General features: G+C 44.2%; 50 protein-coding genes (1 of these 50 running past the window's edge). 32 read left to right on the plus strand and 18 right to left on the minus strand.

Annotation, left to right across the window (positions count from 1 at the left end):
* Nucleotides 1-594, plus strand: a 594-nt coding sequence (locus C7Y66_RS30775) for a hypothetical protein (protein ID WP_158265835.1), incomplete at its 5' end; no start/stop codon positions are given.
* Between the two features lie 49 nt (nt 595-643).
* Here the strand turns inward: C7Y66_RS30775 and dhaL are convergent.
* Nucleotides 644-1,270 (minus strand): dihydroxyacetone kinase subunit DhaL, encoded by a 627-nt coding sequence (gene dhaL, locus C7Y66_RS00570; protein WP_106544087.1) that lies wholly within the window; start codon nt 1,268-1,270, stop codon nt 644-646.
* A gap of 98 nt (nt 1,271-1,368) precedes the next feature.
* Nucleotides 1,369-2,436 (minus strand): dihydroxyacetone kinase subunit DhaK, encoded by a 1,068-nt coding sequence (gene dhaK, locus C7Y66_RS00575; RefSeq protein WP_106544088.1) that lies wholly within the window; start codon nt 2,434-2,436, stop codon nt 1,369-1,371.
* Nucleotides 2,437-2,772: 336 nt separating this feature from the next.
* Here dhaK and C7Y66_RS00580 point away from each other — a divergent pair, with 336 nt between their 5' ends.
* Nucleotides 2,773-3,018, plus strand: coding sequence for a hypothetical protein (locus C7Y66_RS00580; RefSeq protein WP_015157499.1), 246 nt, complete (start codon nt 2,773-2,775; stop codon nt 3,016-3,018).
* A gap of 127 nt (nt 3,019-3,145) precedes the next feature.
* Nucleotides 3,146-3,505 carry a response regulator transcription factor gene (locus C7Y66_RS00585; RefSeq protein ID WP_106544089.1) on the plus strand — a complete coding sequence of 120 codons (360 nt, stop codon included), beginning with the start codon at nt 3,146-3,148 and terminating at the stop codon, nt 3,503-3,505.
* Between the two features lie 44 nt (nt 3,506-3,549).
* On the opposite strand, the gene def is transcribed toward C7Y66_RS00585, so the two are convergent.
* Both def and C7Y66_RS00595 read right to left on the minus strand, forming a co-directional pair.
* Nucleotides 3,550-4,068, minus strand: a complete 519-nt coding sequence (gene def / locus C7Y66_RS00590; RefSeq protein WP_106544090.1) for a peptide deformylase — start codon at nt 4,066-4,068, stop codon at nt 3,550-3,552.
* Nucleotides 4,069-4,182: 114 nt separating this feature from the next.
* The gene (locus tag C7Y66_RS00595; RefSeq protein WP_106544091.1) at nt 4,183-5,604 is read right to left on the minus strand and encodes an HhoA/HhoB/HtrA family serine endopeptidase; all 1,422 of its coding nucleotides are present in this window, start codon (nt 5,602-5,604) and stop codon (nt 4,183-4,185) included.
* Nucleotides 5,605-5,813: 209 nt separating this feature from the next.
* Here C7Y66_RS00595 and dnaA point away from each other — a divergent pair, with 209 nt between their 5' ends.
* A complete protein-coding gene (dnaA, locus tag C7Y66_RS00600) occupies nt 5,814-7,190 on the plus strand; it encodes a chromosomal replication initiator protein DnaA (protein ID WP_106544092.1) in 1,377 nt (458 codons plus the stop codon).
* On the opposite strand, the gene C7Y66_RS30780 is transcribed toward dnaA, so the two are convergent.
* Nucleotides 7,168-7,329: a hypothetical protein gene (locus C7Y66_RS30780; RefSeq protein WP_158265836.1), complete on the minus strand. Its 162-nt coding sequence runs from the start codon at nt 7,327-7,329 to the stop codon at nt 7,168-7,170. The two genes, dnaA and C7Y66_RS30780, sit on opposite strands and share 23 nt — an antisense overlap.
* A 59-nt stretch (nt 7,330-7,388) precedes the next feature.
* On the opposite strand from C7Y66_RS30780, the gene C7Y66_RS00605 reads away from it, so the two are divergent.
* The 5 genes from C7Y66_RS00605 (at nt 7,389) to C7Y66_RS00625 (ending at nt 11,498) form a co-directional block, all read left to right on the plus strand.
* Entirely contained in the window at nt 7,389-7,715 is a 327-nt protein-coding gene (locus C7Y66_RS00605; RefSeq protein ID WP_015152111.1) for a DUF6825 family protein, read from the plus strand.
* 88 nt (nt 7,716-7,803) lie between these two features.
* Complete coding sequence (locus tag C7Y66_RS00610) at nt 7,804-9,492, plus strand: AarF/ABC1/UbiB kinase family protein (RefSeq protein ID WP_106544093.1); 1,689 nt, start codon at nt 7,804-7,806, stop codon at nt 9,490-9,492.
* A gap of 122 nt (nt 9,493-9,614) precedes the next feature.
* A complete protein-coding gene (locus C7Y66_RS00615) occupies nt 9,615-9,860 on the plus strand; it encodes a hypothetical protein (RefSeq protein ID WP_041462300.1) in 246 nt (81 codons plus the stop codon).
* 221 nt (nt 9,861-10,081) lie between these two features.
* Nucleotides 10,082-10,276, plus strand: a complete 195-nt coding sequence (locus C7Y66_RS00620) for an NblA/ycf18 family protein (RefSeq protein WP_015152113.1) — start codon at nt 10,082-10,084, stop codon at nt 10,274-10,276.
* Between the two features lie 475 nt (nt 10,277-10,751).
* Nucleotides 10,752-11,498 (plus strand): creatininase family protein, encoded by a 747-nt coding sequence (locus tag C7Y66_RS00625; protein ID WP_015152114.1) that lies wholly within the window; start codon nt 10,752-10,754, stop codon nt 11,496-11,498.
* A gap of 140 nt (nt 11,499-11,638) precedes the next feature.
* Here the strand turns inward: C7Y66_RS00625 and C7Y66_RS00630 are convergent, their stop codons facing one another.
* Nucleotides 11,639-12,283, minus strand: a complete 645-nt coding sequence (locus tag C7Y66_RS00630) for a bifunctional 4-hydroxy-2-oxoglutarate aldolase/2-dehydro-3-deoxy-phosphogluconate aldolase (RefSeq protein WP_106544094.1) — start codon at nt 12,281-12,283, stop codon at nt 11,639-11,641.
* Between the two features lie 147 nt (nt 12,284-12,430).
* Between C7Y66_RS00630 and C7Y66_RS00635 the strand changes: the two genes are divergently transcribed.
* From C7Y66_RS00635 to C7Y66_RS00655, 5 genes are all read left to right on the plus strand, one after another.
* Nucleotides 12,431-12,625, plus strand: coding sequence for a DUF2382 domain-containing protein (locus tag C7Y66_RS00635; protein WP_106544095.1), 195 nt, complete (start codon nt 12,431-12,433; stop codon nt 12,623-12,625).
* 384 nt (nt 12,626-13,009) lie between these two features.
* A complete protein-coding gene (locus tag C7Y66_RS00640) occupies nt 13,010-13,990 on the plus strand; it encodes a DUF2382 domain-containing protein (protein ID WP_106544096.1) in 981 nt (326 codons plus the stop codon).
* A gap of 250 nt (nt 13,991-14,240) precedes the next feature.
* On the plus strand, nt 14,241-15,143 hold the full coding sequence (locus C7Y66_RS00645; protein WP_106544097.1) for a DUF2382 domain-containing protein: 903 nt from the start codon (nt 14,241-14,243) through the stop codon (nt 15,141-15,143).
* Between the two features lie 198 nt (nt 15,144-15,341).
* Complete coding sequence (gene sat / locus C7Y66_RS00650) at nt 15,342-16,526, plus strand: sulfate adenylyltransferase (protein WP_015152118.1); 1,185 nt, start codon at nt 15,342-15,344, stop codon at nt 16,524-16,526.
* Between the two features lie 267 nt (nt 16,527-16,793).
* Nucleotides 16,794-19,160 carry a caspase family protein gene (locus tag C7Y66_RS00655; RefSeq protein WP_106544098.1) on the plus strand — a complete coding sequence of 789 codons (2,367 nt, stop codon included), beginning with the start codon at nt 16,794-16,796 and terminating at the stop codon, nt 19,158-19,160.
* 20 nt (nt 19,161-19,180) lie between these two features.
* Here C7Y66_RS00655 and C7Y66_RS00660 read toward each other — a convergent pair whose 3' ends face one another.
* The gene (locus C7Y66_RS00660; protein ID WP_015152120.1) at nt 19,181-19,669 is read right to left on the minus strand and encodes a WbuC family cupin fold metalloprotein; all 489 of its coding nucleotides are present in this window, start codon (nt 19,667-19,669) and stop codon (nt 19,181-19,183) included.
* A gap of 167 nt (nt 19,670-19,836) precedes the next feature.
* On the opposite strand from C7Y66_RS00660, the gene C7Y66_RS30785 reads away from it, so the two are divergent.
* The 9 genes from C7Y66_RS30785 (at nt 19,837) to cheB (ending at nt 31,508) form a co-directional block, all read left to right on the plus strand.
* The gene (locus C7Y66_RS30785) at nt 19,837-21,411 is read left to right on the plus strand and encodes a protein-glutamate O-methyltransferase CheR (protein ID WP_158265837.1); all 1,575 of its coding nucleotides are present in this window, start codon (nt 19,837-19,839) and stop codon (nt 21,409-21,411) included.
* 64 nt (nt 21,412-21,475) lie between these two features.
* Entirely contained in the window at nt 21,476-22,300 is an 825-nt protein-coding gene (locus C7Y66_RS00670; protein WP_106544099.1) for a sulfite exporter TauE/SafE family protein, read from the plus strand.
* 638 nt (nt 22,301-22,938) lie between these two features.
* Entirely contained in the window at nt 22,939-24,096 is a 1,158-nt protein-coding gene (locus C7Y66_RS00675) for a PleD family two-component system response regulator (protein ID WP_106544100.1), read from the plus strand.
* 114 nt (nt 24,097-24,210) lie between these two features.
* Nucleotides 24,211-25,314 carry a chemotaxis protein CheW gene (locus tag C7Y66_RS00680; protein ID WP_106544101.1) on the plus strand — a complete coding sequence of 368 codons (1,104 nt, stop codon included), beginning with the start codon at nt 24,211-24,213 and terminating at the stop codon, nt 25,312-25,314.
* Nucleotides 25,315-25,321: 7 nt separating this feature from the next.
* Entirely contained in the window at nt 25,322-27,811 is a 2,490-nt protein-coding gene (locus C7Y66_RS00685; protein ID WP_106544102.1) for a hybrid sensor histidine kinase/response regulator, read from the plus strand.
* Nucleotides 27,812-27,928: 117 nt separating this feature from the next.
* A complete protein-coding gene (locus C7Y66_RS00690; RefSeq protein ID WP_106544103.1) occupies nt 27,929-29,722 on the plus strand; it encodes a methyl-accepting chemotaxis protein in 1,794 nt (597 codons plus the stop codon).
* 49 nt (nt 29,723-29,771) lie between these two features.
* A complete protein-coding gene (locus tag C7Y66_RS32760) occupies nt 29,772-29,900 on the plus strand; it encodes a hypothetical protein (RefSeq protein WP_255409912.1) in 129 nt (42 codons plus the stop codon).
* Nucleotides 29,897-30,325 carry a response regulator gene (locus C7Y66_RS00695; protein WP_106544104.1) on the plus strand — a complete coding sequence of 143 codons (429 nt, stop codon included), beginning with the start codon at nt 29,897-29,899 and terminating at the stop codon, nt 30,323-30,325. The genes C7Y66_RS32760 and C7Y66_RS00695 overlap by 4 nt, the downstream gene beginning before the upstream one ends.
* Before the next feature lie 109 nt (nt 30,326-30,434).
* A complete protein-coding gene (cheB, locus tag C7Y66_RS00700) occupies nt 30,435-31,508 on the plus strand; it encodes a chemotaxis-specific protein-glutamate methyltransferase CheB (RefSeq protein ID WP_106544105.1) in 1,074 nt (357 codons plus the stop codon).
* 123 nt (nt 31,509-31,631) lie between these two features.
* Here cheB and C7Y66_RS00705 read toward each other — a convergent pair whose 3' ends face one another.
* Both C7Y66_RS00705 and C7Y66_RS00710 read right to left on the minus strand, forming a co-directional pair.
* The gene (locus C7Y66_RS00705) at nt 31,632-32,060 is read right to left on the minus strand and encodes a hypothetical protein (RefSeq protein ID WP_015152129.1); all 429 of its coding nucleotides are present in this window, start codon (nt 32,058-32,060) and stop codon (nt 31,632-31,634) included.
* Nucleotides 32,061-32,156: 96 nt separating this feature from the next.
* Nucleotides 32,157-32,513, minus strand: coding sequence for an iron-sulfur cluster assembly accessory protein (locus C7Y66_RS00710; protein WP_015152130.1), 357 nt, complete (start codon nt 32,511-32,513; stop codon nt 32,157-32,159).
* Nucleotides 32,514-32,793: 280 nt separating this feature from the next.
* Between C7Y66_RS00710 and C7Y66_RS00715 the strand changes: the two genes are divergently transcribed.
* Nucleotides 32,794-34,440 carry a hypothetical protein gene (locus C7Y66_RS00715; RefSeq protein ID WP_015152131.1) on the plus strand — a complete coding sequence of 549 codons (1,647 nt, stop codon included), beginning with the start codon at nt 32,794-32,796 and terminating at the stop codon, nt 34,438-34,440.
* 126 nt (nt 34,441-34,566) lie between these two features.
* Here the strand turns inward: C7Y66_RS00715 and C7Y66_RS00720 are convergent, their stop codons facing one another.
* Nucleotides 34,567-35,808, minus strand: a complete 1,242-nt coding sequence (locus tag C7Y66_RS00720) for a PAS domain-containing protein (RefSeq protein WP_106544106.1) — start codon at nt 35,806-35,808, stop codon at nt 34,567-34,569.
* Between the two features lie 461 nt (nt 35,809-36,269).
* Between C7Y66_RS00720 and C7Y66_RS00725 the strand changes: the two genes are divergently transcribed.
* The 3 genes from C7Y66_RS00725 to C7Y66_RS00735 all read left to right on the plus strand — a co-directional run bounded on the left by C7Y66_RS00725 (nt 36,270) and on the right by C7Y66_RS00735 (nt 42,838).
* Nucleotides 36,270-40,019: a hypothetical protein gene (locus C7Y66_RS00725; RefSeq protein ID WP_106544107.1), complete on the plus strand. Its 3,750-nt coding sequence runs from the start codon at nt 36,270-36,272 to the stop codon at nt 40,017-40,019.
* 104 nt (nt 40,020-40,123) lie between these two features.
* A complete protein-coding gene (locus C7Y66_RS00730; protein ID WP_015152134.1) occupies nt 40,124-40,240 on the plus strand; it encodes a photosystem II reaction center protein I in 117 nt (38 codons plus the stop codon).
* Between the two features lie 159 nt (nt 40,241-40,399).
* Nucleotides 40,400-42,838 carry a DUF3769 domain-containing protein gene (locus C7Y66_RS00735; RefSeq protein ID WP_106544108.1) on the plus strand — a complete coding sequence of 813 codons (2,439 nt, stop codon included), beginning with the start codon at nt 40,400-40,402 and terminating at the stop codon, nt 42,836-42,838.
* On the opposite strand, the gene C7Y66_RS00740 is transcribed toward C7Y66_RS00735, so the two are convergent.
* The gene (locus C7Y66_RS00740) at nt 42,835-43,821 is read right to left on the minus strand and encodes an ATP-binding cassette domain-containing protein (protein ID WP_015152136.1); all 987 of its coding nucleotides are present in this window, start codon (nt 43,819-43,821) and stop codon (nt 42,835-42,837) included. The two genes, C7Y66_RS00735 and C7Y66_RS00740, sit on opposite strands and share 4 nt — an antisense overlap.
* Before the next feature lie 198 nt (nt 43,822-44,019).
* Here C7Y66_RS00740 and dprA point away from each other — a divergent pair, with 198 nt between their 5' ends.
* Together dprA and C7Y66_RS00750 are read left to right on the plus strand one after the other, a co-directional pair.
* A complete protein-coding gene (dprA, locus tag C7Y66_RS00745; protein WP_106544109.1) occupies nt 44,020-45,132 on the plus strand; it encodes a DNA-processing protein DprA in 1,113 nt (370 codons plus the stop codon).
* A 105-nt stretch (nt 45,133-45,237) separates the two neighbouring features.
* A complete protein-coding gene (locus C7Y66_RS00750; protein WP_106544110.1) occupies nt 45,238-45,771 on the plus strand; it encodes a hypothetical protein in 534 nt (177 codons plus the stop codon).
* A 468-nt stretch (nt 45,772-46,239) separates the two neighbouring features.
* Here C7Y66_RS00750 and C7Y66_RS00755 read toward each other — a convergent pair whose 3' ends face one another.
* Both C7Y66_RS00755 and C7Y66_RS00760 read right to left on the minus strand, forming a co-directional pair.
* The gene (locus C7Y66_RS00755; RefSeq protein ID WP_015152141.1) at nt 46,240-47,025 is read right to left on the minus strand and encodes an SDR family NAD(P)-dependent oxidoreductase; all 786 of its coding nucleotides are present in this window, start codon (nt 47,023-47,025) and stop codon (nt 46,240-46,242) included.
* Between the two features lie 167 nt (nt 47,026-47,192).
* Entirely contained in the window at nt 47,193-47,402 is a 210-nt protein-coding gene (locus C7Y66_RS00760; RefSeq protein ID WP_106544111.1) for a heavy-metal-associated domain-containing protein, read from the minus strand.
* A gap of 324 nt (nt 47,403-47,726) precedes the next feature.
* Between C7Y66_RS00760 and alaS the strand changes: the two genes are divergently transcribed.
* Nucleotides 47,727-50,375, plus strand: a complete 2,649-nt coding sequence (gene alaS / locus C7Y66_RS00765; RefSeq protein WP_106544134.1) for an alanine--tRNA ligase — start codon at nt 47,727-47,729, stop codon at nt 50,373-50,375.
* Between the two features lie 45 nt (nt 50,376-50,420).
* Here the strand turns inward: alaS and C7Y66_RS00770 are convergent, their stop codons facing one another.
* The gene (locus C7Y66_RS00770) at nt 50,421-50,645 is read right to left on the minus strand and encodes a hypothetical protein (protein ID WP_106544112.1); all 225 of its coding nucleotides are present in this window, start codon (nt 50,643-50,645) and stop codon (nt 50,421-50,423) included.
* Nucleotides 50,646-50,996: 351 nt separating this feature from the next.
* Here C7Y66_RS00770 and C7Y66_RS00775 point away from each other — a divergent pair, with 351 nt between their 5' ends.
* Nucleotides 50,997-51,692, plus strand: a complete 696-nt coding sequence (locus tag C7Y66_RS00775) for a Uma2 family endonuclease (protein ID WP_106544113.1) — start codon at nt 50,997-50,999, stop codon at nt 51,690-51,692.
* 67 nt (nt 51,693-51,759) lie between these two features.
* On the opposite strand, the gene cphA is transcribed toward C7Y66_RS00775, so the two are convergent.
* Both cphA and C7Y66_RS00785 read right to left on the minus strand, forming a co-directional pair.
* Complete coding sequence (gene cphA, locus C7Y66_RS00780; RefSeq protein WP_106544114.1) at nt 51,760-54,372, minus strand: cyanophycin synthetase; 2,613 nt, start codon at nt 54,370-54,372, stop codon at nt 51,760-51,762.
* Between the two features lie 360 nt (nt 54,373-54,732).
* Entirely contained in the window at nt 54,733-55,260 is a 528-nt protein-coding gene (locus C7Y66_RS00785) for a dual specificity protein phosphatase family protein (protein ID WP_106544115.1), read from the minus strand.
* A gap of 254 nt (nt 55,261-55,514) precedes the next feature.
* On the opposite strand from C7Y66_RS00785, the gene C7Y66_RS00790 reads away from it, so the two are divergent.
* Nucleotides 55,515-56,909, plus strand: coding sequence for an alkaline phosphatase (locus C7Y66_RS00790; RefSeq protein ID WP_106544116.1), 1,395 nt, complete (start codon nt 55,515-55,517; stop codon nt 56,907-56,909).
* Between the two features lie 41 nt (nt 56,910-56,950).
* Here C7Y66_RS00790 and C7Y66_RS30400 read toward each other — a convergent pair whose 3' ends face one another.
* Together C7Y66_RS30400 and C7Y66_RS00795 are read right to left on the minus strand one after the other, a co-directional pair.
* Nucleotides 56,951-57,100, minus strand: a complete 150-nt coding sequence (locus C7Y66_RS30400) for a hypothetical protein (protein ID WP_233222465.1) — start codon at nt 57,098-57,100, stop codon at nt 56,951-56,953.
* A 42-nt stretch (nt 57,101-57,142) separates the two neighbouring features.
* Nucleotides 57,143-57,671, minus strand: the 3' end of a protein-coding gene (locus C7Y66_RS00795; RefSeq protein WP_106544117.1) for an NAD+ synthase. 1,397 nt of this gene lie beyond the right edge of the window; only the last 529 of its 1,926 coding nucleotides appear in the window; its start codon lies off the right edge, out of view; the stop codon is at nt 57,143-57,145.

Genomic DNA, 57,671 nt, shown 5'->3' on the forward strand with positions numbered 1-57,671 from the left:
AAAACCTTTGCCACTATTGAAGATATTCTCGTAAGCGTATTAAAAGCTTTTATTCCTACAGTTTTAATTGGGTTTATCATCTCAATAGCCTGTTTAATTGTAGGAACAACTCAGTTAATCTATCAGATATTTGTTGATGCAAATCTTAAATCAGAAGTTGCTACTCCACTGACCGTAGCAGTGTTTTCCTCATTAATATTACTTTTAACAACTTTTTCAAACGGTTTTATTACATTATATCAAATTAGATCCTCTGCGATTAAAAATAGAAATGATGAAGTTCATCTGATCCAAGCAGAGTTTGTTCATTTTTTAGTCGAAGCTCGCTCTAACTTAATCAAACGTCCCTCATACGAGCAAGAAGTGTTAAATTTTCGTAATAAAATAACTGCAAAAATCATTGAATCTGGTTCTCCTCAAGTGCAAAAGCAGTGGTCTATTCTGAAACCTGAATTCACAAAGATATGTTTGAATTCAGATCTAGATCGAAGCTACTTAAACAATATTCTAAATTTTTTAGAAGCGTTACGAAAGCAATTAGGTTATGGTAATTCACGGCTTCATACCAATACCATTACACAATTATTACAGTAGATAACCTATTTCAAGTATCAAAAATACTTTCACTATAATCGCGATCGCCTCAACTTTCCAATACTGCTAGCAAACTCTTCAGCATTAAGTAAGTAGAAGTTGCGCCTGGATCTTGATGTCCAATACTGCGATCGCCTAGATAACTCGCTCTCCCTTTTTTGGCTAGCATGGGAATAGTATCTTTCATCGCTTGTTCTGCTACTGATACTACTTGATGCATTGCTTCTAAAACATTTTTATTATTATCCACAGATTTTTGAAAGTTATCCACAACTGGCGATAAAACATCTATCATTGTCTTGTCACCAAGTTGCGCTTTACCTCGTTGGATTACACCTTCTAAACCTACTTGTAATAACTTGAGTAAATCTTCTGTTGCGAGTTCTTCTTTCCCTGTTACAGCTGTACTTGCTCTCAAAAAGAATGTGCCGTAAAGAGGACCACTCGCACCACCTACAGTAGAAATTAAGGTCATGCTGACAGTTTTTAAAATTGTACTAATGTCTTTGTCGGCAACACTAGATAGTTGAATTGCTACTTTCTTAAAGCCACGATCCATATTGATACCATGATCGGCATCACCAATTGCTGCATCTAATTCTGTTAAATATTCTTTGTTTCGCTCAATCTCAGCAGCAAAATTTTGCAACCATTGTATTACTTGTGCTTTATTCATATTGATTTGTCATTTGTCATTTGTGAGGAGTCAGGAGTCAGGAGTCAGGAGTCAGAATAAACTGAACTGGTCACTGGTTACTGGTCACTGATGACTGATTACCAACATAGACTTGCTGTTTTTACAGGCGCATCCCACAGCCGCAGCATCTCATCATCGACTTTGAGTAAGGTAATGGAACAACCTTGCATTTCTAAAGATGTGATGTAATTTCCAATTAGGTTTCTAACTATTTGCAATCCGTGTTTTTGACAAATTTCGGCTAATTTGCGATACACAATATACAGTTCTGATAAGGGCGTACCACCCATACCGTTAACAAAAGCTAACACGCGATCGCCCGACTTAAACTCAGAATTGACTAACTCTACATCTACCCATTCTCCTTGAGTCTCATCCCATTCTCGGACTGTACGACTGTAAGGGCGATCGTTAATTATTGATAAGGCGAGTATTTCTGTAATCTCGTCTACAGATTTTAGCGGCATTCTTTCTCTACCTGGTTCGCCGTGAATGCCAATTCCAATTTCCATTTCGCGATCGCCCAAACTAAAAGTAGGCGATCCTTTCGTGGGTACGGTACAAGATGTTAACGCCATACCCATACTGCGACCGTTTAGATTCACCCGCCGACAGAGATCTGCCACTTGCGGCAAGTTGTATCCGTCTGCCGCAGCCGCACCGCAAATTTTCTCTGCTAGTACTGTCGTGCCTACACCTCGCCTGCCTTGGGTATAAAGGCTATCTTGGACGGCAACATCATCGTCTATCAATACATTTAACACCCGTATATCCTCAACACGGGCTAACTCAGTTGCCATTTCAAAGTTCATTACGTCGCCGCTATAGTTTTTGACAATGTAAAGCACTCCAGCGCCGCCATCTACCTGTTTTGCCGCTGCTAGCATTTGGTCGGGTGTAGGAGAAGTAAACACCTCTCCAGGACACGCAGCATCTAACATACCCATACCGACAAAGCCAGCGTGCATCGGTTCGTGACCGCTACCTCCACCAGAAATAATTGCTACCTTACCTGTCACGGGTGCGTCGGCGCGGTAGACGAATGTAGGCTCGAAATTCACCTTTAACAAGCTGGAATGAGCTGCTGCCATGCCTGCTAAACTCTCCCGCACGAAGCTGTCCGGTTGGTTAATCAACTTCTTCATGGTTCGCTCCTATTCGAGAGGCTATTACAACTCAGGATAAAAGACTTTGGAGCAGTCTTGACATTGACTCAGCTATCCTTACCACTCAATGTAAATTTGGTTAACATTAGGTTAAGTCATGGTTAAAATATGAGTCATAATATATTTTCCTAGAGTAAGCTCAGTTTGATAACTCAATAGTGAAATACAACCAAAATAAGCAGATGACTGGCGAATACGAAGGTTTATGTATTCATAACTACAGATTGGAAAATGAAAATCTTTCTCATGGATGAAGGTCACTAAAGTTAATTTAAGGATAGGTTAAGATAAATTCTTTCTTATAGGTAGGGTAGTATGGCAAAAGCAGAGCTAAGTAATAAAAATAGTTTTATTTACGCCCAAAGCAGGTATCATGGCAAGTTTACGCCGGAACATCTGGCTTTTAATGCTAACTTACAAGAATTTGCTCAGAAACTTGCTTATATTTCTGCTTTACATACAGGCGGAAAGCTTTCCTCAGAGAAAGCATACGAACAGGTGGCAAGTTTATGGCAAAAGATAGAGCAGAGCAAACGCGCCATGAACATTGGCTCGAAGTAGCGATCGCCCTAAAAATCTTTCTGCTACTAAATATTAAACAAATAAATTTAAACTTTAAGCAATTTAAGGTTATGGATTTACTACCAGTCCTTTTGTTATCTTGCACTCAAATTCAGAAAATGTAAGAATGACGAAGGTTTTGGCAATTGAGGATGATGCATTATTGCGCGATAGCATTGTCAACGTACTCACACTGAGAGGTTTGACAGCGATCGCAGCTGAAAACGGGTACGTTGGATTAAAACTTGCTCAAGAAAATCTTCCTAACTTGGTGCTATGCGATGTGAGAATGCCGGGACTGAGTGGTTACGAAGTCTTAAAATCGCTGCGAGAAGATCCAAACACTGCCACCATTCCATTAATTTTTTTGACTGCTGAAAATACTCCAGAAGTTATGGCTATGGGAGCAGATCTGGGAGCGAATGGTTATTTGTGTAAACCGTTTTCTACATCTGAGTTAATGATAGCGATCGCGCCTTTTATCTAGTGGTTAGTGGCTGGTGGCTAGAATCTTTATCTAGTCACCAGCCACTAACCACTAGCCACTAATTTTTGGTATTCCTGCTCTGTAATAAGATCGTAGTTAGTTTCGAGGCGATCGAGAAAGACGATACCGTCGAGATGGTCGAGTTCGTGTTGAAAGATTCTGGCAACGAAATCGGTTAACTCTTGCTTGTGTAACTTGCCGTAGCGATCGCTATATTCAACTTCGATCGCTCGATCTCGGGGTACGGAACCGCGAATCCCAGGGATACTCAAACAACCTTCCCATCCTTTTTCACTTTCATCAGAACGAGCCAAGATTTTAGGATTAATTATTGGTGTTGGCTCCATTTCGGGAGCATGAGGATAGCGGGGATTGGGACGGGAAGCAACAATAAAAATGCGATCGCTAACTCCAACTTGCGGTGCAGCAATCCCCACACCATTCGCCTGTTTTACTGTAATTAATAAATCGTCTATGAGCTGTTGAATTTGCGGCTCGTCAATGTTTTCCACAAACTTAGCTTTACTTCGCAGAATCGGATTACCAAGTTGAATAATTTCCATAGTTATTAGGGAGCAGGGAGCAGGGAGCAGAGGAAAGAGAACTGGGGAAGTTGGGGAAGAAAGAACCCAACAGCCAACTTCCGAATTCCGAATTCCGAATTCCGACTTACGACTTCATCCTTCTTGTCGTACGGGTAAATTAGCCAACTTCACAGATAGCTGTGCCGTTTTACCATTGCGTTGAACTTGGACGGAAACTTGGGTTCCTACAGAACTTCGTTCGACTATCTGCTGTACTTGCTCTGTTTTCGCTACGGGTTGGTTGTTAATTGACTGAATGACATCTCCACTTCTGATCCCCGCTGCGGCTGCGGGAGAGTTAGGCACGACTCTGACTACTAATACGCCACTCTCGGCAGGGATTTGAATTTGTCCTTGCGACTCTACTTCTAGTTGCTGTCTAATTTCTGGTGTTAGCGTCACCATTTGCACTCCCAAATAAGGATGCTGAACACTGCCTGTAGCAATAAGTTGCTTAGATATGCGCTGGACGGCATTAATTGGAATGGAGAAGCCTAATCCTTGCGCACCTTGAATGATTGCCGTATTCATGCCGATAACTTCACCACGGGAGTTCAGCAGGGGTCCGCCAGAGTTACCTGGATTGATTGCCGCATCGGTTTGAATAAAGCCAATCCGCTTATCAGTTACGCCAATATCACTCGCAGAACGGTCTGTTGCACTGACAATTCCTGCTGTCACCGTATTATCTAAACCGAGGGGATTGCCGATCGCAATTACCCATTCTCCTGGTTGTAATTCGTCAGAATTGCCAATTTCTACTACGGGTAAATTATTGGACTGAACTTGAATCACGGCGATATCAGTCACCGGATCTTCTCCTAAAACTTTTCCTTCTAGGGTACGACCGTCTTTAAGCGTGACGCTGACGCGATCGGCTCCATTAACCACATGAGCGTTAGTCAAGATTTGACCGTTAGCACTAATAATAAATCCAGAACCAGTTCCGCGCACGATCCGTTCTCGCGGTTGAGCCTCTGGTACGCCAAAAAAGCGGCGAAATAAGGGATCTTCAAATGCTTCGGGTAGCTGCCGTTTCACTGTTCGAGAAGCATTGATTCTCACCACAGCCGGACCAACTTTCTGAACGGCGGCGACGACAAAATTAGGATCGCTGACACTAGGTAAAGCAGCGCGAGGAGTCCCTGTTGGCGCAGGAACGACAGGGGATGGAGCTATGGGAGTTTGTTGAGCTTGGGATTGACGGAAAGGCTCTGTAATAGCGGCGCAGCTACTTAACGAAACGCATAAAACACCAGAGATCAGCGTCAATGCCTTCCTGCCAGCAGTTCCAGACAATCGCCACCGATCGCCCCCTGCTTTGTCTGATAAACTCTTCCTTACGAGTCCTTCAAGGTTAGTTTCAACTAGATTGCCTGTGTTGCCAAAGAAATACCCGCCAAACCCATTCCGTTTACTGCCTGGGGTTTTTTCAGTGCCATCAAGCTGCAAACGCCTTGGTTTTCTCTCTTGTGGCTCAGGTCGTGACTCAATATTGCGTTGCCTGCTGCTCATCTGTTTTGCTGTAGGTGAAAGTCGATCGGTAGCTAGTTCGATTTTGCCTCAATTGAGCGGAGTTTTGCCGCTGAGTACAGGTAAGGAGTTTTGCAAAGGAGTTATACGATCGATGTTTTTGTCGATCGCGATCGCTGCGATCGAATAAGAGTTTGGTAGATTAGTTAACCTATCCCTATTTTGACAGCTAATAGCAGAGGTGGTACAAGGTGGATCTTTCCCCCGATAATCTTTGGACTCAAGTCCTGGAGCGATTGCAACTCCAGTTAAGCAGACCTTCTTTTGAATCCTGGATTAAAACTGCCAATGCTGAGCGGCTTGAGGATAATTCCTTGACAATTTGCACTCCCAATGCGTTTCATCGGAATTGGTTGCAAAAGCGCTACATCAAAACAATTGCCGATACAGTTCAAGATATTCTCGGCTATCCTGTAGAAATTCACGTTACCGTGGCTCAGGGAGATGAATCCGTGCGTTTTGCCGAGTCAGAAGTTGCTCGGTCGTCTCCGAGTAACGATACCACCCCAAAAGCTTCTCCTAGCAACAATGTGAAGCCGCCAGAACTGAATCAAAAGTATGTATTTTCTCGATTTGTCGTCGGTTCCAACAGTCGGATGGCTCATGCTGCGGCTTTGGCAGTGGCGGAATCCCCAGGGAGAGAATTCAACCCGCTATTTTTATGTGGCGGCGTGGGGTTAGGAAAAACTCATCTGATGCAGGCGATCGGTCACTATCGCTTAGAAATTGACGCAAATTCTAAAATTTTCTACGTTTCTACCGAGCAATTCACGAACGATCTGATTGCTTCGATCCGCAAAGATAGTATGCAGAGTTTTCGAGAGCATTATCGTGCTGCCGATATTTTATTAGTCGATGATATTCAATTTATTGAAGGTAAAGAGTACACGCAAGAAGAATTTTTTCATACATTTAATACGCTGCATGAAGCGGGAAAACAAGTCGTTCTAGCATCAGACCGTCCGCCAAACCAAATTCCCAAGTTGCAGGCTCGCTTGTGTTCTCGATTCTCAATGGGATTGATTGCCGATATTCAGCCGCCAGATTTTGAAACTAGAATGGCAATCTTACAAAAAAAGGCAGAGTATGAAAATATGCGTCTGCCCAGAAACGTAATTGAGTATATTGCCTCAAATTACACTTCTAATATTAGAGAATTAGAAGGAGCTTTGATTCGTGCTGTCGCTTATATTTCTATTTCTGGCTTATCTATGACAGTGGAAAACCTTCGACCAGTTTTAAACCCAGGCATAGAAAAAGTAGCTGCTTCAGCTGAATCGGTGATGATGGTCGTCGCCGACGTTTATGATGTCTCGATTGAAGATTTGAAAGGCAATTCGCGGCGCAGAGAGATTAGTTGGGCGCGACAAATTGGCATGTATTTAATGCGACAGTATACAGATTTGAGTTTACCGAGAATTGGCGAAGAATTTGGCGGAAAAGACCATACCACCGTACTGTATAGTTGTGAGAAAATTTCTCAGCTCAAGGATAGCGATCCCAGTTTAGAACAAAAGTTAAGACAATTAGCGGATCGCATTAGCATTACGAGTCGTTCGCGGAACTAGCTGGTGCGTGGTAATGGGTAATGGGTAGTTGTTGGTTGACAGTTCTTGCTCCCTCAGCAACCTTGTGCTTCCTCAGCTCTCTTCTCCCCTGCTCGATCGCTCGATCGCTCGATCGCTCCCTAACAAAAGGTACAAGCATTAGAGCGAGCCAGCAAGTTATAATCTTTGCGGATGGCAATTGTGTAGAAATTTGTAGCTATGAGTAATCCTCTGGTTCATGCCTTCTTTGTCGGTAGGGCAGCAGCTGAAATTGTCAGCGAAAAGTTAGAAAATGCATTGACCGATGCTCTGAGCGAATTAGGTAAATTTGATGCTGAAGCACGAGAGCAACTGCGGCAATTTACCGAACAGGTGACGGAGCGAGCAGAGCGGGAAATGGAAGTATCGACTGTAGGTAGAAGTACTACGGAGATAGTGCCTCAAAGCTCGCAACCCGCCGACTTGCAGGCAACAATCGACGATATGCGGGCTGAAATTGCCTTACTGCGGGCTGAATTACAACGCTATCGCAGTAACTCCCTCTAATAGCATCTCTTACCCCTTACCCCTTACTGCTCGCTCAGTGTCTGTTTTTTCTGCCGACTCCGCCCAAATTACAAGTTACGCCGATCGCATGGAGAAGACTTACACGAATAAGTCCTATCGTTGGAACCGCGAAAATTACTCGCGCCAACGACGGTTCGTAGACATTTGGATGTTTGTCCTGACGCTACTGTTTGGATTGTGGCTAGATGGAAAAGCTTGGAGCTATCCAGGCGGCGTAACTGAAGCTAGAAAGATTGCTAGGCGCAAAAAACAGGCAATCTGGATTCGCAATACTTTATTGGATCTGGGTCCGACCTTTATCAAAGTCGGACAGCTATTCTCTACCCGCGCCGACCTATTTCCCGGCGAATATGTCGAGGAACTTGCAAAGCTCCAGGATCGCGTTCCCGCCTTTGGCTACGAGCAAGTAGAAACAACGGTAGAACGAGAATTAGGCAAAAAGATTCCCGAATTGTTTCATAGTTTTGAGCCTATACCTCTAGCAGCGGCGAGTTTAGGTCAAGTCCATAAAGCTAAATTGCAATCGGGTGAGGAGGTTGTTGTCAAAATACAACGCCCTGGATTAAAAAAACTGTTTGAAATTGACCTAGCGATTCTCAAAGGTATTACGCGCTACTTTCAAAATCATCCCGACTGGGGGCGCGGTCGCGATTGGCTGGGAATATATGAAGAGTGTTGTCGCATTCTTTGGGAAGAAATCGATTATTTAAATGAAGGTCGCAATGCCGATACGTTTCGCCGCAATTTTCGCGAATACGATTGGGTTAAAGTCCCTCGAATTTACTGGCGTTACACTTCCCCACAGGTTTTAACTCTAGAATACGCACCAGGAATCAAGATCAGCCACTATGAAGCGATAGAAGCCGCTGGCTTAGACCGGAAGTTAATAGCTAGACAAGGAGCAGAAGCCTATTTACATCAGTTACTACACAATGGCTTCTTCCACGCCGACCCGCACCCAGGTAATATCGCTGTCAGTCCCGAAGGGTCGCTGATTTTTTATGATTTTGGCATGATGGGGCGAATTAAGGCAAATGTGCGCGAACAGTTAATGGAAACTCTGTTTGGCATTGCACAGAAAGATGGCGGTCGCGTGGTTGCATCTTTAGTAGAACTGGGCGCTTTAGCACCTACAGATGATATGGGTCCAGTCCGGCGATCGGTGCAGTTTATGCTAGACAATTTCATGGATAAGCCGTTTGAAAATCAATCGGTGAGTGCGATTAGCGACGATCTTTATGAAATTGCCTACGGTCAGCCATTTCGCTTTCCGGCTACTTTTACGTTCGTCATGCGGGCTTTTTCTACTCTCGAAGGGGTCGGCAAGGGCTTAGACCCTGAGTTCAACTTTATGGAAGTTGCTAAACCTTTTGCATTCCAGCTTATGACTGATGGTAATGGTTCTGTTGATGGCAATAGCTTCTTGAACGAATTAAGTCGTCAAGCTGCCCAAGTGGGTAGTACCGCTTTCGGCTTACCAAGACGCTTAGAAGACACCCTCGAAAAACTGGAACGAGGAGATTTGCGCGTGCGGGTACGGTCAATTGAAACAGAACGCTTGTTGCGGCGACAAAGTAGCGTCCAAGTCGCCATTACTTACGCTCTAATTGTCAGTTCCTTCACGATTTCGGCAACAATTCTATTGATTAGTCAATTTGCTTGGTTAGCATTGATCCCTGGGGCGATCGCTGCCGGAACTGGATTTTCTCTGATTCGCCTGCTGATGCGTCTCGATCGCTACGACAAAATGTTTTAAATCAGTTATCACTTGTCAATTATCAGCAAGTAGTGAATGTAGGGTGTGTTACACAACGCACCCTATTTTGTTTCGTTCGCAAGTGAGATGGCGATCGCCTGCCATACGGCAAAGATTGAGATATGCAACCTGCTATACATTTCGCCGACTCGCCGCAGATTCCTAAAACCTCGATCCCCAGCAAACATAAACGATTTGAATACATGACTGTTGTACGGGCAGGTTTAGAAAATCGATCGCCACAACTGGAAATTTTCGACCAAAACCTGCCCCGACAATTCCTGCTTTTGACTTCCCAAGCCGCTGCATTTAGGTCTATCTATAAGTATAACTACTTATTTTTGTTCGGTCTGAGCATTTTTCTGTGACAGAACTTGTTAAAAGTATCGATAAATTTCCTCACATCTACCGAAATCGAGATTCTGCCTTTTGATTTAATATGTATACCCAATAAGAAGTAGCGCATCTTGTCAAGCAGTTGTTAAATTTGTTAATACATAGAGAAACAACTGCTGTTATACTCAAGCAAAGCTTCCACGAAGCCGAGCTAGAAGCAACTCAGTCACTACGTTTGTTTTCAGGAGTTAATATGAGTCACCCAATTGAACTCTCACTCGAACAGCAATTCAACATCCGCTCGTTTGAAACTCAAGTGGAGAAGATGGATCGAGAACAGGCACAAGACTTCCTCGTGAAGTTATATCGGCAAATGGTCATGCGCGAAGCCACTTACAAGGAATTGCTCAAGCACCATTGGGGCATAGACGGAGGTAATTGGCAATAAACGCCTAAGCCATGTCTACAGCAGTAGGCGACCTCCATCTCTTGCTGAGTTCCAAGCGGGAAAGGAGCTGGGGATGCTGGGGCGTCAACTCAACACAAAAACCAAAAACTGAGAAAATCTCAGACTGTGATTAGAATGTTTAATAGTTAGCTACACTACTGATGAAAGAAATTGTACAAACAACCAGTAGATGTCAATAGCAGGGTAGATAAGCGCGTGAAAATCAGAGAGTTCTCGCGATTGAGCAAACAGTGGCAAGGATGATAGCGAACAGAAAGTAAAAGCCACCCAAATCGTAACGAGTCAGTTAAAGAAATTTGATAAATCTGATAAGCGATCGAAAACTGCTAAGTTCCAGGTATACCAGTTTTTGATGTGCGAAGGTAATTGAGAATACTTCCACAAGCCAAAATACAAAACATAAAGCTTATGGATCGCTCATAATCAAAGAAGAGTATTGCTATCTGAGTAAGTCATGTTATTGCATCTGAGTACCTGGCTGGAAGTAGAAGCATATCTAGAGCATTCCCAAGGCGTAATTATGCCGATTGGTTCTACAGAGCAACATGGACCTACAGGACTGATTGGAACGGATGCGATTTGTGCAGAAGCGATCGCTAAAGGAGTAGGAGAGGCGACGCAAGCACTGGTTGCACCTACAATCAACATTGGGATGGCACTGCACCACACTGCTTTTCCTGGTTCTATGAGCCTGCGACCCAGCACGATGATTCAGGTGGTGAAAGAATACGTGACTTGTCTAGCAAAGGCTAGATTTACTAAATTCTTCTTTATCAACGGTCACGGTGGTAACATTGCCACTCTTAAAGCAGCATTTTCCGAAACCTACGCTCATTTAGCCGACCTCAACCTACCTCATGCTGATAACGTCAAGTGCTACCTGGGTAACTGGTTTATGTGCGGCTCTGTCTACCAGCTAGCAAAAGAATTATACGGTGACAAAGAAGGTTCTCACGCTACGCCAAGCGAAGTTGCACTCACCCAGTACGTTTATCCAGAAGCAATCAAACAAGCGCCTCTATCGCCAGAAGTGGGGAGAGGATATAAAATTTACGGTGCAGAAGATTTCCGCCGTCGTTATCCTGATGGCAGAATGGGTTCCGATCCCGCCTTAGCAACCCCCGAACACGGGAAGCAGTTCTATGAGTTGGCGGTGAAGGAGTTGAGTCATACTTATCTAGAATTTGTGAATGGAGAGTAGACAATACTTGGTAATTGGTAATTGGTAATCGGTAGTTAGTCCGTTAACTATCCCTTGTTTCCTTGTCCTCGACTCCCGCACGGGCGGGTTTAGTTGCAGATCTTCTGGTTGTTCGCAGGAATTTTCCCTGAAACCCGCCCCTACGACTCCCGCTCAAACACATCCAACATCAAAGTTTTAGCCAATTGCGCGATCGCCTCCCAATTTTCTGCTTCAATAAAACTTTTGGGAAATAACTGACCGGATAAGCCTACCGCGATCGCACCCGCTGCAATAAATTCTTTAGCATTTTCTAACGAGACTCCACCTGTAGGAATTAAAGGAATATTTCCCAACGGTGCTTGTAGGCTCTTAATATAGCTAACGCCTCCTAGTGCTTGCACGGGAAACACTTTAACGCAACTCGCTCCCACCATCCACGCCGTGACAATTTCTGTGGGAGAGAGCGCCCCTGGTACGATCGGTATACCCCGAGCTACAGCAGCTTGAATTAAGACAGAATCGACATGGGGAGTGAAGAGAAATTGCGCTCCAGAGGCGATCGCCTGTTGTAGTTGTTCTAAAGTTAGAATCGTTCCCGTACCAATTGTACAAGCAGGTAACTCGCGACGCAGTTGCGAAATCAACTCGGCGGGGCGATCGCTATTCCAAGTAACTTCAATTAACTGCATTCCTCCTGCTGCTACCGCTTTTGCCATTTGATAACCTAGCTCAATTTTATTGGCACGGATCACAGCGATCGCTCTATTTTGCTGCAATAACTTTAACCATGAATCGTTAAACATTGTCTTACCGAGCAGCTCAGAAAATCGATCGTTACTTATCTAAAATATACGTCCAGCAACAGTTCAGATGTCAGTCGCCATCTGGACGAACCTAACATTAGGCGCTTTTAATCTATTATCATCTCTTTACTATTCTGAAGTATAAGTATGCCACTGCATACGCTTGTAGACTTCGACTCTAATTATAAAGAAGCTTTTGTCAGAGAAGAAGTCAAAGTTAAAAAAGTAATAGAACAAGATATTGTAGAAGCAACAGAAACAGCGCGCCATCAAGAACTAGATGTGACAGTTAAAATTCAGTTAGGCGTAGATGTAGTTAACCGGATGCGCGATCGCGATTAATCTGCTCTTACCCTTACTAGTTGCCAATTTATTATCAGGTGGGCGTTGCCCACTCTACTAAATCAAAATATATAAGTAATGCCGAACAATCTATCCATAGAAGTATGGTCTTTAAACAATCTCCTCCAATAGTAAGAGGAAATGTTATGAGTATGGCTTTACTGTGAGTAGCAGAAAAAACCTACAAATCGCCTCCAGTGGTAGATTTGTCGTTCTTTCTTTTCTATGGAAAAATTAAAGGCAACGAAACAACACTTATCTAATTGCGGACTGCCCATAGAAATAACTCATTCCCAGGATGAAATTGAATATTTCATTTGGGAGATGATGATGTGAAAAATTGTTCTCTAGGATAGGAGAAATTGAAGCGGGAGAAAACAAATTATGGCTTTGCATAAAATCTCGGATTTCGACCCTGATTATCGCAGCAGCTTTGACGATCGCGATATGAAAGGTTACTCTGTGTATTCAGAAAATGATGAAAAGATCGGCTCAGTCAGCGACATTTTAGTAGATGAAGAAGGGCGTTTCCGCTATTTTATAGTAGATCTAGGTTTTTGGATTTTCGGCAAAAAAGTTCTGTTGCCAATGGGTCGCTCCAGAATTGATTACAATGCAGACCGTATATATGTAACTGGTTTGACTCGCGAACAAGCAGAAAATTTACCAGAGTATAACGAACACGATTCAGTCGATTACGACTACGAAGAGAGAGTCAGAGGAGTTTATCGTACCCCAAATTATGGTACAGCAAGTACGATGGGTACGATGGGTACGATGGGTTCAACCGCAGCTGCTCCAGTCGAGCGTGAGGCTACACTTGATGCAACTGCACCACTTGATGCAACTGCACCCCTAGATCCATCTCGTTCTAATACAGGTTACACAGCAGCAGCTGCTAGCTACAATCGCGACACGTACAAGTATGACGACCACGATTCAGACTTGTACAATCTTAACGAGCAAAACCACCAGAGTCTCAAACTCTACGAAGAAAGATTGATTGCCAACAAGCGTCGCGTCAAGACTGGGGAAGTTACAATTGGCAAGCATGTAGAGATTGAAACAGAGAGAGTTGCAGTACCCGTAGAAAAAGAGCGAGTCGTCATCGAGCGCGTGACACCGACGGATGCTGGTAGACCTGTAGCACCTGGCGAAGTAGACTTCCGTGAGGGAGAAGTAGCACGGATGGAAGTTTATGAAGAAACGCCTGAAATTCGTAAAGAAGCGTTCGTGCGTGAAGAAGTTAAAGTGAAAAAGGTCGTAGATCATCAAACTGTTAACGCCGAAGAAACCATCCGCCGCGAAGAGTTGGATGTAAACACTGGCAACTTACCAGTTGATGAAAACCGCGATCGCATCTAAGACATACTGGAAGTAGGGATCGCTACTTCTTAAAAGTAAGTACAGACAGAGCGCAAATCATGCACTGTCTGTACTTTTTCACAACGTCTTTTTTGAATTTTATCTTTCTGGCGATCGCATTAAAAAGCTCTTTCCTACCACATTAGGAACATACCTTTCATTTATAACTAGAGTTAATACATTTTTTATAGAAATAATTATATTTTCAATACGAATATTTTTTTATAAGTTTTGAAATAGGTGTTTTAAAATGATATATCCAACGTCCGATCGCAGCCATTTCAATTTCTTGGTGGAAAAACTCAGAAAGAAATTAAAGAGTTTCTTAGTCGTAAATTTGCAAGGAGATCGAATTGGCAGAGTAAAGGATATCATTGTAGATCGCCAACAGCAGTTACAATTGATCGTGTCTTCTAAGGTTGGGAGCTTAGCTTCAAACTTGGAAATTAACAGTAAGCAAATACGAAAAATTGAAGTAGCAGATAAAGTTGTAGCAGTCGATTTTACAGTTGTACCTGAAGAAATAGAGCGAGTCACTCAAGAATTCGACCGAGAACTGCATTCAAGTAGCAGTCAAGACATAATGATGACAGGCGATCGCTTAGAAGTTGCTACTAGCGAACCTTTAGTAAGGCAATTGGAAGTTGTACCACCGGAACTATCAGTACCTATGACCAGCGAAATAAACAACCAAGCTAACACCCAATTGAGTTCATCTCAAGACTTATCAGCAGAAGAGATTATTAAATTACTAGCAGAAAGAGTAGTAGTAGAGCGAAAAAAACGTAAAGTTGGCGAAGTTATTGTCCGCAAAGAAATAGAAACGCGGATGGTAGAAGTACCAGTACGGTATGAGAAGCTCATTGTAGAACAGGTTAATCCAGAACACAAGCAAATAGCTGAAATTAATTTAGGACAAGAAACTCTTGCCGATCGCAAATTGAATTCCTGGGATGTTGGTGAAAAAAACCAAAGTGTAGGTGAATTGACAGTAACAGGTAGATTTGATTCGCCTAAAGTTGCCAGTCTATTATTAAACGCGATCGCCCGCGAACGCCAACATGGATGTCAGCAAATTCGGGTTGAAATTGTCGTAGACAGTCCAGAAAAACAAAAGCTCTATCAAGAATGGTGCGATCGCTGTTCTCAGTAAGAAGGGAGCAGGGAGCAGGGTGTAGGAAAGAGGGTGTAGGATGAAGAGTGCGGTGGGGAGAATTTAGAAAGAATTTTGACTTTTGACTTTTGACTTTTGACTTTTGACTTTTGACTTCTAGCCGATTGCTTTGTAGCAAGATACATAATCTTGGTACTATAAATGCTTGCAGCCAAGATCTAAACAAAATTTAAAGATATGACGAGCGATCGCATAGATGGTATTGCTCCCCACGGCGGACAATTAATTAACCGCATTGCCAACCACGCACAGCGTCTAGAATTCCTAGACAAGGCTGATTTTCTGCCTAGAGTCCAGTTAGACGAACGGGCAGTTTCCGATTTGCAAATGATTGCAATTGGTGCATTCAGTCCCTTGACTGGATTTATGGCACAAGCAGACTATCAGTCAGTCGTTGACAATATGCGCCTGAGTAACGGTCTACCTTGGTCAATTCCCATTACTCTCTCTGTCAGTGAAGAAGTTGCAGCACCACTGAAAGAAGGTAGTTTAGTCCGGCTAGACGATAAAAGCGATCGCTTTATTGGAGTTTTAGAACTATCACAAAAGTACCGTTATGACAAAATCCGTGAAGCAGTCAGCGTTTACCGCACCGATGACGAAGCACATCCTGGCGTAGCCGTTGTTTACAACCAAGGTGAAGTTAACCTAGCGGGTTCCATTTGGTTGTTACACCGCGATCCACACCCTTTATTTCCCGACTATCAAATCGATCCAGCCAAATCCCGCGAACTTTTTAGAGAAAAAGGTTGGCGCACAGTCGTTGGTTTTCAAACACGTAACCCCATCCATAGAGCGCACGAATATATTATCAAGTGCGCCCTCGAAATTGTTGATGGTTTATTCCTACACCCATTAGTAGGGGTAACAAAAAGTGATGATATCTCTGCCGAAGTGCGGATGCAGTGCTACAAACTCATGTTGGAATTTTACTTCCCTGAAAGCAGAGTTATTCTGGCAATCAATCCTGCTTCCATGCGCTATGCGGGTCCAAGGGAAGCAATTTTCCACGCTCTCATCCGCAAAAACTACGGCTGCACCCACTTTATAGTCGGACGCGATCATGCTGGAGTAGGAGACTACTACGGTACGTATGACGCTCAACATATTTTTGACGAGTTTGAGCCAAAAGAATTAGGAATTATGCCATTAAAATTTGAACACGCCTTCTACTGCAAGCGGACTCTGCAAATGGCAACTACCAAAACCAGCCCTTCTCGACCCGAAGAACGAATTCACCTATCGGGAACAAAAGTCAGGGAAATGTTGCGGCGGGGTGAACTGCCACCACCAGAATTCTCCCGACCGGAAGTTGCAGCAGAACTAGCTAAAGCCATGAATATTACCCAATATGAAATTTAATTGGTCATTTGTGAGTGGTTGGTGGCTAGTGGCTGGTGACTAGTTGGATTGACACATGACGTTAGCCGAACTCGCTCCTCTGCCTAAAAGCATCTAACAAGCAGAATTTTGAACTAACCTTGTGTGTCATTACAGCTAGTAGCTAGTAGTAGAATTCTTCATCTAGTCACCAGTCACCAGTCACTCTCTTGCTGATAACTGATAACTGACTCCCTAGTTTATTGATAGGCTGGTAGCTGGTGAGACCAGTAGTAGCTGATAGCTAAAATGAAGCGGCGAGATTTTCTGAGACGATTAGCTCAAGCGATCGCAACATTGGGTGTGGTTGATGCTGGGTGGCTGCGAATAGGCGATCGCTATGCCCATGCACTCGCCCAGCCAACGGGACGGAAATTAGCTCTCTTAGTAGGGATTAACCAATATCCCGCTACTTTGTCTTTGGGTGGTTGCCTGACAGATGTGGCACTACAAAGAGAACTGCTCGTTCACCGATTTGGGTTCAATCCAGCTGATATTCTTACCCTTACCGATCGACAAGCCACTCGAAAACAAGTTGAAGCTGCTTTCCTAGAACATCTCACGCAGCAAGCCAAAACTGGGGATACCGTTGTTTTTCACTTTAGCGGCTACGGGCGGCGGGTTTTGAATTCAAAATTCGGAATTCGGAATTCGGAATTCGAGACAACCAACAATCAATTTCCTGTCAATAGTTTAGTTTGCGCTGATGGTGAAGATCTTCTAGATGAGACTTTATGGCTGCTGTTGCGATCGCTGCCGACTAGACAAATTGCAACTTTTCTCGATACGAGTTTTGGCACTCCTGTTAAGATTCTTCCAGCTAACTTGCGCGTGCGCTCTTTTCCGCAAACGCTTCCAGGACAAGTAAGCGCAGCCGAACTGGCTTTTCAACAACAGCTTCAGCAAGACTTCCTTTGTCAAGGCGTTTTAGATCGGATTATTTGCGGCAGTATAGATGCTTCAATTAAACCTACGCCGACTGCCAATATTCCTGGTGTTGCGATCGCCGCAGCTAGTCCCACCCAAAGTGCGATTGAGACAGCTTGGAATGGTTTTAGCGCTGGACTGTTTACCTATGCCTTAACTCAACACCTCTGGGAAGCAACTCCAGCGACAACAGTACAAGTCAGTCTCAGCCGCGTCAGTGGCACAGTAGAGCAATTAGTAGGTAACGAGCAGCAGCCACAAGTCAACAGTCAAAAAAATCCTCAGTCCACTCTCACTGACTACCTCAGTCAGGAACCCAGCATAAGTGCTGATGGTGTTGTCATGGCTGTAGAAGAAGACAAAAAGAGCGCTCAGTTATGGCTGGCTGGACTACCACCTACAGTCCTTGCCTACTACGAGGCTGGCTCTAAATTAAATTTGGTTTCTTTGGACAAGGGGGACAAGGGGGACAAGAGAGAGGGGGGAGACAAGGAAAACGCCTCACTCCCCACTCCTCGCTCCTCACCCCTTCAATTACAAGTGCGATCGCGAAATGGGTTAACTGCAAAAGCTCAAGTCGTGCGTGCTTCTGGCAATGATTCTCCGCAAGTCGGACAGTTAGTACAAGAAGCCGTCAGAGTTTTACCCCGTAATATTCGCTTGATTATTGCTCTCGATCCGAGCCTAGAACGGATCGAACGGGTAGATGCTACCAGTGCATTTGCTGCTATGCCTTTCGTGTCCCTTGCTACGACGAGCGAACAATTAGCAGATTATGTATTTGGTTTAGTTCCTCCGCCAAAATCGGCAGAAACACCAATTGTCGCAAATGCGGGTTCGCCTGCATCTCGCTACGGTTTATTTACACTCGATCGCCAACCGATCCCCAATACAACTGGAGAATTTGGCGAAGCGGTAAAAGTTGCCGTGCAACGGTTGTCACCTAAGCTACAAACTCTATTAGCAGCTAAAATTTGGCGGCTGACAACCAACGACGGTTCTTCTCACCTCAACGTCAAAGCAACTTTGGAAATGCTCGATCCCGAAAACAGAGTGTTAATGCAACGGGAAACCCTGCGATCGCCACAAGAAGAAACACCGACTCTTATCGGAAAACCCAAAAAACAACTTCCGACTCCCCCCGATACCATTCCTGCTATACCAATCGGTAGCCACATTCAATATCGAGTCCAAAATAACGGCGATCGCCCGGTGCATTTACTCTTACTGGGCTTAGATAGCAGCAAAAGCGCGATCGCCCTTTACTCTGCTCAATTACCTACCGATAATAACGAGTCTAATTCTAAGCCAATTCTTAAGGATATAGAGATTGCGCCAGGAGAGACGGCGACCGTACCGCAATCCACAGCTAATTTTACCTGGACGATTCACAAACCATCTGGGTTGGCAGAGCATCAACTGATTTTTAGTAGTGCCAGCTTTACGCAAACCTTAGCAGTCTTGGCAAATACCGATCGGGATCTCGACGAGCCAGAATACATTGGAGTTTTATCTAATCCCTTAGAAGTGATTCAAGCTGTCATGAAAGATTTACAGGATGCCAGTGCGATCGCCCCTCCACGCATTACTGCTAGCGCCAGCAATGACGCTGTTAGCCCTTCTTCAGATACTTACGCTCTTGATGTCAACGACTGGGCAAGTCTGAGCTTTGTTTACCAAGTCGTATGAGTAGAAACGCGATCGCTTTTCTACACAAAATATGTCTCCCAGGTGGCTACTAACTGCTGAGCTGCATCCGTGCCTTCAGCCGGAAACTCCTCTAAAAATTCTTTATCCGTACTGGAGTTGTAGGGTCCTTCTTTCAGTTCCAAAATTATCGTATCTGGAGCTAGAGCAACTGCTGTATGGTAAGTTGCTTCAGGAAGTTCGAGTCCCCACACTGCACCACCAGCACTAACAAGTTCTGTCGTGACGATCTCACCTCGATCGTTCATAACTAACATTCCTAGCGCACCTTGGCAAACTAGAAAGAACTCAAACCCGTTTATCCCACCATCGCGACAGTGACGGTGCGGACGAACATAAGTACCAGGTTGGAGAATATTTACGAAGCGCTGTACTTTTTCCGATCCATCATGAAAGCTATAAGTCTGGCGCAAGCGCGGACTTTGACGCGCTTGAGTAGCAATTCGCTCGATTAACTCCCGATCCAAGCGCTTGATAGGTAAAGTCTGCATTTCAATCTCCTGCGATCGCCCTTACTGCACGTTCTCTAGAAATTTACCTAGATGCATTACCCATAGTCAAATGCTCGTGTGAGATTAGCTTCTACAGATGGGAATACTGGAGGTAAGCAATTAGCAGCGATCGGCTATTCTATCCCTTACCCCTCAGCTCCCTAGAAATGAATGAGACAACAGTACAAAACTTTATCCAACTGATTTCTGCACGTACGGGTTTGCAAGTTCGCCCGCAAGATCGCCAGGAGCTTTGTCAAAAACTAGAGACACGGATGAAGGTTTTGAAACTGGATGCTCCAGAAAAGTACTATCAACTATTACTAAGATCGACTGAACAATCGAAGCTGGAAGCGAGCGACTCCAGTAGCGAAAGAGAATGGCAAGAGCTACTCGGTTTATTAACAGTTGGCGAAACTTATTTTTTTCGCGACCAAGGACATTTTAAGCTACTCAAGCATCAAATTTTACCTGAGTTGATCGAGAGTAAAAGAAAGGCTTGTCTTCATTCTTTAACACAAAAGCCAAGTCTGAGAATTTGGAGTGCGGGATGCTCCAGCGGTCAAGAACCTTATTCTATTGCAATTTTAGTCAAAGAACTCATTCCCGATCTCAGCGACTGGGAAGTTTTTATATTTGGAACCGATATTAATTTAGAAGCAATTGAAAAAGCCCAACGAGGCATTTACGAACCTTGGTCTTTTCGTCAAGTAGATCCTCAGATTCAGAAGCACTATTTTCAGCAGCGCAAGCTTGGTTGGGAACTCGATCCAAAAATTCGCCGTATGGTGAAATTTCGGTGTAGTAATTTGTTACAAGACTCCTTTCCTAGTTCAACTCTCAATATCCACGATATGGATATTATTATTTGCCGTAATGTCTTTATTTATTTTAGTTTTAATGCGATCGCTACCGTCATCGAGAAGTTTTATCATACCCTCAGACCGAATGGATATTTAATTGTCGGTCATACAGAGCTTTCAGGGCAAAACCTCAATAAATTTCAATTGAAGGCTTTTACAGAATCTATAGTCTATCAACGGCAAAACACATCAACCGAAGCCAAAAGTATACCAGATTCTGCCTCCATTCAAAGCTTAAATCAACAAGCAGAAATCACCGAAAATCTTCGTAAACCTATATCTTATCAGCCAATAGAATTCAAACTCAGTTATCCTAAAAATGACGTTCTAAAACCGAAGCCAATATCACCGCGATCGCCTGTTGTCTTACCTGCGATCGTCTCTCAAGTTACCTCCGATCTTGCCACAGCAGAAACCCTCTTTCAAGCAGGAGAATATAGCAGAGCTATCCAAGCAGCTCAAACACTGATTCACCAACATCCTCAATCTTTTGATGCTTATTATTTAATTGCTCAATCCTGGGCAAATCTCGGTAATTACGAACGCGCAACTCACTACTGTCAGCAAGCCACACAGCTCGATAATTTATCTGAAAAGCCTTATTTTCTATTAGCGCGAATCGCTGAAGAACAAGGAGACTTAGAACAAGCAAAAACATTATTGAAAAAAATTATTTATCTTGCTCCTGAATCTATAGCTGCTTATCTAGAATTAGGTTCGCTTTATGAAAAAGCAGGCGATCGCCAGCGAGCCAACAAAATGCTAGCTACAGCCTTAGAACTTCTGAAAAAACTATCTCCCACAAGTGCGATCGAACCTTACGAGCGAGTTTTAGCAAGTGAACTAATTACTAAAATTAGACAGACTTTAGCAATATAATACAACCTACAACGCAAAGGCGAGTACAAAGGCGATCGCTTTTAGAACGTAGGAGCAACAGATAATGAGGGAAAACTGGCTAATCTTAGCTACTGGTGGCTTATTTTCTGGTATTCTTGCCGGATTATTAGGTATCGGTGGTGGTACTGTTCTCGTTCCCTTACTAGTTACTCTAGGTTACGCACCCATACAAGCAGTTGCTACGAGCAGCTTGGCAATTTTAGTCACTTCTATTTCTGGTAGCATCCAAAACTGGCGCATGGGTTACTTTAACTGGAAGCGGGTGAGCTTGCTAGGATTTCCTGCGGTTGTAACTTCACAAATTGGCGTGTATGTGGCTAGTCGCATTCAACCATACATCCTGCTACTGGCTTTTGGTATTTTATTACTCATCAATATTTATTTAGTTAACTTGCGCCAGCACCTCACGACTAAACAGACTTCGACAGAGACGCAATTTAATCCTTTACTCGCTCGACTTTTCACCGGAGGAGCAGCAGGTATTCTTGCTGGATTATTTGGTGTAGGTGGAGGAGTGATTATGGTTCCGCTTCAGATGTTACTTTTAAAAGAAGAAATCAAAGTTGCAATTCAGACAAGTTTAGGTGTAATTGTAATTACAGCTATCTCTGCAACTGTCGGTCATACCGTAACAAGTAACGTATTATTTATACCAGGTTTATTATTAGGTTGTGGTGGTTTGTTAGGGGCGCAAATTAGTACTCGTGTTTTACCCAAACTACCAGATCGGACAGTTAGTTTTGTTTTTCGTCTATTCTTGGGCATATTATCAATCTACGTTTTTTGGCAGGCTTGGCAATCTTATTCTGCTATAGCAATGCTAAATCTATTCACGAACAATAATATAGCAATCCAAATTGATTTATGAACGTTTCCCGTGTAGAGACGTTACATGTAACGTCTCTACACTGGCAATCAATTTCACGATTCATCTAGGAGCGCTACAGATGATTTAATAGGGTGAGCAACGCCCATCATTACCAGCTTTGTAGCCTACGCACTACTACGCACTATGCACTATAGTTAGGTGTCAGTTAGGTATTAGTTATCTCGATTTACTAAGCTAGTCAGCATTCATTTCTATAAACTTAAATTTGTCAACTTTTTGTGGAATGGGCATCCTGCCCGTCCAGATAGTGCAACTTAAATGCCGATTAGCTTAGACAAAATAAGAGATATTTGAAGTTATTTTTGACCTTAGTAGCAAAATGCACTTATAAGAAGTTACAAAAGTTACATGTCTGCCTAAGCTACTGATTTTGACAGTATTTTTGAGTCACATATTTTTTAAGTCTTGATGAAAAGTTTAGTTATTAAAACACTGTAATAACACTGAAAAACCTTATCTTATCTTTATAATTCGGTATTGTTACCGATACAATTACTTTTTGCTGTTTGCCATACTAAAAATGCAGCAATATAGCAAAAAGCGCCTCATATTTAGATGACAATTCGAGCGAGCTGTGCTGTTTCTCTTACTACACAACTTTCACGGCTAAGCAAACTATGTCGCCTAATCAGTATCAAGCACAGGAATTATCTAATCTATTAGAAAATATCCAAGCTAAACAAGCAAGCGGTGTTTTGTATATAGATGCACAAGTCGATTCAGAAAAGTCGGCAAAATCTCGCGTGCTGATTTGGAAAGATGGACGCACCCTCTACGGCGGTAAAACAGTTCCAGATGCTCAAGGCTTAGTCAAATTGTTAGAACAAAAACTGAGTCGAGAATGGGTAGCTTCTGCTGTAGCCTTTGCAATGCGCCAAGTTCCAGAGCAAGCATCACTTCGCGATGTACTAGAGCGTTTGGTGCAAATGCAGTTATATAACTGGGAACAAATTGAGTCTGTTATTTACAGTCAATTAATATTAACTGTAGAACAACTTTTACCTTATCCGGGTAAGTTTCAATTTGATAGCCAAAAGCAGCTCAATTTTTGTCGTGGTGTTGAATTATCAAAGTTAATGCTAGATATTACTCAACGTCAGGAACAATGGAACAACTTCAAACCTACTATTATGTCAATGGATGCAGTACCAAATTTAAAATCCGATACTTTAGCTAATATTACAGAGCCAAATATACGCAAACATTTACAAGAATGGGTTAACGGACAGCGATCGCTAGTGGATATCGCTGAAGGTTTGAATAAAGATCCGTTAAGTATAACAAAATCCTATGCAAATTGGATACAAGCAGGCTGGTTAGACATAACTAATAACAACACTACGACAACTCAAATCTCTTTATCTACAGTTTTAGCTGTAGATGACAGTGCTGTCATGCAACAACTGATTAAACGAGCGCTGACGGGTTATTGCCAAGTTATATTAGCTAGTAATGCTGTAGATGCTCTAAACGTCATTTATCACGAAAAAATTTCCCTATTGCTACTCGATGTTTCTATGCCAGAGATAGATGGCTTAGAGCTTTGTCGGACTGTGCGTAGTATTCCTCAGTTCCGCGACTTGCCAATTATTATGGTAACAGCAAGAGACGGTTTTTTTGATAAAGTTAAGGGTAAATTTGCTGGTTCTAACGACTATTTAACAAAGCCGTTTGATGCAGAACAGTTACGTCAGATAGTAGGTAGATATATCGGATTAGGAATTAGTTTTAATAATAAAGATGCAGTTACCTTCGATTTATCTAATCAAGGTTAATTATTTCATTTTTTCCAGCCTCTATCAAGCAATATTTTCTTACATTCAAAAACCGAGCTTATTAATGTCAATATTCATCAATAAATAAGCTAATTATTCAAGTGACAACAGCAAATGGAAACTAAACCTTATCTGATTTTCAGCTTGCATAACTTGCGATATGGAATTGATGCAACTCTCGTACAAGAAATTTTTCTGCTACCAGAGTTGAATCCTATCATTGAAGCACCGACAGATATTGTAGGCATTCTCAATTTACGTTCTCAACTCATACCCATAATGCATCTCGGTCTGCGTTTAGGATACAAAATGCAGAATTGTCACCTTAGCGATAGCGTTATCGTTCTACAGTGGCAAGATTTACAGATTGGTATTATTGTTAATTCCGTTTATGAAGTCAAAAATATTAGTTCTGAAGTTATAGAAACAAATATTTCATACGGGCGAGTCAAAGAGTCTACAGCTCGATTTATTCATAGTATTGCCAAGCTAGATGCAGATATCATCATGTTGCTAGATCCAGAGCAACTCATCTGCTCTGCTTCAGTTGAAGATATTTTACCAGTATTAAACAGCGATTCAGATGAGATAGAAACTTTTGGCGATCGCCCTCAATTAAAAGAGAAAGAAATACATTTAAGCGATCGGGAAAGTATTCATAAATATAGTTTTTACGATTTATATTATCCACAAGTTACCCCACAAGAAACAGCAATTTTTCGCGAACGGGCTGAGAACTTGAGACGGCAAGCCGAGAGTTCTGATTTTACAGGACTCATACCATTAGCAGTTTTCGGTCTTAACGATGAATATTTTGGACTAGATTTAGATGTCGTGCGGGAATTCACCAACATTTGTCATGTGACTCAGATTCCATGCTGCCCAAATCATATTGTTGGCAACGTGAATTTACGTGGAGAAATTGTCACTTTAGTAGATATTCGTCAGGCTTTAAACTTAGCGCTCGATCGCGATCGAACTACCTCAAAAGCCATTGTCATTAGTTTTAACGAGACGATCGCTGGAATACCTGTAGATGAAGTTTTTGATGTCATGTATCTACGTCCGTCAGATCTGACACCAGTACCAGTAGCAGTACATTCCGCTAACGATGAATATCTTAGAGGTAATGCCCCTTATTTAGAAAAAATGCTTACCGTACTTGACTTACCTCAGCTTTTGTCCAAAAACAGCTTAGTTGTAGACGAAGAAATTTGACAATTTTATGATAGACGATCCCGAACTCAGAGATATATATAAAACAGCTTGTGCCGAACGGATGCAGAAATTGGAAGAGTGCTTAATGCACTTAGAAAAACATCCAGGCGATCGCGAACAACTCGAAGACTTTTTGCGCGAGATTCACACCCTCAAAGGAGACTCTCGAATGCTGGGAGTACAGGGTGTTGAAACCCTGACACATCAAATTGAAGAAGTACTAGTTGGAGTCAAGCGGGGTGAGAGCAACTTAACCGCAGAATTGTGCGATCGCCTTTATCAGGGACTCGATGCCATGCGTCAGTTCGTCCATGAGGCGGTTACGGGTGTTGCCCCAAGCGTCAATCTTTTTTACGTCCTCGCCCGATTAATGGGGGCGCAGTCCAGTCCTGCAAGTGAAGATGAAGAACTATTACCTGCTGATACTCCAATATTTACCGAACCCGTAGCCACCGCAGACATCCCGCTATTTGAGAGCGATTTATTTCCCGAACCGCCCGTCACTACTTTAGAAGACGATCTATTCTCCGAACCGTCCCTTACAGAACCATCTGAAGCGATCGCTGCATCATTTGACCTACTCGACGACGATTTCTTCTTACTCGAACCTCCTATATTACCGAAGATTCTTCCTACACCTGCATCACTGCCAGTTAAACAGCCTGAACCCATACCCATCCCCGAAGCTAAAGCCAAGCCGCAGCCAGCTCCAACAGCCGAAGCAAGCGAGACAGCCCAAACCAGTAATCATCAAATTGATACGATTCGAGTCGAACCGCAAAAGCTCGATACATTGATGACTCAAGCGGGTGAGTTAACAGTGACTAAACTACGAATTGCTCAACGCATGGGTGAAATTGAAGAAATTCTCACCCTCTGGGAAGAGTGGAGCCGGGATGCTTTTGTCCATCGCTCGGTGTTTGACAAGATAGAGCGTGGCTTACAAGCCAACAACATCAAGCAATTGCAGAACTTTCAACATCGGTCGGAGCAACGGTTAGAACGCCTCGGCTCTCTGATTAACCATCTGAAAAGCACAGCTTACGAAGACACCGCTCGGTTAGATATTGTCACTGGAGAATTAGAATCAGGTATCAAGACTTTACGCCTTTTACCTCTATCGAATATGTTTGCGCTTTTTCCCCGTCTCGTCAGAGATTTAGCCAAGCAGCAAGGCAAGGAAATTAATCTAGTCATTGAAGGCGGAGATACCAAGGCAGACAAACGAATTCTAGAGGAAATGAAAGACCCATTGCTGCACCTATTACGCAATGCAGTCGATCACGGTATTGAGACACCTCAAGAACGGGAAAACTCGGGTAAACCACGCACGGCAACTATTCACTTGCGAGGGTATCAAACTGCTAGCAGTATTGGGATTGAAGTTACAGACGATGGGCGCGGTTTGAATATCGATAGCATTAAACGCACTGCTGTGCGACGGGGACTCCACCGCGAAGAAGAATTGGAAGCCATGACGACAGCTCAAATTCAATCGCTGATTTTTGCCCCTGGTTTCTCGACTCGAACGACAGTGACAGAAATTTCTGGTCGCGGGGTTGGTTTAGATGTGGTGCGGGCAAATGTCGAAAGAATGAAGGGGACGATCCAAATCGAATCTTTGCCTGGGATGGGCTGTGAGTTTCGGATCAAATTAGATACGACGTTAGCCACCACTCAAGTTTTGATTGTGGAAGTTAATCGCATGTCCTACGCACTGCCAGTGGAGTTCGTACAGACAAACTTACTCGTGTCTCGGCAAGAGATCTTTGCTTTGGAAGGCAGTCAAACGATCGCCATTGAAGGTCAACCGATCTCTGTGGCTTGGCTGGACGATCTACTGGAATTGCCCGCGATCGCCCCTAGTCTCAAATCTGCTGCCAAAATGCTACCTTGTGTCGTACTGCAAGTCGGCGGCGATCGCCTCGGGTTGTTAGTAGACGCTTTACTCGATCGGCAAGATATCGTTTTAAAGCCGCAAAGTAAGTTACTCAAGCGTGTTCGGAACGTAACTGGTGCTACTATCCTCGGCACGGGTGAAGTTTGCATGGTTCTCAATCCTCAAGATTTACTCAAGTCCGTACAGAAGAAGCCTGTAGCCATACATACCAGCGAATTCCAGCAGGTACAAATCAAGCAAAAGCTGCTGTTAGTAGAAGACTCAATTATTATCCGCACTCAGGTCAAGCGCTTGCTAGAGGGTGCTGGTTATGACGTGACTGCTGCTGTGGATGGGGCGGATGGATTCAACAAGTTGAGGACAGGTAGTTTTGATGCTGTGATCTCAGACGTGCAAATGCCGAATTTAGATGGTTTGGGGCTAGCGGCAAAAATTCGCCAACACAAAGAATATCGAGAGTTACCAATTATTCTCGTCACAACTCTTGCCTCTGATGAAGATAAACGTCGAGGTGCTGAAGCAGGAGCAAATGCTTATTTAACTAAAGGTACGTTCGATCAAAAATTACTGCTCGATACGCTGACTAGATTGATTTGAAAGTCAAAATTTAAATGATACTCAACAACTAGAAATCGCAACAAAAAACTTATTGGCAATGGTGTAAAACAATAATTTCTCGATTCAAAATTTCGTCAAACATAAGGAATAGCTCTCATGAAGTTCTCATTAACAACTAAAGCAATTGCTTTTTCTATCGCCCTTGGTACGCTGCCAGCTATGGCAATCGGGGTGAGTAATTATATTTCTGCTAGTAACAACTATCGCCAAAATGCAATTCAATCGCAAGAATCTCTCACCTTTTCTTTGGCAGATAAGGTTGGACGTTTTATGTTCGAGCGCACTGGTGATATTCGAGTCATCTCTAGACTGCCAATTTTGAATAATCCTGAAGCCACAAAAGACATTACTCAGCAGCAAAGGCAAAACGTGCTAGATGGATTTATGAGAATTTATGGCGTTTACGACAGTATTGCTGTCATGGATCTATCTGGAAAAGTAATTTTGCGCACGACTGGAGAAACATCAACAAATCTGGCAGACCGAGACTATTTCAAGGAGGTGATGAGAACTAAACAGCCAGCCATTGTACAACCTAGAAAAACATCAACTGGTGAAGTTGCCATTCACTTAGCTGCACCAATAATTAATGCTAATACGGGCAAAATGATAGGCGTAGTTCGCACCCGTATGCCTATAAAAAGCTTAGATAGCATTTTGAATGAAAAAATATTCAATGCATCACAGCAGGCGCAACAAGCCGGATCGAGTAGCAAAGAATATCATCTCGTGAGTTCTGATGATAAGTTCTTTGCAGCGCGGGAAGCAGAACAAGTGGGTCACGATGCTAAAGCAGACTTTGCTAGCTTTGTCAAAATGCACGCCGAGAAAAAAATAGCTACAGCGATCGATATCGATCGCTTTGACAAAACAGAACAATTAGTTTCCTATGCGCCAGTACCAAACATGGAAGGAATGCCAGAACTTGACTGGAGCGTAATCTTAGCAGAAGATACAAAATCTGTATTTGCTGGGCAGCAGCAACTCATCACCAACCTACTACTAGGAACTGGGATTACTTTATTGGTTGCTGGTGGGTTGGCAGTTCTATTCGCCAGCCGTACAGCTAAAATGATTCAACAAATTGCCAATGCTGTCGCTTCCTCTTCTACCGAAATTGGGGCAACAGTCGAACAACAAGAACGCACTACCACCGAACAAGCAAGTTCTGTCAATCAAACCACTGTCACCGTAGAAGAACTAGGTGCGGCTTCTCGCCAATCTGCCGAACAAGCCGAAGCCTCTGCTGCTGGGGCGCGTCAAGCCCTAGAACTCGCCGATAACGGTAGCAAAGCCGTACATCAAACGATGGCAGAAATGTCTACCGTCCGCGATAAAGTTGGGGCGATCGCCGAACAAATTATGCGATTATCAGAACAAACGACTCAAATCGGTAGTATTTCCGATTTAGTTGCAGATGTTGCCAACCAAACCAATATGTTAGCCCTCAATGCAGCAGTAGAAGCAGCACGGGCAGGCGAACACGGTAAGGGATTTGGTGTCGTTGCAGGTGAAATTCGCAAACTTGCCGACCAAAGTAAGAAATCTGCTGAGAAGATTAATGCATTAGTTAACGACATTCAAGCTTCAATTAACGGCACTGTAATGGCGACGGACGAAGGCACGAAATCAGTCGATTATGGACTGCGCTTAGCCCAAGGAACTGTAGAGTCCTTCACTGGAGTCGCAGATGCCGTTAACCACGTCTTCCTCAACAGCCAACAAATTTCCCTCAGCGCCAAGCAGCAAGCGGTTTCCGTGCAGCAAGTCGTCTCAGCAATGAACGAAATCAACCTCGGTGCAAAAGATACGGCAGCTGGCATCAACCAAGTCCGCGTTTCAACTCAGCAACTCAATCAAGTTGCCCAACAATTACAGGCAATTGTATAGAAAGAAGTCAAAAGTCAAAAGTGAAAAGTCAAAATCAATTCACAATTAAATGCCTTTCGACAGTTATAAGGACGGGATTAGTCGAAGAATTGTTGGATTTAGTACAGATATGCTCAAAAAACTCGCCCCTACAACCACCAATTACCAATTACCAATTACCAATTACCAACTACCATGACCCCAATTAAAGTTTTATTAGTCGATGACTCTCCCGTTGCTATGAGCATTTTCCGTAAAGTGCTTGATTCTGCACCAGAAGTGCAGGTTGTAGGTACAGCTCAAGATGGTGCAGAAGCTTTGAATTTAATTCCTAGAGTTCAACCTCAAGTAATTTGTACGGATTTGAAAATGCCCAAAATGGATGGTTTGGAATTCATCAAACATGTCATGGCAAAGTCTCCATTACCAATTTTAGTTTTGAGCGATGCCGTCCAAAAGCAAGATATAGACAACGTATTCCAAGTTTTGCAAGCTGGAGCCGTTGATGTAATGCCAAAACCCACATCAGTTTCAACCGCAGATCAAGAAGAACTGAAGCGGCAATTAATTACCAAAATTCGAGTTTTGGCAAGCAAACAAGTGAGCGCTAAACCACTCACATAATCGTTACAGGAAGTGCGCCAACAGAGTATCTGCGCGGTGTAGAGACGTTATATGTAACGTCTCTATGCCATTCGTATCACTTTTGTACGGTTGATTCGAGATCTAATTGATGTCAAAATTTCCAGTAAAAGTTTTATTAGTTGAAGATTCACCTGTTGTCCTGGCAATTCTGAAAAAGCTATTAGCTGCTACATCAGAAATAGAAGTTGTTGGCACGGCTAGTAACGGTCAGGAAGCTTTGGATAAAATTCCAGAGCTGCAACCTAACGTAATTTGTACAGATCTACACATGCGAAAGATGGATGGTCTGGAGTTTACCAAACAGGTGATGGCAAAACATCCTTTACCAATTCTAGTTATCAGCAGTTCGGTACAGGAGAGCGACACCAATACGATTTTTCAGTTGTTACAAGCTGGAGCGATCGATGTCTTTCCCAAACCTGCAATGGGAACACCTTCAGAGTACGATCGCATCAAGCAAGAGTTAATTACCAAAATCAAAGTGCTTTCTGGTGTCAGCGTCTTCACCAAACCATTGAAGCAGCCCGTACTCTCGATCTCAGCTCCACCCTTAGTTCAAGGTAGAATTTTAGGATCTCACGGCGGGTTATCTTCAATTCGGATGGTAGCTGTTGGTGCTTCTACAGGTGGTCCTCAAGCATTACAGAAGCTTTTTAGCCATCTACCAAGTCACTTTCCAGCGCCCGTTATTTGCACTCAGCATATTAGCGAAGGATTTTTGCATGGATTGGTGAGTTGGATAGCAACTGAGTGTCAAGTCAAAGTTAAGATTGCTCAAGATGGGGAAATTCCATCACCGGGAACGATTTATTTTGCACCAGAAAAGTGTCACTTAGAATTTAGTTCTCTAGGCAAATTTACTCTTAACCGAGCAACTGGCGTTGTAGACGGTCACTGCCCCTCAGTTACAGTCATGTTTAAATCTGCCGCCCAGTTTTACAGTAAGGGAATCATGGGCGTGCTACTAACAGGAATGGGTAGAGATGGTGCTTCAGGAATGCAAGCGATCGCTCAAGCCGGAGGAATCACAATCGCTCAAGACGAGGCAAGCAGCATCGTGTTTGGAATGCCAAAAGAAGCGATCGCATTAGGAGCCGTGCAACACATCTTACCAATCCAAAGCATAGCTCCCTTCGTGCTGAGCCGAGTTTTTGTCAGGTAGCGCACGAGCAGGGAGCGCACGAGCGCACGAGCAGGGAAGAAGAGAGAGTCGCCCAGCGATCGGGAGCTGAGGGAGCGACTACCGATTACCAACCACCAATTACCAATTACCGATTACCAATTATCATTCAGAAGCTTCAAACAACCACTTCCTAACTCGTTCCATGCTTTGCCAATCTGGTTTGCGGCTCATGCCATCGGCAATGTTTTGCTTGACTTCATCCCGCATATCGGAATCAACCATGATAAACTGCATGGCGCGATCGACGTGTTCTCGCACGCCTTTTTGTCCGGTTTCCAGCATTGCTACGGCAAGGTTAACTCTGGACTGGGCATCTTGGGGATGTAACTTAACTGCCTTTTGCGCTGCTTTGAGGGCAGCATTTGATTTATCGCTTAATAAATACAACCACGCCAAACAAGTCCAAGCAGCGCTACTTTTGGGAGCGCGATCGCAAATGTCTTGAAAAACTGGAATTAACTTCTCTGGTTCTTCGCCAGCCTTGTAGCGTTCGAGTGCTGATTCAAAGAGGGATGCAACTGTGTCAGTCATTGTCAACGGCAGGAATTTGGGTAATGGGTAATGGGTAACGGGTAATGGATACACAACTACCAATTACCTATTACCTATTACCACTCAGCCACTCTATTAAACACCAAACGATTTCCCGCAGCCACAAGTTTGATTGGCGTTGGGGTTCGTGAATTGGAAGCCGCCACCGATCATGGCATTACTGTAATCTAGCTGTAAGCCATAAAGGTATAAGATGCTTTTGCGATCGCACACGATCTTGAAGCCTTCGTAATCGTAGACTTCATCATCGGCTCTAACTTTACTAATATCTTCAAAATCCATCATGTAAGACATTCCAGAGCAGCCACCCTGACGCACTCCCACCCGCAAGCAGAGGTCTTGCCCTTGGCGATCGCGCAGAAATGAAATGTGTTGCAGAGCTGCTTGGGTTAACTGAATGCCTCGCTGTTGAGACTGGGTTGCTGATGTCATAGACTGTTACAACTCCTGGTATGGTTTTAGAATGCAATATGCAGCTTTTTCGTCCATTGTAACGGCAACAGAGGTGCGGTTTGAGAAATTGTCAACGATCCTGACCAAAGCACCACAAAGATTTCTATCCTAGAATTGATAGGTCTAATTGGATGAAACGGGATCGGGGAAAATACAACTCCTGTTGGCTGAGGCAAGGCTGCCAATTGCTTAACTACAGCTCCCACACCTAAGTAAGATCGAAAGTTTGCACTGTCTCCCTGATTGGCTTGGTTGGTCTATGACAACTTCGTTAAATAGCTCCACGCGACGGCGTTTGCAGAAATTGAATCAAATTCCTTGTGTCTGGGAGGGCGATCGCCGCACGTTATCAGCGCCAAGCCCCAGAGGGGACGCAGAGGCAGGGAGCGAGTGTATTTTGTGGGTCGATGGCTCTCAAGGAGTCGTGCGGGCAATGGATGTCGTGGCTACCGACAGCGGACCCGAAGTTGTCGTGCGCACGCTGTTACGGGCAATGGAGCATCCCAACAGCCCCGCTAAACCCGCTCGTCCTCAAAAAATTGTCGTGCGCGATCGCGAAATTCAGTTTTATTTGCGCGGCGTGTTACAAGAATTAGACATCGCGATCGATTACGTCCCCGATCTACCGCTAATTGATGAATTGTATCGCGGCTTTGAAGAATTTGGGGAAGCTCATCCCCCCGAATTACCACCTCAATATGCCACCGCCCTCAAAAAGAAAGCATTTGAGATTTGGCAAGCTGCTCCTTGGGAGTTGTTAGAAGAACACCAAATTATTGCCGTCAAGCTCAACCATTTTGACATCGAAACCCTATATATATCCGTGATGGGCATGTTGGGGATGGAATATGGCATTTTACTCTATCGCTCTGCTGAATCCTTGCAAAGATTTCGGGCGAAAGTTTTGATTGAAGAAGATGCCACAGAACAGCTAGAAGAAGCATTTCTCAAACAAGATTGCTTATTTCTCACTTTCGAGCGCTCGGAAGAGATGGATGGTGGTGGAGAATTTGTCGATCTAGCAGACCTACCCCTGTCGGAGATTGAGCCATCTTTTGGTAATATCCATCCTCTAGAAGGACTGCGCTCTGTCCTCTATGAGGAGGAGGCTAGTGCTGTTTTTGTTGCCTTGGAAGCTTTAAATCGCTTTTTGCGAAACGAGCGCCGACAACTAGGCGGGAAAACTTTCCCTGAGATTAGCCGCAATTATCGCATTACACTACCCTCATCCCAGTCGGAGAAAAAATCTCAACCCCTCAGCGTGACTGTCTCCACCTTGCCGAATTTGGCTACAGAGTTAGAGGAAATGGCAGATGCAGTTGCAACTGAGGCAATAGAAGCAGAAGATTTGGACGACATGCCTCTATTTCAGTCTTTACGGGACGATTTAATCCCAGAAGATTCTTTTCTCAGTTTAGGGGTTGTGTCTTGGGAAATGGTGCAGCAATTGCGCCAGAAAGTCACCCATCAGCAAGTCGGCAAGCCTACAGAAGCAGGAGATGGATTGCCAGTGATTTTGATTCAAACTTCCCGTCCTAAAGCCAAAGAAGCGATTGAGGCTCTCTTGAGTGCGGGAGGACTTAGAGGTATCGGTTTTAATCCCGGAGCAGATCCGTTTGGTGGCGATCGCTACGATTTAGGCGTGCTGCAAACTAATAATGGAGAGTTATTTCTATTTGGCGAATTTTTAGAAGACGATCCAGTTCACGTCGTTGCGAGAAAGAAGTGGAACGATCGCTGCAAGCATACCAAAGGCTATTGCGGCTTAATCGTCGCCAGAGGTCTAATGGGTGCTTCGCGGGGACAACCCCAAATGAAAGATATGATGGCACTATTTGAAGCGCGATCTCTTTCATCTAAAGATTTAGGCATTGGAATGCTTCAGTTAATGCCACAGATTGAATAAGCGGTCATTGATGAGTGGCTGGTGGCTAGTGGCTAGTGGTTAGATTCTTCTCTAGTCAACGTTTCCAATATTCCAACAGTCACTGGTGATTAGATTCCTCTCTAGTCACCAGCCACTAGTCACTAGTCACTGATTCTGTTCTACTTTATGTTGCTCTAAATTGGCTAGATCGCGAAAAACAATCAAAAATTCTTTATCGCCAATTGTACTAATTCGTGCCTCTTGGTAATGCTGTTTGTTCTTAAAAGAAACCGAAAATTGAAAAATCTGAGTTGCGCCAGTTCTCAGAGCTAATCGAGCATATTCGAGCAGCTGTTGTGCCGTTTCTGCTGGCAAGAACTCATTCACGTTCTTACCTAAGATATCTCCATTCAAAGTAAACGAATTAGCTTCTTTTGCTGGCATATAGCTCAGACACGTACCATCTTGTTTCATCCGCAATATAGAATCTGGCAGCGCTCTTAATATAGTACTACTCGCCGTTTCACTTTCATACAAGGCAGATTGAACTTCTTTTTGTCGCCGCCAGTTCTGAATTAGTTTCTCCACTACGATCGCACCTAATACGCCACAGACCAAGCCGAGAATCCCAATTGGAATTAGCAAGTCTTGAGCAGAAAAATTAGATGGCGATACGTTAGACACTGCTACGTTATATTCTTTCAAAACTACTCGTGACGTGATGCCGTACAGAGCGCTACAAAACACAGTTAAAAATAAGATGAGTCCCAGCCAAGCCTGTCTGCGAAGTAAAGCAACTGTATCAGCTAAAGCAGAGGGTGATAATGTTTGAACGGGAGATTGCTGAGGTTGCTGTCGCGGAATTTGACTGCCGATTAACGAAGTCATTCTAATTCCAGCAATTAATAGCACTACTAAACCCGAACCTAATAAGAGAATATAAAAGTTACTGAATGTCCCTCCTAAATATAATCCCTGATGAATTTCTAGCAAAAATCCGATTTGCTCTCTAGATAAACCGAGCCAGTCCCTTGCTATTGTGTAAGCTAAACCTGTTTCAGCGCTAATTGAAAGTGGTAAAAGTAAAATCAATGCGAGCAGTCGATGGATATTGCGAATATTCGATTTTGCCAGTTCGCGATCGCTACTCCGACGATCGAGTAAATGCGTACCTGTTACGCTCATTCCCAATATTCCCAAGCTAATCAGAATAATGTATATGGGAACGAGACGTTTGCCCAGATATTCACCTTGATGAATTGTCATCAAAACATCACCAACTGAGGTAGAAACTCCAAACCAACTTTTGCCCAAGCGGTATGCAACTCCAGTCAGCGCACTAGCAAGTAGAGGTAAAAAAAGAATTGGAGCAAGCTGACGATGCAGTCTACGAAACTCTACTTTCATAGCAAAAAAAACATCTAGGGCAGTTTTTATCTTACTCTTAATAACGCTATTTAGTAAACTGTTTAATATTAAAAATGATTATACTTAAACCCTCTGATATTGAGAATAACTCCTGTTTTTTTGCACTTATTTAATCTGCGAGTATGAATTAATACAACCAATCATTGATAAGAGTTCATCGCTCTGGAACTGGAAAACGCGATCCAAAAACTGCTCCACCTACATTCACTATGAGGCTCAGCTTTCATTAAACCCATCCATACAAATCGCCAAATTTTTGCAATATTTCTATCTAGTGATAGATGCTTTCTTCCTTGTGTTATAAAGATTTCACACTCCAAGTATTAACAAATACTAAGTTTTAGTAGCGAAAAATACAATATGTAATTTGATTTCTCTTTTATATTTCAATTTGAGTCATCAAGGGTGCATTTTTACGCTCGGAGTCAGTAGTTATTTTTATGAAAGTTATCTGGTTGCATTTGATTCGGTTGTTGCAGCGGCAGAATTTTTTTTCTTCTTCCAAAACCGTTCTTCCTGAAGTTGCAGCAGCTGCACTCGTTCCGCTCATTAGTTCAGCTAATTTTAATTCTTCTCTAGGTTTTTTCCTATTTCTATCAAGTGCAACCTTACTCAGATTGGTTTGGAACGGTGCGATTTTCATTCATGGCTTGGGACACGCAATCGCGATCGCCACTCTCGACCGACAACCAAACGCCCTGAATATTGTCAATATTCTCGAACATAAAAGTATCGCTGTAACTTTGCGATCGCTACTACCTTTTCAGCCAATATTTATTCCTGGATGCGATCGAGCTGATTTATGGGTGGCAGCAGGCGATCGCACTCCTTGGCGGATCAGAATCAAAGCTCTTGGCGGGGTTTGTTTTAATCTTCTTGCTGTTGTCATATTGTGGCAATTTTCTTCTGCTAGTTTCGGTGATATTTGGACGAGAGGCGATCGGGCGATCGCTTTTATTAGCACATTTTTTAGTCAAACTTTTCTGGGTGCTAATTTGCTAATCATTCTTAGCTCCAGGTCCGATCTGGCAGCGTTTGTGACTGGAGTTGCAGAGATTTTTTGTTGCGGTAACTTTGGCTTTTTAGGTCAGCGCAATGCCGACGACGATCCGCGCCAGCTTTTGCCAGAAAGAGTAGTAAATGTCTTTCACGAAATGGGGCGAGAAACAGAAATTCGAGGCGAACAAGCTGGTGGTGGACTGGTTGTAGCGACAAACCGAGATAATCAGACTGTATTTGTGGGGAAAAAAGTTGTCAACAAAAAAAGGGACAATTTGACTAAATCCTTAGAAACAGCTTTTGCAGCAGAAAGACGCAGAGCAGCACTCGCAGGCATTAAAACCCTAGAATCGACAGTGATGGGGGTGTGGCACTATCGCTTTGGAACGAGTGGACCCCCGGCTGTATTAGAAACTCATTGGCATGAATGGATGAGTGCCAGACAAGCATCTGTATGGCAATTTCTTGAGGGAGAGTGGGTTCACCAACACAAAAACGTCAATCATCGAATTACCCACAACGGCGATTTTGATGCTTGGACGCTGTTCGATCGCTCGATTGGAAATACTGAGTTAGGCTGGTGGTTAGAAAGAGTTTTGCATACTGCCAACCACGCGCGGGGAGATTCGCCCAAAATTGCGGGCATGATGGATCTACTCGTGACTCAAGGTATGTGGGATGCTTCGGTAAGATTAGCCTATCAACTGGCGATCGCTCCTTCAATCGAATCAGCCTTTGGCGGACAAAAACCCGCCGTTGATGCCCCGAATACAGCCCCTTCTCCACAAGAGATTGGTAATTGGGCAGCCACGTTTGAAAATATCTTCGTGCTGTATCGCAAGCTTTTAGCAGCCCCAGATTCTCCCGCCTCTAGCCAATACTTTTGTCGTCTGGAACACGATATTTTACAAGCAACGACTAACGATAGCTCGATGAGCCAATGGTCTTGGCAGAGAAGAGTCACCTTTGTCAGAACGGCAATTCATGCTTTCTTTCACAACGACTTACATCTTGCTACCAAAACGTTCATGTCCAGAGCCGAAGGGAGTTTTGGTTTAGTTACGGTTTCTACCCTAGAAGAAGGACGACTGGTACTGAGCGCTCAAGGACAACCAATGTCCGTTGGCTTCAATTGGCAAGACGGATACATGGTTTATGCCTCCGAACCAGCCGCAGTTGATGCTGTGTTACTGAATTTACCAGAGTCTTACCGTTTGGACTTAGACCAGAAAATGGGAGAAATTGCAATGGTTACAGCCAAAGACATTGCAATTTACTCAATGAGCCAAAAGTGCGAAGTCGCTTCATCAGACCTCAAAGATAGATGGATATCGATGGCAGACCATCCCTATCTGCCTCACGTTAAATATCCCGAAAACGATACTGTAGATCCCATTGCGGCTGATTGTCGAGAAATTCCGCCAATTCTGGCAGAAATTAGACTATCGTGGCAGAATTCAGCCTCACTCGATCGCCAAAGTGCAGATTATTTGGTTCAACTCTTTTGTGAAAAGGCGCATAAATTCGAGCAAAAGCGGCAAAAAATGGTGCGTGCTGGCTTGACCGGACACATGCAGCAATTACCGTCTGTCGATTTGCTCGTGACAGGTGTAGAAAATAGTTTGTGGCTGGGAGAGAGATTTGCTCAGGATTTAAAGATTGTCTTTCCGTGGCTAAACGTGCGGGTCATCTCTTCCAACGAAGTTTTGCAGCAACTTCAGCACGACTTTAGCAGCTTGCAGCTCGGTAAAGATTCAATTGTCCTAGCAATTACTCAATCGGGTCAAACCTTTCCTACGGTACAGGCGATTCATACCTTCGACCAGTTATATCGGCAAAACATTATCGGCGAGCTGTTTATCTTGACTGGAGAGTTAAGCAGCTTTTTAGGCTCTCGGGCGATTCAACCAAAGCACTCAAATACCGTACGTCACAACATCTTCGTCAATGGGAGCGGACGCAGAACTTCTGAACCTGCCACGATCGCAGTTGCCGCAGCTCAACATACTTTAACCGAATTATTACTATATCTAGCAAAGCAAGTCAAACATCATTTTCCTGACTCTAGCCCCTTTGGGATGACCTTGACTCAAGAAAGTCTCGCCGCCTTAGAAAAGATGAAGGATGACTTTCTCGATATCAATGTCGTGCAAATTATGGGGACAACTCCCACTGGAAACACAATTGAAACTGCGATCCGAAGAACTCTGATCGCAGGTGGTCGCACGTGGGCGCTCCATATCTTAGAAACGCCTCTCGCCTGGGGAATTCATGCTTTATATGTCGCAATTACAGTTGGATGGGCAATTCCTTTCGGTCACACAATTCCCCTAGCTAAGACAATTTTGGATCTGATTGTTTGGGCAGCTCACATACCTCAAGATGCACTTTTTTTGGGAATAGTCAATCCTGTTGTTAGTTTAATTGACATTGCCATATACATTTTCGGTTCGTGGCTCTGGACGTTGGGACTGAGGTATTTTCAAGGCAGGCAACTCCTCGCGCGAATTGGCAAAAGAACCTTGGTCATTGGTGACGTGCCTTGGGTGAGCAAATTATTAAAATCCTATGTCAGTAAATTGTTTTCGCTCAGCTATGGAATTGCTTCTTTAGAAGTTCACGGAGCAAATCCAGAAGACGATTTATTGCACGATTTTGGACACCGAGTCGTGAGAGGAACTTTGCTATTTTTGGGCGTACCCGATGGTAGACGGGGACAGAAGCAAAAACACCAAGAAAACGCTGCAATTATGACGGGTAAACAAGCAGACGGCGTGAGAAATATTGACGTGGGACCGGAAGTTGTTGTCATGGGTGCTAACCCTGAAATTGCCCGCAAAGGCTTTAGTAGCGCGATCGTTTTAGAAGGTAACGATGAGTATTTTTATTTCAGAAATGCCGCTTTTTACTTCAAAGAGCAAAATGCCGAAGATCAAAAAGAACTGATTGAGGATTTGAGAGAATCTCGATTTGGGGCTTTTGAGCGATTGCTAGCGAGTTACGTATTCTTCTGGGCTTTAGCGAAAAAAGTCGCTTCATTTCCTTTCTTGCGATACCAGCACTGGAAGTCTCAAAGCCGCACCAAGATTATGACAACTGCTGCACCAGTAGCAGGAATGAGCGTAGAAACACCAAAACAACTCTACCAACCAGACCGAGACGACAAGCCAGAAGTAGTTATTCGCGACTAGTAACGTCATTAGTCCCTAGCCGCTTATTCATGTATGATTAGGAGAGCTGTCTGAGTTGAATCAGACACAAATATCAGCTTCTCATACAGCTTGGAGATACACCTATGCTGACGCTTAAAATTGTCGTATATATCGTTGTTGGTTTTTTCTTGACGCTGTTCGTCTTTGGCTTCTTGTCTAATGACCCAGCTCGTAACCCCGGTCGGAGAGATCTCGACTAGGTAATGATAACTAGGTAACGATAAAAAGAAACCTTTACTAGCAAGTGATGTGAAAGCGCGTTTGGATTTGCCAACGCGCTAAATTTCTAGCAACAAGCGGTAAAGCTGTGCGTTGGTTGGTTATACTCTGGGCTGGTTGTTTGCATCTTTAGCTGAAATATGACTCAATCTGTGCCACCGCCCAAACCACCCGCTCTCGTTCAACATCTACCACCAAAGCCAATTTTCTCGCCCCGCAGTCGAGAAGAGCGACCTTTTGCTGTTGCTGAATTGTTGACAGCTAGATCTACTGCCTCCCCAGCAGCGACAACCAGAACCGCAGCCGCGATCGCCATAAAAAAGGCTGTGATGTTAGGTTCTGAAGTAACCGTTAGTTATGGTGCGGAGCAGTTTGATATTGCTCAGACAGATATAGGTATAGAACCAATTGGTAGGACAGAGAGGAAAAGACAGAAGGTAGAAGAAAATTTTATCTGCTCCGCTGCCGCTATCTGCCATCGTACTTCTGCCGTTAAAAGACCCGCGCAACCGATTCCGGCTTTTCGCCCGTCTGGGGCGATCGTCAAATTTAACAAGCTGTTGGCACAAGTCACGACACCAACAAACCCTTCAGAACTTAACCAAACTCGTCCTCAAGAATTAGATTTTCGCGCCCCTACACCTTCTAGCCCTTCTGGGCAAACGCAGCCGCCGCAACAAGCACCACAACCAACCCCTACCAATGTCCCAGCGACGAAACGCAGGGTGATAGAAGTCAATTCAGATCGTCAAGAATACGATGCCAATCGCCGCATCGTGACGGCAGAAGGTAGGGTTGAGGTGAGATTGCAAGATGGAGTCCTCAATGCCGATCGCTTGCAAGTTAGTATCCCGAATCTAATTGCTGTCGGTGAAGGTAATGTCGTCTACACCACAGGTAAACAAGTTTTAAGGGGAGAACGGTTCACATTCAACATCGTCCAAGATAGCGGGACGCTCCAAGGGGGTAGAGGAGAAATTTTTATTCCCTCAGCGAGTCAAGATTTTGCCGCTCCGCTTGAATCTGACGTGACTACGAGTAGCGTTTTGCCAGGTGGCGATCGCTTTACTCCCAACCAGCCATTACAGCAAGTCACCAATGCCGGAGGATTGAATATCAACTACGGCAGTAAAAGGGGCATAGCTGGCGTTCCTCCACTCAATCAAAAAGGTGGGACGGTAAAGCGGCTGCGATTTGAAGCCGAGACAATAAATTTCTACCGCGAAGGCTGGCAAGCACAAAATGTCAGAATCACAAACGACCCGTTTTCACCACCGGAGTTAGAGCTGAGGGCAGATCGGGTAACGTTAGTGCGAGAAACACCTCAACGCGATCGCATTCGCACCCAAAAGCAACGTTTGGTATTCGACCAAAGATTTTCATTACCAATTCCCCGCGACCAAGCAGTGATCGATCGCAACCAGCGCGAAACCAACCCCGCCTTAGCTCAAATTGGTTTTGATGGTGACGACCGTGGCGGAATTTTTATCGAACGCAATTTCCCTATTTTCAATGCCGATGCAGTCCAGTTCAGCGTTACGCCTCAGTTTTTCGTGCAAAAAGCTATAGATGAGGGGAATGGTAATTTCTTTGACTCAGAGTATTTTGGCTTGAGGGCAAATCTGAGGGCGAGTACGGGATTGAGAAATGCGATAACTGGTTCGGCAATCCTAACTAGTCTAGATTTTGGTGACTTAGAAGACAACTTGCGTGGCAGTTTGCGCTTTCAACAGTTAGTTGGCGGACGTTTAGCCCATACCGTCTCATTGGAAGCTAGCTACCGCGATCGCTTGTACAACGGTACTTTAGGATATCAAGATGTTCAAAGTAGCATTGGTGGAATTGTGAATTCTCCCATCGTGCCGTTGGGGAATACAGGTATTAATTTAAGCTATCAACTAGGTTATCAATATATCAACGCCAATACAGACCGCTTGGAATTGTTAGACACCGTGCGGGAAAACGATCGCGTTTCTCTCGGTCGCTTTCAAGGTAGTGTAGCTCTAAATCGCGGTTTTTTACTTTGGGAGGGAAAAGGTTTACCGGCAACAGCCGAGCAAGGACTGAAATACACCCCAGTTCCAGTCGTTCCCTACTTAGCAGCTTTTGCTGGTGTCACTGGAACTAGCAGTTTCTATAGTAACGGCGACAACCAATCAACCTTAATCGGTACGGTGGGACTAGAAGGGCAAATCGGTCATTTCTCTCGCCCATTTTTGGACTACACTCGCGTTAACGTCAGTTATTCCGAAGGGCTTCGCAGTGGCATCTCGCCATTTTTGTTTGACCGTGCTGCCGATACTCGGGTTTTAGGCTTTGGGTTTACCCAGCAACTTTACGGTCCTTTTCGCATCGGTTTTCAAACATCATTCAACCTAGATAACAACGACACGCTCAGTACCGACTACGTTTTAGAATACAGTCGGCGTACCTACGGCGTTGTCTTGCGCTACAATCCCGAACTAGAAATCGGTTCTATCAGCTTGCGAATTAGCGATTTCAACTGGACGGGTGGCGGCGATCCTTTCTCGACCACTGGAGTTCGTCCCGTGGTTGGTGGAGTGGAGAGAGGCGATTAAGACACCACGTTTCCTGCGGTAAATACTCGCCCGATCGCTTCTTCGACTGGCGGATCGGTAACGGTTAAATCGACGACTTCTAATTCTGCTAACATTTTTGCGACTGCTCGTGTCATTTCTTCGCGTTTGATGCAAAAACGTACCGATAGACCCGTAACGGCTTTAATTTCACCATAGGGTAGCAACTCCTCTTTAGATACAGGATGGGCAAGTTCTACCTGCACTTCGCGATAGGGAGAAAAATTATCTACAAGTTGGTCTAAACTACCATCGTAAACTAATTGTCCTTTATGAATCACCAAAACTCGCTGACAAAGGGCAGTAATATCTGCCATATAGTGGCTGGTTAACAGAATTGTTGCCCCATACCTTTGATTGTATTCCCGCAGAAATTCTCTCACTCCAACTTGCGCGTTTACGTCCAATCCTAAAGTCGGTTCGTCTAAAAATAAGACTTTAGGTTGATGCAGCAAGGCGGCTAGAAGTTCCGCTTTCATGCGTTCCCCCAAGGATAGTTTGCGCACGGGTTGATTCAGCTTACCTTGCAGGGAGAGCATTTCTGTTAATTCCCCGACACGGCGGCGATACTCTTGAGTCGAAAGTCCGTAAATTGCAGCATTGATTTTTAGCGAGTCTAAAGCTGGCAAATCCCAGATCAATTGTTGCTTCTGCCCCATAACTAAGGTTATTTGCCGCAGAAATTCCGGTTGGCGTTGAAAAGGAACGTGTCCGGCTACCCTGACTCGTCCGTTAGAAGGATGGATCAAACCCGTGAGCATTTTGAGCGTTGTCGTTTTGCCTGCTCCATTTGCCCCTAAAAAGCCGACGACTTCTCCAGGTTCAATTTGAAACGAAACTTGCTTAACTGCTTCAATTTGTCTGTACGTACGGCGAAAAAAATGACTGACAGTTCCTTTTAGTCCAGGCTCTTTTACTGCTACGGGATAGACTTTACTTAAATTTTCTACTAGGACAATAGACATAATCAGGGGAACTGGTAATAGGTAATGGGTAATTGGTAATGGGAAAGTTAAAAGTTAAAAGTCAAAAGTCAAAAATTACCGATCGCAAATGACGCATGACGAATGACCAACCACCAACTACCAACAACTAACAACTTTCATTAAAGAGAGGCTATAACCGAGTAATCTAACAGGCGCGCATACGTTAAGGATAAATCATTGACAGAAGAAAGGGCTTTTTGGTTGGCATGGGCGCAGGTTTCTGGCGTGGGTCCAGTGTTGTTACAGCGCTTACAGCAGCATTTTGGGACGCTGACAGCAGCTTGGCAAGCGAGTTCGGCGGCTTTACAAGCGGTGGAGGGGATGGGAACGCAGACACTCGAACAAGTTAATGCTGCGCGATCGCAACTGCATCCAGCAGAATTCCTCGTCAGCCACACAGCACAAAACCCCTACTTCTGGACACCCGCAGACAGCCATGAGTATCCCCGCCTGCTGTTAGAAATTGCTAGTCCGCCACCCGTGCTGTACTATCGCGGTATCGTGGATGAGGGAGAAAATCAAGGTAGTAAAGCGCTAATTGGAATTGTTGGCACGCGCAGTCCTTCTGAATATGGCAAGCGTTGGACGCGAAAAATTAGTATGGCACTTGCTCGTAATGGGTTCACCGTCGTGTCTGGGTTGGCAGAAGGCATTGATACGGAAGCACATCAAGGTTGTCTGGATGCAGGCGGAAGAACGATCGCGGTTTTGGGAACGGGAGTTGATATCGTCTATCCACCTCGAAATCGAAAGCTTTACGAGCAAATTGTCGAGCAAGGTTTAGTAGTCAGCGAATTTCCCAGTAAAACTCCTCCAGATCGCGCCCATTTTCCCCGTCGTAACCGGATTATTGCAGGTTTGTGCCGTGCAGTGTTGGTGATGGAAGCTCCTACTCGATCGGGTGCTTTGATTACGGCACGGTTTACGAATGATTTCGCGCGGGATGTTTACGTCTTACCCGGTAGTTTAGATAATCCGCGATCGCATGGTTGTTTGGGTTTGCTCAATAAGGGTGCTACCGTCATTTTAAGTGAAGGTCATTTGCTGGAATTGCTGGGAAGTCTGCCCCAAATCGATCCAGCGCCTGCTGCTTTCGAGCAATTAAGTTTACCTAATTTAGAACCAGAACTTCAGCAAGTGCTGACGACAATTGCTTCTGAGTTAATGTCCTTTGATGCGATCGTCCAGCAAACGGGCTATGCCACGGGCATAGTTGCTAGTGCTTTGTTACAGTTGGAATTGCTAGGGTTAGTATCTCAGTTACCAGGAATGCGGTATCAACGTTGTTAGGCTGAATCAGTTGTCAGACAGCAGGGAGCAGGGAGCAAGGGGAAGAGAGCAGAGCAACAACAACCATCAATCAACCATCAACCATCAACCATCAACTTACCCCTCATGTCACAATCTTCTCTAGAAGTACCCGCAGCAGTCTCCTTTGAGCAAGCGATCGCCTTAACTGAATCTTTGCTATCGCAAATAGAAGCAGGATCGCTCTCTGAAGCAGACATAGCCACTGTTATATCGGCATTAGTCAAGACAGAAAACGGTGCGAGGGGGTTTTTTGTAACTTACCTCACCTCAGCATCATCCGCAGCAGATTCTCCTTCCGCCGCCGTTGTCGAGGCACTGCGATCGAGTCCAGAAATTGTATCAGAGCTGTTAGTGAAAAATTTGGCTATGTCAACGGCACAAGCCATCTTTCACCGTCGCCAGCAAAAAGAAGACATGGCAAAAGGCTCGGAACAAGTCAGTCGCCGCACGACAAAGCTCATACAGCTCGTCGATTTGCCTCAAGTACGCGATCGCGCCCAACAACTCATGCAGTCAGCCAAAACTGGAGAAGGCAACTACAAAGGCTTTTTAGAACGCTGGAATTATGATATCGAGCAAAAACAAGCGATTTGTCAAGCTTTAGAGCAAATAAATTAATTTTTCTTCACGCACCACGCATCACTCATCACTCACCACTTTTGATTGTGCCAGTTAAAAGACCGGAATCGAGTCCGATCGTTTTGTAGAAAATATTAGGCACACTAAGGCAAGAGTGAAAATTGCTTTCTGTGCTGCCCAGACGAGATGGCAATTACGTGTGTGGTGATGAGGAAAGAGTTATGTTTCAAAGAATATTATTAGCTTTATCGATCACTTTATCCCTCTATTTATTTTGGGGAATCCGCTTACAACCAAATACTTCTAGGGTAGAGCGTCAGACTTATTTTGCCGAGATCACAAGTTTTGCATATCTTAACAAAAACTTAGTAAAAGGCAATTGAGCGTGACGATCGAACGATATTCTTTTAAATAAAAGCGATCGTTCTCTACTCGTTTCCCTAATATTTGGCTTGAGTTGTAGGGTGGGCATTGCCCACCCTACTTATTTTAAGCTCTAGCTATCAATTATCCCTTCAGCAACGATTCCCCGCCATCAATCCACATTTCCGTACCTGTAATGTGACTAGAAGCATCGGAAGCTAAGAATAAAACTAATTGAGCAACTTGTTCCGATGTTCCTGGCTTACCATCTGTTAAAGGAACTTTGCCTTCGGGAAACTCTACAGGTTCCTTAATTTCTTCTAAATTGCGTCGTTCGGTATTCTCATCAATACTAGTCTCGATCGCCCCAGGACAAATCACATTTACCCGAACTCTGTGTTCTGCCAACTCTAAAGCAACCATTTTAGTAAAAGCAACTTGAGCCGCTTTCGTACAAGAATATGCAGTTGCACCTGTATTACTAAAAACCCGCGTTCCATTAATTGATGAAGTGATAATGATGGACGAACCCGGTTGTTTTTTCAAATAAGGTACGGCGTACTTAACTGTTAAAAAAGTTCCTGTCAGATTAATGTTTATTGTCTTATTCCACTCTTCGGGCGTTAATTCCTCCAAAGATGCCCAAACACCATTAATTCCCGCATTTGCAAAAACAATATCTAACCGTCCCCACTCATCAGCAGCTTTTTGATTCGCTTGTTGCATCTGTTCGGGTTTGGAAATATCACCAATTACAGATATTGCCGTACCCCCACTCGATTCAATTTCAGCTAGAGTTTTCTGTAATTCATCTTCAGAACGTCCCAACAGTGCAACTTTCGCCCCTTCTTTTGCCATCAGCTTAGCGGCTGCTTTGCCAATTCCAGAACCCGCGCCCGTCACTAATGCGACTTTTCCTGCCAATTGCATAAATATATCTCCCTATGCTCTGACAGCTGTTTATCACGCGGTCGAGAGATCGGTCATACTGCTGAGGTGGTAATAGGTAGTTGGCAATGGCAAAGTCAAAAATCGAAAGTTAAAATTCAAAACTTCTCTCTTATCTAACTCACCAACTACCAACTACCAACTACCAATTACCCAGCTTGATATCCTTCAACTGTAAAACCCGCAGCTACGATTGACTGCTTAATTGTCTCTTCTGATGCCGCAGATTCTACCGTTACCGTCTTAGCATCGACATCGACATCGACTTTAGCATCGGGTTCCATCGTATGGATAGTTTCGGTAATCGTCTCTGCACAACCATCACACTTAATATCGGGTACTTTTAGTTTGAGTGCCATAGCAAAAGTGAAAATTCGTCATTTTTTGTCTTCAGGCTTCAATCTTATCGACTCAAGGCGCGATCGCTCATGACTCTTCAGCTAGATTTGTGAATTGTCGGGAGTGAGGTGTAGAGACGTTACATGTAACGTCTCTACACCTCTGATAACTGATAACTGACAACTGATGACAGGTAGCTGTAACTAGAGCTGAAATGCAAAAATATATTGAGCGGGAGTCGTAAGTCGTGAGTCGTGAGTCGTGAGTTGAGAAAAGTCAACTACCAACTACCAACTACCAACTACCAACTACCAACTACCGCGTTCCCAATCACCCCCAGCGCCATGCAGTATCTTAGTGGTAACGAAATTCGGCAAAAGTTTTTAGAATTCTATTCCCAAAGAGGACATCAGATCCTCGCTAGTGCATCCCTCGTGCCAGAAGATCCTACCGTATTACTGACGATCGCGGGGATGTTACCATTTAAACCAATTTTTCTGGGACAGCGATCGCCTGAGTTTAAACGCGCTACGTCATCTCAAAAGTGTATCCGCACTAATGATATTGAAAATGTCGGACGCACGGCAAGGCATCACACTTTTTTTGAGATGCTAGGCAATTTCAGCTTTGGTGACTATTTTAAGGAACAAGCGATCGCTTGGGGATGGGAGATATCGACAACAGTTTTTGGCTTACCTCCAGAACGCTTAGTTGCTAGCGTGTTTGAGTCAGATGACGAAGCTTATGCTATCTGGCGGGATAAGATTGGCGTTCCTGAAGCCAGAATCAAGCGCATGGGGGAAGATGATAACTTCTGGTATTCTGGTCCTACAGGTCCATGCGGTCCTTGCTCGGAAATATACTACGATTTTCACCCCGAACGCGGTGACGCAAATATCGATTTAGAAGATGATACGCGGTTTATCGAGTTCTACAACTTGGTATTCATGCAATACAACCGCGATGCAGAAGGTAATCTCACACCCCTGGCTAAGAAAAATATCGATACGGGAATGGGACTGGAACGGATGGCGCAGATCCTCCAGAAAGTTCCGAATAACTATGAAACCGATCTCATCTTCCCAATTATCAAAACAGCAGCAGAAATTGCAGGAATTGATTACAACAACTGTGATGAGAAAACCAAAGTTTCTTTGAAAGTGATTGGCGATCATATCCGTGCTGTGATGCACATGATTGCGGATGAAATTCGCGCTTCAAATACAGGACGGGGTTACGTTTTACGGCGGTTAATTCGGCGTGTCGTCCGACATGGAAGATTAATTGGGGTTTATCGTAGAGACGTTACATGTAACGTCTTTACACCTGAAGTAGTAGAAACCGCGATCGCGCTGTCTGAATCTGCTTATCCTAACGTGCGCGTGCGAGAAGCACAAATCAAAGCTGAGTTGCAACGAGAAGAATCGCAATTCCTCAAAACTTTAGAACGCGGCGAGAAACTGCTGGATGAGATTATCGAAACGGCAAAACAGCAGAAGCAAACTCAAATTAGCGGCGAGAGTGCTTTTACTCTCTACGATACCTACGGTTTTCCTTTGGAATTAACCCAAGAAGTTGCTGAAGAATATAACCTCACTGTTGATGTAGATAGCTTTGAGGTGGAAATGGAAAAACAGCGCGAACGGGCAAAAGAAGCACACGAAACCATCGATCTCACCGTACAAGGTTCGTTAGATAAACTTGCCGAGCATATCCACGCTACAGAATTTGTGGGATACACTCAACCAGTGGCTACGGCTGAAATTAAAGTGCTGCTGATGGCTGGACAATGCGTTGAGGAAGCCGAAGCAGGACAAGACGTACAAATTGTCCTTGACAAAACACCATTTTATGCTGAATCAGGCGGGCAAATAGGCGATCGCGGTTATCTGTCTGGCGATGCGATTTTGGTTCGGGTTGAAGATGTGAAGAAAGAATCCGATTTCTTCGTACATTTCGGCAGAATTGAACGCGGGACTTTACGTGTAGGAGATAAGGTAACAGCCCAAATCGATCGTGCTTGTCGTCGTCGCGCCCAAGCTAATCATAGCGCCACGCATTTACTACAAGCTGCTTTGAAAAAGATTGTCGATGAATCAATTTCGCAAGCAGGTTCTTTAGTAGACTTCACAAAATTGCGATTTGATTTTAACTGTCCTCGTCCGGTGACACCAGACGAGTTACAACAAATTGAGGAGACAATTAATACTTGGATTGCGGAAGCACATACAGCCGAAATTTCCATTTTGCCACTAGCAGAAGCTAAAGCTAGAGGTGCAGTTGCGATGTTTGGCGAGAAATACGGCGAGGAAGTGCGCGTATTAGATTTCCCTGGCGTATCGATGGAATTATGCGGTGGTACTCACGTCAGCAATACAGCCGAAATTGGCGTATTTAAAATTATTTCTGAAGCTGGTGTCGCTTCGGGAGTAAGAAGAATTGAAGCGGTGGCTGGTTCCGCCGTGTTAGATTACCTAAATGTTAGGGATAAAGTTGTTAAAGATTTAAGCGATCGCTTTAAGGTAAAACCGGAAGAATTACCAGATCGAATTACAACTTTGCAATCCGAACTCAAAACCACTCAAAAGCAACTCGACACCCTCAAAGCACAACTTGCTTTAGCAAAATCTGAATCGCTTCTAACACAAGCTGAATCGGTGGGAGAATTCAAATATGTCGTTGCCCAAATGGAAGCTGTCGATCCAGAATCTTTAAAAACAGCTGCTGAAAGATTGTTGCAAAAATTAGGCAATGGTGCTGTCGTTTTGGGTTCCGTTCCTGAAGAGGGAAAGGTAAGTTTGGTTGCAGCTTTTAGTCCAGAAGTGAATAAAAAAGGCTTGCAAGCTGGCAAATTTATCGGTGCGATCGCGCTTATTTGTGGTGGTGGCGGCGGTGGTAGACCAAATTTAGCCCAAGCTGGCGGACGAGATGCAAGTAAGCTACCAGAAGCCTTAGAAATGGCTCAAAAAGAGTTGCGATCGGCTTTGAGTTAGGTTTAAGGGTGGGCAATTGCCTACCCTCTAAATTATGGTTGTTGACTATTGTTGTTGACCGCCAAACATACCACCAAGATTCCCTAACTGCTGCTGTACTTGTCCAGCCATACCTGCGGCTGCATCGGCTGCAAGGAAGTTATCTAACTGAGATGCCATTGGTTCGGGTAGCTTAGTTTTGACAAAACCAAGAGCCATTTCCACTGCTTGCCGTGCTTGATCTTCAGAAATTCCCGTTCTGCTACTGATTTGATTGATAAGCTCATTCATACTCTTTCTGTCTGGGAAAGACTACATAGAGACAATACCATACTTAAGGCGTATGTCTATAGGTAGAAAATAGCGATATTCAGTTGATAAAGAAATCAAATTAACCACTGTGAATAAAAAATTTTTATTTAAAATATCTTATTGCAAAGAGTGGAAAATATAAGAGATTTATTGTCTTTATAATTTATACTCGATCGCATACCGATAATTACTGAGGTAACAATGAAAATAATTCTGAATAGTCAAAAATGAAAGTAGCAATTTGCACAGTCAAAAAAATAGGTTCAACAAAAATATAGTTTTTAGTAGCTAGCAATAGGCTTAAACACATGTTCTGCGGGAGTTATACCAATGACATCAAAAGTAGAATTAAGCGATCGCCCAGACATTATTTACCCAGATAGTGACGGTCAGCCAATGTCCGACAATACAAAGCAGTTTCGCTGGATCGTCACAATCAAAGAAGGATTAGAATATTTATTTAAAGACGACTCAAATGTATTTATAGCAGGAGATTTGTTGTGGTATCCCGTAGAAGGAGACAACGTAATTCGTGCTGCACCTGATGCAATGGTTGTCTTTGGTAGACCAAAAGGAGATAGAGGTTCTTATCAACAATGGAAAGAAAATAATATTGCGCCTCAAGTTGTATTTGAAGTGCGTTCCCCTGGTAATACCCAAACAGAATTAGATAAGAAACTTGTATTTTACGATCGCCACGGAGTAGAAGAATATTATCTATACGACCCCGATCGCGGCGATTTAAGCGGTTGGTTGCGTCGTGACAATCGGCTAGACGTTATCGATCCAATTCTAGGCTGGGTTAGTCCCCGCTTAGGTGTAAGATTTGAAATGGCTGGTACGGAACTGGAACTTTATCGACCCGATGGCGAGAGATTTACCAGTTATGTTGAATTAGCAGCCTTGAGAGAACAGGAAAGGCAAGCTAGAGAACAGGCACAGCAACGACTAGAACAGGAAAGACTACGTTCCCAAAGATTAGCAGAAAAACTAAAGGAATTAGGCATCGATCCTGATGAAGTGTAGTCAGTTGTCATTGGTCATTGGTCATTTGTCGTTTGTCGGTTGCTGACAACTGATAACTGATAACTGTTCACTGATAACGAGTTTCCACCAGCTTAATTGCACGGCTGACGCTTTCAGGTAGAATCACGACTAAACTACCATCAGTTGCAGTATCCAAGGCAGTGTTAATTGCTGTGGTTTCGTCGAGGATGGTTTCGTAGTGAAAATCGGGTTTTTCCTCTTCAATGCCTTGACGAATGAGTTCGGCAGCTTCACCACGGGGGCGATCGCGGGTGTCATCATCTTCTTTAACAATAATGCGATCGAAGATTCCTGCTGCTAGTCTACCCAGGTTAAGTAAATCTTCATCGCGGCGATCGCCTGGACCCCCCACTACACCGATCCGTTCTCCCGTATGATGCCGGACAAAATCACCCATTGCTTGATAACTCGCCCCATTATGAGCGTAGTCAATTAAAGCTTGATATTTGCCCAAGTCGAATAAATTCATTCGTCCTGGAGTTTGACTGGTCGATGGTTTAAAGGCAATCAAGGCAGCGCGAATATCCTCAATTTTTACACCTTGCACGAAGGCGGCTAGACTGGCAGCTAAAGCATTGGCGATCGCAAAGTTAGCTTTTCCGCCTAATGTCAGCGGTACGTTTACTGCTTGTTCGATCTGTTCCGACCAATCTTGTTTTCTAAATGTTAAATAACCGTTTTCGTAAACTGCGGCAAGTCCCCCCTGTTGGACATGCGACTGGACGATTTCGTGATCTGGCTGCATGGAGAAATAAGCGATCTGCGCCTTAACCCGCTTTGCCATCGCCGCCACTAAAGGATCGTCAGCATTCAGGACAGCATAACCTTCAGGCATGACTGTTTCTGCAACCACGCTTTTGACATATGCCAAGTCTTCCACTGTATCGATCCCGTCAATTCCTAAATGATCGGCGGCGACATTCAAGACAACACCCACATCGCAAGTCGGAAAGCCCAAACCAGAACGCAAAATTCCGCCCCGCGCCGCTTCCAAAATTGCAACTTCTGTCATCGGGTCTTGCAGAATCAACCTCGCACTGTGGGGACCCGTATTATCCCCTGCTTCCACAAGGCGATCGTCTATATACGTCCCATCGGTAGTCGTGTAGCCAACAATGCGTTTGGTTTGGCGAAACATCTGGGCAGTTAAACGGGTGGTCGTCGTTTTGCCATTAGTTCCTGTAATTGCCACAATCGGAATGCGGCTGGGAGTGCCAGGAGGAAACAGCATATTCAAGACTGCTTCCCCCACCGGACGCGGTAAACCCTGGCTGGGATGAGTGTGCATCCGAAAACCAGGCGCAGCATTCACTTCAACAACTACACCGCCAACTTCTGCTAGGGGACGGGAGATGTCGGGGGTAACAATATCGATACCAGCAATATCCAGTCCGATGATTTTTGCGACCCTTACCGCTAAATAGATGTTATCAGAGTGAATTTCATCGGTGCGATCGATCGCAATTCCACCCGTACTCAGATTAGCTGTTGCCCGTAAATAGCAGATTTCTCCTTCTCTCAGCACCGTATCCAGGCTATACCTTTGCTGGCGCAGAAGTTCAAAACTGCTACGGTCTAATTCGATCCGCGTCATCACGTTATCGTGTCCTTGCCCTCGGCGCGGATTGCGATTTACCATTTCAATTAGTTCGTTAATCGTAGAACGCCCATCCCCCAGTACATGGGCGGGGACTCGTTCGGCAACAGCAGCAACTTTCCCATCTATAACTAATACGCGGTGGTCGCGTCCCGTGTAATAACGCTCGACAATGACAGCCCGAGATTTTGAGACTACGCTTGCCGCATCGTAAGCTGCTTCTGCATCTTTCCAGGTATTTATATCCAGCGCCACACCTCTGCCATGATTGCCATCGAGGGGCTTAATTGCCACGGGAAAGCCGCCTACAGCATCGATCGCATTTTCTAACTCGTCAAAATAGCTAATCGTCATGCCACGCGGAACGGGAACCCCTGCATCTTGAAGAATGCGTTTCGTTCCTTCCTTGTCTCCCGCTAGCTCGATACCTAAAATACTAGTGCGATCGCTTTGCGTTGCCTGAATTCGATGCTGGTAGGCTCCATAACCTAACTGAATTAAAAACCGCGCCCCCAATTGCAGCCAAGGAATACCTCTTGCCTCCGCAGCTTTGACAATTGCTTCCGTGCTTGGACCCAGCGCCGCCTCTGCCCCAAGTCTCTGCAAATCTTGCAAATCTTGCCGTAAATCGTCGGGATGATAGCGTCCTTTATCTGCGATACTTTCGCACAATCGCACGGCAGCCCTCGCCGCATAGCGCCCCGCTTCTGAAACTTGATATTCAAAGATGACGTAATAAACTCCACGAGTTGCAGTCTTTCTAGTACGGCTGAAACTCACGGGCATCCCAGCTAAAGTTTGCAATTCTAACGCCACATGTTCGACGACTTCCTCCATCCACAAACAGCCGTCCTGCAACCGATCTAAAAACTTTTCTCCCAAATCGCACTCGCGATCGCCCAAACTCGGTAATGCCTCAGTCAGCCCCTTTACAAAGCCAGAAATTCTATTCGGTTTGCGATCGCTCAAATCTTGCAAATCGAGACGCAAGACAATCAGCTTGTGGTCTTGGATACTCCAATAATTGGGACCTTGTAACGTCTGAATCTTGAGTATTTTCATCGCAGTTTTTTCGATTGATAACTAGCGATCTGGTCATTCCACTGTAATTTCTGGCTCCACGTTTATCTTCCCATGACTTGCAAAAGAATTTTTACTCATTCTCCTAGCAATTTGCAGTTAATATCAAAGCTACTTAGCGTTCTTCTTCGCGCCTTTGCGTCTACTCTCCGAGAAGCCACTTCGTGTCTTTGCACGACACAAATCTTCTCTATAGCTGTAACTTGGTACAGCTATAATAATATATTCCTCGTCATTCCCCCTAATAATTAAAGTACTAATTTTCACAAAAAATCAGTAATCCTCGATACTAATTTATTTCAATAACAAAGACACGAGAACTGCGATCGCCAAATCATCCAACTAAGTACGACAAAAATCTAAAAGCAATTCCAACTCCGCAATCATTTTAAACGGATTCTTAGCTTGAAAAACAGATGCGATCGCAACTTCGTATGGATTTCTACCCATCTGCCTCACTGCTTTGATTGCTTCTCGGTTAGAAAAACCGCGACCACCTACCAACCATGCCGCTAAAACATGACCCGTGCGCCCAACACCCCCACTGCAATGCACGACAACTTTCTCGCCCTGTCGGTCGGCTTCCAGTAAAAATGGTAAAATCTTCCCTGTCAGTGTTTCAGGCTCAGCAAGCGTAAAATCTTCAATTGGTGTCCAGCAAACTTGTTGAGTGCCAAATTCTCGTGCATAAGTGCCAAGTAAATCTGAGTAGGGAGCGAGTTGCTTTTGGGGAAGCAAACAGCAGACTCGTTTGACATCTTGCCCTTGCATATATTCCAGCCAACCTCGTACTTGTGCTTCTGAATAGCCAGGTCGAGCCGAGCCGAATACAATTGTTTCTTGCTTGGAAGCTGGTGCAAATTTGTACATAGTTTCTCTATTCTGCGATCGTAATTACAGTTTCTATGTTTTCTGCAACACATCGGCACTGATTGCTGTTCTGATATGATTCAGGAGCAATTCAAATTGTATTGAATAACAACTATTTTTGTGGTTCGCGTCAATTATGCGTGGACGCGGAAACCTCTTGGGACAATAGCTCAAATATTTGTTCAAGTTAATTGTTCAAGCTAATAGCGAGTCCAAAAATAATTGATATCAAATTAAATCGATACTGAATCATCATGTATAAGCGTGAGGAGCGGATAGTTGTGACATTTACCAAATTGAAACTACTAGGTGCATTACTCATTGGCACATTAGTAACTCCACAAATCGTCTCTCTTACTTGGGCTAAGCCTGCACAGGCTGCTCCAAAACCAACGGGCAATGGCGCGATCTTCTTCCATCCTGATGGAACTTCGGCTAGCCACTGGGATGTAACTCGTATTCTTAATTACGGTTCAGATGGAGAACTCAACTGGGATCGCTTGCCTTTTATTGCACCCTATCGCGGTCATCTAGCAGACTTGTTAGGAGGAACCTCTAATGCTGGTGCTGTAACTCATGCAACTGGTACTCGTGCCTACTCAGCTTCCTTTGGACTAGATCCTGAAGGCAACGAGTATCTCTCAGCTAATGGCACTACGAACACCATTATGGAAGAGGCTGTAAAAGCTGGTCTTGGTACTGCACTAGTTCAATCTGGTTCTCTGATAGAGCCAGGTACGGCTGCCTTTGTATCAGAAGCAAGAAGGCGACAAGATTACGAAGAGATTGCTTTGGAAGTCGTCAAATCTGGTGTAGACATCATGCTCGGCGCAGGGGAAGAGTGGCTTTTGCCTCAAGGTACTCAAGGACGCTTTGGTATAGGCAAACGCACTGATAGACGCAACTTAATTAAGGAGCTACAATCCCAAGGCTACACCGTTGTTTATACCCGTGACGAGCTGTTTAGTCTACCCAAAGAAGTTACTAAGGTCTTTGGAGTGTTCAATGTGGAAGACACTTTCAACGATCGCACTGAAGAAGAGTTACGGGCGCAAGGGTTGCCCAATTACATTCCTAGCGCTCCAACAATCGCCGAGATGACTGAATTCGCACTCAACCGTGTCTCTGGTGATAAACAAGGCTTTTTAGTGGTAATTGAGGAAGAAGGAACTGATAACTTTTGCAATAACCTCAACGCATCTGGCTGCCTTGAAGCCTTCAAACGCGCCGATGATGCAGCAGGAACTATCCTCAATTTCATCGAGCAAAACCCCAACACCTTCATGGTGACTGCAAGCGATAGCAATGCTGGTGGGATGCAGTTACTCGATGTCGAATCGGCTGATGAACCGCTGCCAGCCAATGATGAAGTCAGCGGTTCTGCAATCGATGGCGTGGATGGAACCGGAACAAAACCCTTTATATCCGCTCCCGATTTAAATGGTAATTCCTTCCCCTTTGCAGTCGAATGGGGATCTGGTGATGACGTGGGTAGCGGTGTTATTGCTCGTGCGGCAGGACTGAATGCAGAAGAACTGATGCCTACAACAGGTATTAGCAACACTGACATTTACCGTATGCTTTACTTCACTCTTTTTGGTGAGAAAATTCCTGGTGATAGAGAGACAAAAGCTCGTACAGGTAAATGAGTTCAGTTCTTCAACTTACAACTGGGGTATAAGTAACTTTGTTACTTATACCCCATTATTTCTACAGTTCCATCCAGGTAAGTCAAGCGTACTTTAGTCTCTTCTAATAATGCTGCGATCGCCTCAAATTTCTCCCACGAAATATCGTACAGCGTCACGCAATTGTCCTGAAGCTGTTGAGTTTGAAACATCTTTTTTCCTCCACACATTAAGTATGAATAACAAAAGGAACTTTATCGCGGTGGAACAGCAGGACTCGCAGCAGCTTGAGACACCACCTCAGACGATGGCATTCTACTATGGGAAACCCACTTATTCGCGATTGGCATTCGCCAGCCAGTACCAAAAGCGCGATCGGTAATTTTCAAGCCAGGAGGCGCTTGACGACGTTTAAATTCCGCTTTGACGACGAGTTGCACGACGCGATCGACTACAGCCGCATCATGTCCGGCAGCAACAATTTGCGCCGCCGATTGATGCTCTTGAATCAACTTTTGTAAAATATCGTCCAAAGTATCGTAGTCAGGTAGAGAATCTTGGTCTAATTGACCTGGTTTCAACTCTGCGCTGGGGGGTTTGTTGATGACGTTTTCGGGAATAATTGCTGTTTGGTAATTGGTAATTGGTAATTGGTAATTGGTAGTTGGTAGCTGGTAGTTGGTAGTTGGCAAATTCTCCCTTGTCTCCCCCCTCTCCCTTGTCTCCCTTGTCTCCCTTGTCTCATCCTCTTGCCTCTCGCCTCTCGCCTCTTGCCTTTGAGAA

It is taken from the genome of Chroococcidiopsis sp. CCALA 051 (genome assembly GCF_003015105.1).
Classification (GTDB): domain Bacteria; phylum Cyanobacteriota; class Cyanobacteriia; order Cyanobacteriales; family Chroococcidiopsidaceae; genus Chroococcidiopsis; species Chroococcidiopsis thermalis.

What these genes read in the sequence shown, in the direction of transcription:
- dhaL (WP_106544087.1), bottom strand. Translation starts at nt 1,270, where the DNA reads ATGAATAAAGCACAAGTAATACAATGGTTGCAAAATTTTGCTGCTGAG.
- dhaK (WP_106544088.1), bottom strand. Translation starts at nt 2,436, where the DNA reads ATGAAGAAGTTGATTAACCAACCGGACAGCTTCGTGCGGGAGAGTTTA.
- C7Y66_RS00580 (WP_015157499.1), top strand. Translation starts at nt 2,773, where the DNA reads ATGGCAAAAGCAGAGCTAAGTAATAAAAATAGTTTTATTTACGCCCAA.
- C7Y66_RS00585 (WP_106544089.1), top strand. Translation starts at nt 3,146, where the DNA reads ATGACGAAGGTTTTGGCAATTGAGGATGATGCATTATTGCGCGATAGC.
- def (WP_106544090.1), bottom strand. Translation starts at nt 4,068, where the DNA reads ATGGAAATTATTCAACTTGGTAATCCGATTCTGCGAAGTAAAGCTAAG.
- C7Y66_RS00595 (WP_106544091.1), bottom strand. Translation starts at nt 5,604, where the DNA reads ATGAGCAGCAGGCAACGCAATATTGAGTCACGACCTGAGCCACAAGAG.
- C7Y66_RS30780 (WP_158265836.1), bottom strand. Translation starts at nt 7,329, where the DNA reads ATGCTTGTACCTTTTGTTAGGGAGCGATCGAGCGATCGAGCGATCGAG.
- C7Y66_RS00605 (WP_015152111.1), top strand. Translation starts at nt 7,389, where the DNA reads ATGAGTAATCCTCTGGTTCATGCCTTCTTTGTCGGTAGGGCAGCAGCT.
- C7Y66_RS00610 (WP_106544093.1), top strand. Translation starts at nt 7,804, where the DNA reads ATGGAGAAGACTTACACGAATAAGTCCTATCGTTGGAACCGCGAAAAT.
- C7Y66_RS00615 (WP_041462300.1), top strand. Translation starts at nt 9,615, where the DNA reads ATGCAACCTGCTATACATTTCGCCGACTCGCCGCAGATTCCTAAAACC.
- C7Y66_RS00620 (WP_015152113.1), top strand. Translation starts at nt 10,082, where the DNA reads ATGAGTCACCCAATTGAACTCTCACTCGAACAGCAATTCAACATCCGC.
- C7Y66_RS00625 (WP_015152114.1), top strand. Translation starts at nt 10,752, where the DNA reads ATGTTATTGCATCTGAGTACCTGGCTGGAAGTAGAAGCATATCTAGAG.
- C7Y66_RS00630 (WP_106544094.1), bottom strand. Translation starts at nt 12,283, where the DNA reads ATGTTTAACGATTCATGGTTAAAGTTATTGCAGCAAAATAGAGCGATC.
- C7Y66_RS00635 (WP_106544095.1), top strand. Translation starts at nt 12,431, where the DNA reads ATGCCACTGCATACGCTTGTAGACTTCGACTCTAATTATAAAGAAGCT.
- C7Y66_RS00640 (WP_106544096.1), top strand. Translation starts at nt 13,010, where the DNA reads ATGGCTTTGCATAAAATCTCGGATTTCGACCCTGATTATCGCAGCAGC.
- C7Y66_RS00645 (WP_106544097.1), top strand. Translation starts at nt 14,241, where the DNA reads ATGATATATCCAACGTCCGATCGCAGCCATTTCAATTTCTTGGTGGAA.
- sat (WP_015152118.1), top strand. Translation starts at nt 15,342, where the DNA reads ATGACGAGCGATCGCATAGATGGTATTGCTCCCCACGGCGGACAATTA.
- C7Y66_RS00655 (WP_106544098.1), top strand. Translation starts at nt 16,794, where the DNA reads ATGAAGCGGCGAGATTTTCTGAGACGATTAGCTCAAGCGATCGCAACA.
- C7Y66_RS00660 (WP_015152120.1), bottom strand. Translation starts at nt 19,669, where the DNA reads ATGCAGACTTTACCTATCAAGCGCTTGGATCGGGAGTTAATCGAGCGA.
- C7Y66_RS30785 (WP_158265837.1), top strand. Translation starts at nt 19,837, where the DNA reads ATGAATGAGACAACAGTACAAAACTTTATCCAACTGATTTCTGCACGT.
- C7Y66_RS00670 (WP_106544099.1), top strand. Translation starts at nt 21,476, where the DNA reads ATGAGGGAAAACTGGCTAATCTTAGCTACTGGTGGCTTATTTTCTGGT.
- C7Y66_RS00675 (WP_106544100.1), top strand. Translation starts at nt 22,939, where the DNA reads ATGTCGCCTAATCAGTATCAAGCACAGGAATTATCTAATCTATTAGAA.
- C7Y66_RS00680 (WP_106544101.1), top strand. Translation starts at nt 24,211, where the DNA reads ATGGAAACTAAACCTTATCTGATTTTCAGCTTGCATAACTTGCGATAT.
- C7Y66_RS00685 (WP_106544102.1), top strand. Translation starts at nt 25,322, where the DNA reads ATGATAGACGATCCCGAACTCAGAGATATATATAAAACAGCTTGTGCC.
- C7Y66_RS00690 (WP_106544103.1), top strand. Translation starts at nt 27,929, where the DNA reads ATGAAGTTCTCATTAACAACTAAAGCAATTGCTTTTTCTATCGCCCTT.
- C7Y66_RS32760 (WP_255409912.1), top strand. Translation starts at nt 29,772, where the DNA reads ATGCCTTTCGACAGTTATAAGGACGGGATTAGTCGAAGAATTGTTGGA.
- C7Y66_RS00695 (WP_106544104.1), top strand. Translation starts at nt 29,897, where the DNA reads ATGACCCCAATTAAAGTTTTATTAGTCGATGACTCTCCCGTTGCTATG.
- cheB (WP_106544105.1), top strand. Translation starts at nt 30,435, where the DNA reads ATGTCAAAATTTCCAGTAAAAGTTTTATTAGTTGAAGATTCACCTGTT.
- C7Y66_RS00705 (WP_015152129.1), bottom strand. Translation starts at nt 32,060, where the DNA reads ATGACTGACACAGTTGCATCCCTCTTTGAATCAGCACTCGAACGCTAC.
- C7Y66_RS00710 (WP_015152130.1), bottom strand. Translation starts at nt 32,513, where the DNA reads ATGACATCAGCAACCCAGTCTCAACAGCGAGGCATTCAGTTAACCCAA.
- C7Y66_RS00715 (WP_015152131.1), top strand. Translation starts at nt 32,794, where the DNA reads ATGACAACTTCGTTAAATAGCTCCACGCGACGGCGTTTGCAGAAATTG.
- C7Y66_RS00720 (WP_106544106.1), bottom strand. Translation starts at nt 35,808, where the DNA reads ATGAAAGTAGAGTTTCGTAGACTGCATCGTCAGCTTGCTCCAATTCTT.
- C7Y66_RS00725 (WP_106544107.1), top strand. Translation starts at nt 36,270, where the DNA reads ATGAAAGTTATCTGGTTGCATTTGATTCGGTTGTTGCAGCGGCAGAAT.
- C7Y66_RS00730 (WP_015152134.1), top strand. Translation starts at nt 40,124, where the DNA reads ATGCTGACGCTTAAAATTGTCGTATATATCGTTGTTGGTTTTTTCTTG.
- C7Y66_RS00735 (WP_106544108.1), top strand. Translation starts at nt 40,400, where the DNA reads ATGACTCAATCTGTGCCACCGCCCAAACCACCCGCTCTCGTTCAACAT.
- C7Y66_RS00740 (WP_015152136.1), bottom strand. Translation starts at nt 43,821, where the DNA reads ATGTCTATTGTCCTAGTAGAAAATTTAAGTAAAGTCTATCCCGTAGCA.
- C7Y66_RS00750 (WP_106544110.1), top strand. Translation starts at nt 45,238, where the DNA reads ATGTCACAATCTTCTCTAGAAGTACCCGCAGCAGTCTCCTTTGAGCAA.
- C7Y66_RS00755 (WP_015152141.1), bottom strand. Translation starts at nt 47,025, where the DNA reads ATGCAATTGGCAGGAAAAGTCGCATTAGTGACGGGCGCGGGTTCTGGA.
- C7Y66_RS00760 (WP_106544111.1), bottom strand. Translation starts at nt 47,402, where the DNA reads ATGGCACTCAAACTAAAAGTACCCGATATTAAGTGTGATGGTTGTGCA.
- alaS (WP_106544134.1), top strand. Translation starts at nt 47,727, where the DNA reads ATGCAGTATCTTAGTGGTAACGAAATTCGGCAAAAGTTTTTAGAATTC.
- C7Y66_RS00770 (WP_106544112.1), bottom strand. Translation starts at nt 50,645, where the DNA reads ATGAATGAGCTTATCAATCAAATCAGTAGCAGAACGGGAATTTCTGAA.
- C7Y66_RS00775 (WP_106544113.1), top strand. Translation starts at nt 50,997, where the DNA reads ATGACATCAAAAGTAGAATTAAGCGATCGCCCAGACATTATTTACCCA.
- cphA (WP_106544114.1), bottom strand. Translation starts at nt 54,372, where the DNA reads ATGAAAATACTCAAGATTCAGACGTTACAAGGTCCCAATTATTGGAGT.
- C7Y66_RS00785 (WP_106544115.1), bottom strand. Translation starts at nt 55,260, where the DNA reads ATGTACAAATTTGCACCAGCTTCCAAGCAAGAAACAATTGTATTCGGC.
- C7Y66_RS00790 (WP_106544116.1), top strand. Translation starts at nt 55,515, where the DNA reads ATGTATAAGCGTGAGGAGCGGATAGTTGTGACATTTACCAAATTGAAA.
- C7Y66_RS30400 (WP_233222465.1), bottom strand. Translation starts at nt 57,100, where the DNA reads ATGTTTCAAACTCAACAGCTTCAGGACAATTGCGTGACGCTGTACGAT.